Genomic DNA, 55697 nt, shown 5'->3' with positions numbered 1-55697 from the left:
CCGTCGCCGAACTGGAACGTCGCGCCGTTCGGGCCCGTCACCTTGAGATTTCCGGTTCGCACCAAGCGGTCGACGATACGCCTCAGCAGGATGTTCATAGCCGCTACCTCAGGAATCCGACGCTGCTCCGTCGGCTGAACCCGATTATTCTGCTTCAAATCGGCGCAGCTTGAAAAGTTCCCGCTGGCATAAAATTGACACAGTTTGTTGAGGCAGCCGTATCGGCTCGAAGGTCGTGCGCGATCTTCGGCAGGCGCAATGTTCGCTTTCAAAACCCTGGAACGGTCGTTCGTGCGTCGAGGTGGACGCGCGGGCCTTCAAAGAAAAACCCGGGCGTCGCCGCCCGGGTTCGTTCGAAACCGCGAAAAAGTCGCGGCCGGATCAGGCGTTGGCCGCTTCTTCGTCCTCGGCGTTCGGGTCGAAGAAGTTCTCAGGGCGGGCGTTCTCGTTGATGTCTTCTCCGTAGATCGCCTCGGCGGTGGTGAGGGTCTCGCCACGAGCCTGACGCTCGGCTTCGTCGGCCGTGCGCGCAATGTTGAGCGTGATGGTCACCTCGACTTCCGGATGCAGCGCAATTGCCACGTTTGTGAGGCCGATGGCCTTGATCGGCTGGTTCAGTTCGACCTGGTTGCGGGCAACCGTGAAACCTTCCGCGGTCAGCAGCTCGGAAATGTCGCGGGTCGAGACGGAGCCGTAGAGCTGACCGGTCTCACCGGCCGAGCGAACGACGACGAAGCTCTTGCCGTCGAGCTTGTCGGCGACCGCCTGTGCCTCGGACTTGCGCTCGAGGTTGCGGGCTTCAAGCTGGGCACGCTGGCCCTCGAACTTCTTCTTGTTGGCTTCGTTGGCGCGCAGCGCCTTGCCCTTCGGCAGCAGGAAATTGCGGGCGTAGCCGTCCTTGACCTTGACGGTATCGCCCATCTGGCCGAGGCGGGAAATGCGTTCGAGAAGGATGACGTCCATCGTTTTGTTCCTCATGCGTTGCGCCGGTGGCGCGGTTTTCAGGAACAGGCAGGAAGCGCGGTGGCCCGCAGCCGATGGCGTGCCGTGCTGGTCGCTGTCCTGCCTGTCGCGGCAGTTAGGGGAGGCGGTTCTCCGCGCCCCAACTCGGGATTTCTGTCGCCCGCCCGCACCCGAAGCGGAGGGCAGGGCCGGGCAGGCTGAGCTGTCCGGCCCCGGAAGATCACTTCACCACGTAGGGAAGAAGGCCGAGGAAGCGGGCGCGCTTGATCGCCTGGGCGAGCTCGCGCTGCTTCTTCTGGCTGACGGCAGTGATACGCGAGGGCACGATCTTGCCGCGCTCCGAAATATAGCGCTGCAGGAGACGAACGTCCTTGTAGTCGATCTTCGGTGCATTGGCGCCGGAGAACGGACAGGTCTTGCGGCGGCGATGGAACGGACGCCGGGTCGGGATCTGGTTGATGTCGACCATTACTCTGCAGCTCCTTCAACAGCTTCGCGCGGACGGCGCGGGCCACGGTCGTCGCCGAAGCGGCCCGGGCGGTCCCCGCGCTCACGGTCGCCGAAGCGCGACGGACGATCGCCGAAGCCGCGGTCGCCACGCTCGTCGCGATCGCGCTTCTGCATCATGGCCGAAGCGCCTTCCTCATGCTTCTCGACCTTGATGGTCAGGAAGCGCAGGACGTCTTCCGACAGGCCCTGCTGGCGCTCGAGTTCCTTGACGGCCGCCGGGGGAGCGGTGATGTCCATCAGCGTATAATATGCCTTCCGGTTCTTCTTGACCCGGTAGGTGAGGGACTTCAGTCCCCAGTTCTCGACCCGGCCGATGCTGCCGCCGCCGGAGGTGATGACGCCCTTGAAACGTTCAACGAGCTCATCGACCTGCTGCTGCGAGAGGTCCTGCCGGGCAAGGAACACATGTTCGTAAAGAGCCATTGTCTTGCCTTTCTTCGTTTCTCTCCCGGTTCCCGACGGCTAAGCCTCTGCAACTTCTCTTGACCCGGAGATGCGGGGAAGAAAGGAGCATGACGAGACGGTCGAGAGCGGAGACACGGGAGGCGGAAGCACCTTCGGCTTCGCGACGAACAGCGGTCGGGACAACATCCCGGCGCACGGCCCAGCCCTCCGTTCAGCCCCCGGTCGGGACCGGCAGATTGCGGCGGCTCATACAAGGGAAAGCCTGGAAAGGCAAGAGCCGACGAAGCGCGCCGAGAGTTTCTTTGCGCAGCATCCGCTCCGGACCGGCGCGAAACAGTCCCGCAACCGGGTGGCCGGGCAGCGGCGGGTTCTGATGCGGGGCGCCCATGCGCATTTGGAAAACGCGTGCGCTAATAATAAAGCCTAGCTTAAGCAGTTGCTACTATGGCTATCCGTATAGGCCTCAACGGGCAAAGTGCGGGTGGCGACAAGGTGGACTTATTCGGACGAATTCGTCGCCGGTTTTTCAGGGCGATCTTCCGGACGACCAACGTCCCTACCGCCATTGCGATCGCGGTTATCTTGGGTGCGGCCTTTTTCGCAGAAGCCCAGAACCACGAGATTTTCCGCCAGGAACTGCGCGCCCAGGTACGCGCCCGCATCGAGCTGATTCGCGCGAAGCTCGAGGGCAACGTCAGCGGCAACATCCAGCTCGTGCGCGGGCTGGTGGCCACGATTGCGACCGAGCCCGACATGAACCAGGACCGATTCGCGAGGCTGGCGTCGGCGCTGCCCCATGACCAGTCGCAGATCCGCAGCGTGGCCGCGGCGCCGGACCTCGTCGTGTCTCTCATCTACCCCTTGGCGGGCAACGAGAAGGCGCTCGGCCTCGACTATCGTGAGAACGCGGCACAGCGCGAGGCGGCTTTTCGGGCGCGAGACACCGGCGAACTGGTGCTCGCCGGTCCGGTCGAGCTCGTTCAGGGCGGGACGGCATTCATCGGCCGCTTCCCGGTCTACACCAAGCGTGCCAATGGCGGCTTCTGGGGAATCGTTTCCGTCGTGATCGATGCCGACCGGCTCTATCGGGAAAGCGGCCTCATGGAACGAGGCATGCCCATCGATGTGGCCATAGCGAGGCTCGACGGGCCAGCCGGGCAGGACACGCCGTTCTTCGGAGAGCCCTCTGTCCTCGACCAGGATCCGGAATACGCTGATGTATTGCTGCCATCCGTGACTTGGCGCATCGCCGCGGTGCCCAAGGGAGGCTGGGACTTACCTCCCGACAATCGCTGGCTCCTTCGCGCGGTGGTGTTGCTGTGCGGAGCGCTGATCGTGATTCCCATGCTGGTCACGGCGCGGCTGGTCGAAGAACGGCAACGCCATATCCGCGAATTGCGTCGGCGAGAGACGGAGCTCAAACGACTGTCCCGCCGCCTGGGGCTGGCCCTGGAAACCTCGCAGGTCGGCGTATGGGACTTCGACATGGCGCGGGACGAACTCGTCTGGGACGACCGCATGAACGAACTCTACGGGCTTCCCGTCGACGACGGCCCGCGGACCTATGCCGACTGGCGGAACGCACTTCACCCGGAAGATCTCGAACGTGCCGAACGCGATTTCGACGAGGCGATCGGCGTCACCGGAAGATACTACTCCGAGTTCCGGGTGCGGCTTCCCGATGGCGTCATTCGCCACATCCGCGCGATCGGCGCGATCTATGAGGGAGCGGAGGGCTCGTCCAAGATCGTCGGCGTGAACTGGGACGTTTCTGCCGACGTGGAGCGGAACGAGGATCTAAGGCGCACGAAGAATCTGATGGAAGCCCGTCATGCGGAACTGATGGTGGCCAAGGCGCGGATTGAGCATACGGCCCTTCACGACGCGTTGACCGGGCTCCCCAATCGCCGCTACCTCGACCAGAAGCTGGAACTCCGGGCGAGGCGGGAGGACAGAGCAGAACGCACCGCCCTTCTCCATATCGACCTCGACCGCTTCAAGCAGATCAACGATACGCTGGGCCATGCCGCGGGCGACGCTATGCTCGTTCATGCCGCGAGCGTGCTCAAGTCCAATGTCCGCGCGAGCGATTTCCTCGCCCGTGTCGGAGGGGACGAGTTCGTGGTCATGTGCCTGCTGGACGGTGACGACGCCGACGCCAACCACCGCTACCTCTCCGAGCTCGCCAACCGCATCGTCCGCAAGATGGGCGAACCCGTGATGTACGAAGGCCACGAGTGCCGTTTCGGGGTCAGCGTCGGCATCTCGATCGACAGCGGCGCCGGCAGCGACCCGCGCAGCCTTCTCGTCGATGCCGACATCGCGCTTTATCGGGCCAAGAGCCGGGGCCGCAACCAGCATCAATTCTTCAATGAAGCCCTTCAGGCGGAGATCGTCAGCACCAAGCGTGTCGCCGACGAGATTCTCAACGGCCTGGAGCAGGGGCAGTTCATCGTCCACTATCAGCCTCAGTTCGATGCGCGTAGCCTGGAAGTGGCCGGCGTGGAAGCCCTGGTCCGCTGGAACCACCCGACCGAGGGCGTGCTGGGGCCGGACAGGTTCCTGAAGATCGCCGAGGAGCTTTCCGTCGTCCCGACGATCGACAGGATGGTGTTGGAGCGGTCCCTGGCGGATTTCGAGAAGTGGAACAGGGCCGGCCTGAGGGTGCCCAGGATCGCCGTGAACGTATCCGCCCGCCGCCTGGGCGACGAGGAACTGATCCGAAGCCTTCGCAGCCTGAACATCCGCCGCGGCACGGTTTCGTTTGAACTCGTGGAGTCCATCTTCCTCGACGACAATGACGAATTGATCGGCTGGAACGTCGAACAGATCAAGGAACTCGGCATTGATGTCGAGATCGACGATTTCGGTACCGGCTACGCGTCGATCGTCAGCCTTCTCAAGCTGCGACCGCGGCGGCTGAAGATAGACCGCCAACTCGTCATGCCGATCACGTTGTCGACCGCGCAGACCAATCTGGTCCAGTCGATCATCGAAATCGGCAGGTCCCTCGGCATCGAAGTGATCGCCGAAGGCGTCGAGACGATGGAACACGCGCGCATCCTGCGGGAACTCGGATGCCAGGAACTGCAGGGCTATGCATTCGCAAGGCCCATGAGCGCGGCCGATTTCGAGGCTTTCATCCTCGCCCGGCGCGGGCGCGCGGCCGGCTGACGGCGGTTCGGCCGGTAATCGAAAGCCAGGCAACGATCTGCGTATCGTTTGCCCGCCCTTGACTCCGCGCCCATCCTTGCTCCACACGCAGCCGAAGAAAAGTTGGAGAAACGCCCTCATATGTCGATCGCTTTCACCTTCCCGGGGCAAGGCAGCCAGTCCGTCGGCATGGGCAGGGATCTGGCGGATTCGTTCCCGGAAGCCCGAGCCGTCTTCGAGGAGGTCGACGATGCGCTGGGCCAGAAGCTCTCCGCGATCATGTGGGAAGGGCCGGAAGAGACCCTTACCCTGACCGCGAATGCCCAGCCGGCCCTGATGGCGGTGTCGCTGGCCGCATTGCGTGCGCTTGAAGCGCGCGGTTTCTCCCTCAAAGACAAGGTCGCCTATGTGGCCGGCCATTCGCTCGGCGAATATTCTGCGCTTGCGGCCGCCGGGACGTTCTCGATCGCCGACACGGCGCGCCTGTTGCGAATCCGCGGCAACGCCATGCAGGCGGCAGTGCCGGTCGGCGAAGGCGCAATGGCTGCGATCCTCGGTCTCGACCAGGCCGGTGTCGAGGCCGCCTGCGCGGAAGCCTCCCGCGACTCGGTCTGCCAGATCGCCAACGACAATGGCGGCGGGCAACTGGTGATTTCGGGCGCCAGGACCGCGGTAGAGCTCGCTGCGCGCCTGTGCACGGAAAAAGGAGCCAAGCGCGCACTGATGCTGCCCGTTTCCGCCCCGTTCCATTCCGCCCTGATGGCGCCGGCCGCCGAGGCCATGCGCGAAGCGCTCGCCAAGGTCGTCAAGAACGCGCCGGCCGTTCCCGTCGTGGCAAACGTGGCGGTACGGACGCTCACCGATCCGGACGCGATCGCCGCGAGCCTGGTCGAGCAGGTTACCGGCCGGGTGCGCTGGCGCGAAACCGTCGAATGGTTCGGCGCAAATGGCGTGAAGACCCTCTACGAGATCGGGTCCGGCAAGGTTCTGTCGGGCCTGGCGCGGCGCATCGACAAGGAAATTGCCACTTCGGCCGTGGGTAATTCCACCGATGTGGAAGCCGCGCTCGCAACGCTGGTGTAATGATAATCCTCGACATGTCCCTCGCCGAGGGAGTGCTCCGGTCTTCAGGGGAGTAAAGCCAATGTTCGATCTGACTGGCCGCAAGGCGCTCGTTACCGGGGCTTCCGGAGGCATCGGCGAGTCCGTCGCCCGCGCCCTCCATGGGCAGGGTGCCGTGGTCGGCCTGCACGGGACGCGGGTGGAGAAGCTCGAGACCCTGGCGAACGAGCTTGGCGAGCGGGTGAAGATCTTCCCTGCCGACCTGTCCCAACGCGACGAGGTCAAGGCGCTCGGTCAGAAGGCTGAAGCCGATCTCGATGGCGTCGACATACTGGTCAACAATGCCGGCATCACCAGGGACGGCCTCTTCGTGCGCATGTCCGACGAGGATTGGGACCAGGTTCTGGAGGTCAACCTGACGGCCGTTTTCCTGCTGACGCGCGAGCTCACGCATCCGATGATGCGGCGTCGGTTCGGCCGCATCGTCAACATCAGCTCCGTCGTCGGCGTCACCGGCAATCCGGGCCAGGCAAACTATTGCGCATCGAAAGCCGGCATGATCGGCTTTTCGAAGTCGCTCGCCCAGGAAATCGCCAGCCGCGCCATCACGGTCAACTGCGTCGCCCCAGGCTTCATCGAATCGGCCATGACCGGCAAGCTGAACGACAAGCAGAAGGAAACGATCATGGGGGCGATCCCCATGAAGCGTATGGGCATCGGCGGCGAGGTCGCCTCCGCGGTCGTATATCTCGCCTCCAACGAAGCCTCTTACGTCACTGGCCAGACGATTCATGTGAATGGCGGCATGGCGATGATCTGAGATGCCGGAATCGCGCCGTTTTCACCTTGGACAGCCGCGATTTTTCGTGTAATGCGGCCTCCGATCCGGCGGGGGAGGACGCAAGAACCTGCTCCGCTGTCCCGTTCCGGACGGAACATCTTTTCAGCTTGATTAGCGGCAATCGGGCCGCTAACGAAGACAGATAATCTCAGAAGACGAGGGTGCCCACATGAGCGATACCGCAGAACGCGTCAAGAAGATCGTTGTCGAGCATCTTGGCGTCGATGCCGACAAGGTCACCGAGGCGGCAAGCTTCATCGACGATCTCGGCGCAGACAGCCTGGACACGGTCGAGCTCGTGATGGCCTTCGAGGAAGAGTTCGGTGTCGAGATCCCGGACGATGCGGCCGAGACGATCCTGACGGTGGGCGATGCCGTCAAGTACATCGACAAGGCGTCCGCCTGACGCCACCGATCATGCCGTATTGCGTGGGGAGAGTTGAGCCATGAGACGCGTCGTCGTCACGGGCCTGGGTTTGCTCTCCCCGTTCGGCTACGGGGTCGAGCATTCCTGGCGGCAATTGCTCAGCGGGCGCAGTGCTGCCCGCCGCATCACCGAATTCGAGGTCGAAGATCTCGCCTGCAAGATCGCCAATGTCATTCCGCGTGGCGACGGCAGTGATCACAGCTTCAATCCCGAGGCCGTGCTCGAGCCGAAGGAACTGCGGAAAATCGGCGATTTCATCCTCTATGGCATCGCGGCCGCTGACGAGGCGCTGAAGGATTCCGGCTGGCAGCCGAAAACCGAGGAAGAACGTTGCGCCACGGGCGTCATGATCGGTTCGGGCATCGGCGGCATCGAGGGTATCTCGGAAAACGCGCTCATTCTAAAGGAACGCGGCCCACGCCGCATCAGCCCTTTCTTCATTCCCGGTAACATCATCAATCTGGTGTCGGGTCAGGTGTCGATCCGCCATGGACTGAAGGGCCCGAATCACGCCGTCGTCACCGCCTGCTCGACCGGTGCCCATGCGATCGGCGATGCGGCCAGGCTGATCATGTTCGGCGACGCCGACGTGATGCTGGCCGGCGGCGCCGAATCTCCGATCGGGCGGCTTGCGCTGGCGGGCTTCGCTGCCTGCAAGGCGCTCTCCACCGACCGCAACGACAGCCCCGAGACGGCGTCGCGCCCCTACGACAAGGATCGCGACGGATTCGTGATGGGCGAGGGCGCCGGCGTCGTGGTGCTCGAGGAACTCGAGCATGCCAAGGCGCGTGGCGCGAAGATCTACGCCGAGTTTACCGGTTACGGCCTTTCCGGCGACGCCTATCACATCACGGCCCCTGCCGAAGATGGCGACGGCGCGTTCCGTTGCATGAATTCCGCTCTGAAGCGCGCCAGGCTTGCACCGTCCGACATCGATTACATCAACGCACATGGCACCTCGACGATGGCCGACACGATCGAGCTCGGCGCCGTCGAGCGCCTTGTCGGCAATGCGGCCTCGAAGATCTCCATGTCGTCGACGAAATCGTCGATCGGGCATCTGCTCGGCGCGGCCGGTGCGGCCGAGGCGATCTTCTCGATCCTCGCCATCCGTGACAATGTCGCGCCGCCGACGATCAATCTCGACAATCCGGAGCGCGATACAGCGATCGATCTCGTCCCTAACAAGCCGCGCGAGCGGCGGATCGATGTCGCTCTGTCCAACTCCTTCGGTTTCGGCGGCACCAACGCTTCGCTGATCTTCCAGCGCTACAATGGCTGACCCGAACGTTCCGACGAGCGGTTTGCCGCGAATTTCGCCATATTCGCATCTAGTCTCGGCGCGATTCCAGTATCGACGAGTACGGACCGAGGCGAGATGAACACGAACCCTCCGAGCGAAGCCGAACTCGCGCAGCGCGAGACGCAAGCGAAACCGATCGTACCGAAGAGCGCCAGCGACGCGTTGAGGCCAGAGGCCGGGACGCCGCCGCCGCGGCGTTCGCGCCAGTCGCGCAACCAGTTCGTGGTCTTCCTCAATTTCCTGATGTCGACGGTCGTGCTGGTCACACTGGCCGCCGGTATCGCCGTCTATTTCGGCAAGCGCGCCTTCGACGCTGCCGGCCCCTCGCAGACCGTCAGCACGTTCCTGGTCAAGCCGAATACCGGGGTCCAGGAGATCGCCGACCAGCTCCAGCGCCGCGGCCTGATCTCCGACGCGCGCATCTTCCAGCTCGGCCTTCGCGCCTATGGCAATGAAGGCAAGATGAAGGCGGGCGAGTACGAGGTTAAGGCCGGCGCCTCCATGCGCGACATCATGGAACTCCTGAAGAGCGGCAAGTCGGTGCTCTATTCGCTGACCATACCGGAGGGCCTGACCGTCGAGCAGGCGTTCCAGCGTATCGCCGAGCAGGAAGCCCTCATCGGCGACATGCCTTCGACGATGCCGGCCGAGGGCACGCTTGCCGCCGACACCCAGCGCTTCACACGCGGCACGAGCCGCCAGCAGATCATCGACAAGATGCTCGCCGACCAGAGGAATCTGGTGGAGAGCATCTGGGAGCGTCGTTCCGACGACCTGCCGATCGCCTCCATCGAAGAGTTCGTCACGCTCGCCTCGATCGTGGAGAAGGAGACTGGCCGGGCCGACGAGCGATCGCGCGTGGCCTCGGTGTTCATCAATCGGCTCAACAAGGGAATGCGGCTCCAGTCGGACCCGACGATCATCTACGGCCTGTTCGGCGGCAGGGGCAAGCCGGCGGACCGTCCGATCTTCCAGTCCGACATCGACAAGCCGACGCCCTACAACACCTATCTTATCAACGGCCTGCCGCCGACGCCGATCGCCAATCCCGGCCGGGCGGCGCTCGAGGCGGTCGCCAATCCGTCCAAGACGGACGATCTCTATTTCGTCGCTGACGGCACGGGCGGCCATGTCTTCGCCACGACGCTCGAAGAGCACAACAAGAATGTCGCCCGCTGGCGCGCGGTGGAAAAGAAGCAGGCGGAAGAGGCGGCGAAGGCCGGTGGCGCCTCCCAGTCGACCAACCAACAATAGCGGGACGCGGGAATGATCCGATCCGGATCCCGCCTGATGCCGCGACTGGACGGGCAAGGGCGATGAGTTTGCAGAGCATGACCGGCTTCGCGCGTGCCGGCGCAGATCACAACGGCGCGGCGATCGCCTGGGAAATCAAGTCGGTGAACGGCAAGGGCGTCGACGCCCGGCTGAGGCTGCCGCCCGGCTTCGAGCGGCTGGAGCAGGCCACCCGCCAGGCGATCCAGAAGCGCTTCTCCCGCGGCAACATCCAGGCGAGCCTGGCCGTGCAGCGCGACGGCCTTGCTGTGCAGCCCGTTGTCAACGAGGATTTCCTGAAGGACCTGGCGGGCCTCGCGAAGAGGTTGGAGGAGCAGTTCGGTGTCGCTCCGGCCACGGCCGACGGGCTGCTCGCGCTGCGCGGCGTGCTCGAAATGCCGGAAGCGCTGGAGAGCGAGGAGGAGCGGGCGCGCCTCGACAAGTCGATCCTCTGCGTTTTGGACGAGGCTCTGGCCGGCCTCGAAAAGGCACGCTTGGCGGAAGGAACGGCGCTCGGTCTCGTGCTCGGCGCCCATCTCGATCGCATCGAAGCATTGACGCTTGCAGCGGAGGCCGATCCGTCCCGCGATCCTGCCGTGATCCGCGCGCGTATCGCCGAGCAGGTTCGGCTGCTGATGGAACCGGGCACGGGTCTCGACGAGACCAGGCTCCATATGGAGGCGGCTTTCCTCGCCACCAAGGCCGACATTCGCGAGGAGATCGACAGGCTGAAGACCCATGTCGCCTCCGGTCGCAACCTGCTCGCCGGCGGCGGCGCCATCGGCCGCAAGCTCGATTTCCTGTCGCAGGAATTCAATCGCGAATCGAATACGCTTTGCTCGAAGTCCAATGCGGCGCCGGTCACGGCAATCGGCCTCGAATTGAAGGCCGTCGTCGACCAGTTTCGCGAGCAAGTGCAGAATCTGGAGTAAGGGATGGCCGAGGAGCGACCATCGCAGGCGATCAAGCGGCGCGGCTTGATGCTTGTGCTTTCCTCGCCGTCGGGCGCGGGGAAGTCGACTATCGCCCGCAGCCTCATCGAGAGCGACCCGGGTTTCGAACTTTCGGTGAGCGTGACCACGCGGCCGCGCCGCGGCAGCGAGATCGACGGCGTGCATTATCATTTCCGCAGCAGGCGCGAATTCGAAATGCTGCGCGACAACGACGCCTTGCTGGAGTGGGCGGAAGTGCACGGCAATTTCTACGCGACACCGCGCGAGCCTGCCGAAAGGGCGATGGCGGACGGCCGTGACATGCTGTTCGACATAGACTGGCAAGGCGCCAAGCAGCTCAAGGAAAAGATGCGCGGCGACATCGTCTCGATCTTCATCCTGCCGCCGTCGATGACCGAGCTGAAGTCCAGGCTGCAGCGCCGTGCCGAGGATTCCGCATCCACCATCGACACGCGCCTGAAGAACGCCAGGGTCGAGATCGAGCATTGGCGCGAATATGACTACGTCGTGATCAATCATGATCTCGACCGGGCGTTTGCGGAAGTAAGAGCGATCGTGACGGCGGAGCGGTTGCGCCGCGACCGCAGGCCCGGCCTGTTCGACTTCGTCTCGGGGCTGCTGGACGAGAAGCCGGAATAGGCCGGACAAGCGAGATCGTGATTGCGGGTTCGTTGGTGACGCCAGCGGGGCCGCGCGACCACCCTACAGCGCGTTTGCGAGTGCCACGAATTCGGCGACGCTCAGCGTCTCGGCCCGCCGGGTGCCGTCGATGCCGGTCGCTTCGAGGAGCCTTTCCCCGCCGACGCTCTTCAGGCTCTGGCGCAGCATTTTGCGGCGCTGGCCGAAGGCCGCTTCGGTGACCCGGCCAAGCTTGAGGACATCGGTCCGCACCGGCTCTGCCCGGGGCACGAGGTGCACGACCGACGATGTGATCTTTGGCGGCGGCACGAATGCCTGGCGCGGCACGTCGAAAACGATTCTCGCTTCCGTCCTCCAGCCGGCCAGAACACCCAACCGGCCATAGGCGCCGCTGCCCGGTGCGGCGACGATGCGTTCGGCGACTTCGCGTTGGAACATCAGGGTCATGGATGTGTAGAAGGGCGGCCAGACAGGAACGGTCAGCCAGCGTACCAGGAGCTCCGTGCCGATATTGTAGGGGAGGTTGGCAACGATCTTGAGCGGCTGGCCGTCCGCGAGTGCGGCGAAATCGATCTTCAGCGCGTCGTCGGCGACAATGTCGAGGCGACCGGGATAGTGGCCGGCGATCTCAGCCAGAGCGGCGAGGCATCGATCGTCGCGTTCGATCGCTACGACGCGCGCGGCGCCATGCATGAGAAGGGCCCGGGTGAGTCCGCCGGGGCCGGGGCCCACCTCGACCACGGTCGTGGCTTCGAGATTGCCGGCCGCGCGTGCGATCTTGCCGGTGAGGTTCAAGTCGAGCAGGAAGTTCTGGCCGAGCGACTTCTTCGCCGCGAGCCCATGGCGTTCGATCACGTCGCGGAGCGGCGGCAGCCCGTCGATGCTCATGCGGAGCCGGTCTTGCCGGTGCCGAGCCGGGCCGCGAGCTTCAGCGCGGCGATCAGGCTGTCCGGGCGCGCGATGCCACGGCCGGCGATGTCCAGGGCGGTCCCATGGTCAGGCGAGGTGCGAACTAATGGAAGTCCGAGCGTGACATTGACCGTGTCGTCGAAGCCTAGCGCCTTGGCAGGGATGAGGGCCTGGTCGTGATACATGCACAGGGCCGCGTCGTAGCGCTTGCGGGCCGCGGCGTGGAACATGGTGTCGGCGGGCCGCGGCCCGACCGCGTCGATGCCTTCGGCGCGCAGCGCCTCGACGGCCGGCCGCACGATCGTCTCGTCCTCGGTACCGATCGCGCCCTGTTCGCCGGCATGCGGGTTCAATCCGGCCAGCACGAGGCGTGGTCGCGCTATCGCGAAACGGTTCCGCAGATCGTTCGCGACAATCCGGCCGGTCGAGACGATCAGCTCGGTCGTGAGGACCGTCGGAACCTCGGCGAGGGGAATGTGTATGGTTACCGGTACCGCCCGCAGTTCGGGGCCGGCGAGCATCATGACCGGCTGGACCTGACGCCCCGTCTGCCGGGATGCAAGCTCGGCAAGATACTCCGTATGGCCGGGGAATGCGAAGCCGGCATCGTAGAGAGACTTTTTGGCGACCGGCAAGGTGACCACCCCGGAGGCCTTTCCGGCAAAGACATCGGCGACCGCACGGTCGATCGAAGCGACGATCCCCGCGGCATTGGCCGGATCGGCGACGCCAATCGTATCCGTGAAGCGCGACGGCAGCGGCGCGATCGGAAAAGCCTGCGCGAACACCTCGGCCGATTCGCCCGGCGTGACGGTCGCGACCGGCACGTCTCGACCGAGCGCTTTCGCGCGGGCGGCGAGAAGCTCGGGATCTCCGATCAGATAGAAAGGCGGAAGGTCGAGCGCCTGGCGGCCGAGCCAGGCGGCGACAGCGATCTCCAGGCCGATACCGGAAGGATCACCAGCCGTAAGCGCAAGCGGAAGCGGGATATTCTCGGACAATTGGGCTGCGCGTCATTGATCAGCGTTGGACGATCTTGGCCTTCTTGCGCAGTTCTTCCATATATTTTTTCGAGAAGTCCTCGGCTTCGCCGCCCTGCTTGGTCGCTTCGTTCTGGAAGACCATCTGCGCGACGCGGTCGTCGGAGACCTCCTTGGCGCTGCAGATGCCGATGAACTCGACGCCGCGCTCTGTTTCCCGGGCCGGGGTGGCCGCGCCGGTTTGCGTGCTCTTGATCGCATCGGCCCATGCCGGCGGCAGTTCGGGTGCAAGCACGCGGCCTAGGTCGCGCACGGTGACGTCGACCAGGCCCTTGGCGAATTCGCGGGTCTTGTCGCAGCCGGAGAACCGTGAGCGCATGGCGTCGGCCTCGCGCTTGCGCTTGCCGAGCAACGCCTTGCGGTCCGCAGCCGGCACCACGAAGACGACCTGCTGGAGCATGTATTCCGTGGCTTTGGGCTTGTTGCCGCCTTTCTGCAGCATGCGTTGCACCACATCCTGTTCGCTGAGCGTGCCGGATGCCCGATACTTCGCCTGCAGTACCTGGCTCCAGCCCATCTGCGAGCGGATGAAATCCTTGAAATGCGCCTTGGTCACGCCCGTCTGGTTGAGGATCTGGTCCATTTGGGCCGGCTGCATCTTGTTCTGGGCTGCGAAGCGGCCATAGGCGTCGTCGACCTGCTGGTCGGTGATCCTGATCCCCAGGCGCTTGGTTTCCGAAGTGCGGATCGCCTGCTCGATCAAGTCGTCAGCCGCCTCCTTGGCGCCGCCGGACCGACGCTGCAGCTTGAAGAAGGCTACCCGCCGCTGGATGTCGTAGGACGTGATAGGCACGTTGTTCACGACATATTTGATCTCGCTGGCATAGGCAACGTCGACGTCCAGGGCAACAGGAGCCGTGGCCATGGCCAACAGGAAAGCGATTCCGGATGCGGCGAGGCGCTTTCTGATCGCGGTCATGATAGTTGTCCCCGTTTACGGCACGCCCATGAGCCCGAGGCCGGGCGTGCTGAAAGCAGCAATTTCTCGCCGCCCTATGCGGCGAAACGATGACGCGTCATTGGATCGAGCCGAGAGAACTCGATCCGAAGTCGCCGATCGTGCGGAACGAGATGTTGAATCCCACCGTCTGAGAGGTTTCTCTCCTGTCGGTGCTCCGGAGTTCCGAGAAGGTCATCGAATAGGAGAAACACTCGTCGTCGTAAGCGAAACCGAACGAATCGCGCGTCGTCATGTTCGCCTCGAAGTCGTAAGTGCCCGATCCGAAGACGCGCCAATATTCATGCAGCCGTGCACTCGCGGCCAGCGTGACCTCCTTGCGGTCCGTGGGGAAGCCGTAGAGCGGCTGGGCCTGGATGAAGGCATATTTCGCCGTCAGCGATCCCCTCTTGGTGCTCAGACCGGCCCTGAGCTCGGCGCGGCGAACTTCGAGCGTCTGTTCGTCGAGACGGGTGCTCGCCGAAGCCGACAGGCCGAAGGGAGTAGCGAACCCGACCAGTCCGACATAGTCCGACCGTTCCGTTTCGAGGCCGGAATAGGCGCCGACATTCACGAGATCGGGGCTGTCGAAGGAGTTGTCGCCGGCGATGTGATAGGACTGACCGACGATCGCATTGGTCGTCCAGCCGCCGCCGAAAGTGCCCGAATAGCGGAATCCGACATTGGTACGGGTGCCGCCTTCGACGTGATCATAGCCGGAGAACTTGTCGCGCTCGAACAGGGTCGTGGCGTCGAAGACGAAGCTCTGGGCATCCTCGTTGGGGATACCCAGCGTCTCCTCGTATTGCTCGTTCGGGCGGGCAAAGATCTGAGCGACAGGCTCCAGCACATGTGTCGAGGAGGTCGACGAGAAAAGAACCGGCCAGCGCAGGTCGAGCCCGGCCGTGGCCATATAGCGATAATAGGCCGAACGCACATCCGCCGTCGCGTCGATTTGCGGGTTGGCAGCCATGGCGTTGATGGCCGCGACCGAAGCGGCGGTCTGGTTCACAAATGTCGAATCGGCCTGGAAGGCGAGCAGCGGGGTGACCACGAGCCCTCCGTCGCTGACGAAGCTTCGCTTCCACTCGGCGTCCGCCGTGACCCGCCCGCTGGTGCCCTCGATGCCGCGCACCGCAGTGACTTGCTTCTGGCGGACACCATCCACGGTTTCAAAGCGGAACGCCTCATCGAGCTTGTCGCGGTAGATCAGTCGGGAATTGATGTCGAGATTGAACTCGCCGCCCGCGACCGGATCATCATTCGTGAAGGAGTAGTCGAAGCTTGGCAGCACCCAGGGCTGCTGAGGATTGCGTGCCGAGGGGAAACGATCCTGAATACTCTCCTGCACCTGGAAGCGATAGCCGCGCAGATCGAAGAAGTTCCTGTCGCCCAGGCCCGTGAGATACACCTGCGAGGCGTTCACGAGGGCGGTGTAGCCCCCGATGCTGTAGGTCCTGGAAAAGTTCTTGTCCGTCTGGACCATGATGTCCCAGCCGGCCGTCCAGCGCTCGTTGATGACGAAGTCGCCCTTCGACGCGGCCATGCCTCGGAAACGGGTGGGGTCGGCTACCGTACCGCGGTCGACCGTATTGAGGTCGAAGGCATCGGGATCGCCCTGGCGGATACCGGCAATCTTGAGGTTGTACTGGCCGTTGTTGAAGCGCTGGCGCCATTCGGCCTGGCCCAGAAAGCCCTGACGGGAATAGTACCGACCCTGCAGGGTAAGATCGTAAGTCGGCGAGAGCGCGATATAGAAGGGCACGATCGCGCCGATACCGAGTTCGCTCTTGTAGGTTACCCCGGGGATCAGGAAGCCGGTCTTGCGCTTCACCGTCGGGTCGGCGACCTCGAAGGCCGGCAGGTAGGCGATCGGGAAGCCGAACATCTCGAAACGCGACTGCTCGAAGCGGACCGTCTTGGCCTTGCCGTCCCAGATGATCTTGCGCGCCTTGATGCGCCAGACCGGCGCCCTGTCGGGCCTTTCCTCGCAGGGTTCGCAAGCCGTGTAGACGCCATTGTTGAAGGTCGTGACCACGCCGCCCTCGCGGTCGGCGCTTTCGGCCGCGAAATAGGTCTTGTCCGGCGTCTCCACTCGCAGCGCGTTGACGAAACCGTCGCGGAAGTCGTCGGTGATGTCGATCTCGTCGGAATAGATCTTGTTGCCGTCCTTTTCGATGATCTGGACGGCCCCGCTCGCCACGAGCCGATTGGAATCGCGGTGATAGGTGACGCGCTGGGCAACGAGCCTGTTGCCGTCATAGTCGATCTGGACGCCGCCGACTGCCGTCACCGTGCGGTTGTCGTTGTCATAGACCAGCGTATCGGCCTCCAGCAGCATCTGCGCATTCGGCGAGACGTCGCGTTCGAGATCCAGAGATTGAGCATCGGCAGCCTGGGGCAGCGCGCCGCAAGCAAACAGGCACGCCAGAGCCGTTGCGCCGAGAAGGCGCTTCAGACGGACGAGCTTAGACCCCTCAGTTAGCGCGACCGCCACTAACCGTCCTCCTTGTACAGCAGAAACGTCACCCCAAAGAACATTGCCACGACAACCGGCAGCCATGCTGCGATTGCCGGTGGGACGAATCCCGCCGTGCCGAACGCTTTCACCAAAACCGAGCTAACATAAAGCAGAAAGCCGGCAACGATGCCACCCAAAATCATCGTTGCGGATTGTCCCAGACGCGCGAAGCGCATCGAGACGGTGGCGGCGATAAGCGTCATCGCCACAAGCAGCAGCGGCAGCGCCACGAGCGAGTGGAACTGCATGGCGAAGGCATTGGCCTTGAGCCCGAAAGACCGGGCGACCTCTATCTTGGCGGGCAGTTCGAAGAAGGGAATCGTGTCGGGCCTGGCGAGCCGCTCCTGCACGAATTCAGGGCGCAGATTCGTTTCCACCTCGAGGGATTCGATCTTCTGCGGCAGCGAACCCTCGACCATGCGCGAGACGTCGTGCAACTCCCAGTGGCCGTTGCGCAAATAGGCGCTGCGAGCGTCCAGCCGCTCAGCGATATTGTCGGCATTGTCGATGCGGAAGAACACGGCGTCGACCAGTTCCAGGCCCTGGTTGAGGACGCTGCGCGCCCCGATGATCGTGTCTCCGGCCCTGGTCGTTTGCCTTATCCATGGAGCGGACGCCGCGACGGCGGCCCCGTTGCCGGAGCGGTAGGAAGCCTCGATCTCCTCGGCGCGCGAATAGCCGGCGGCGGCGATCGGGTTCATTACGCCGACCGTCAGCAGACCGAGCAGCAGCGCGCCGAAGCAGGCGGGCCGGAGGAACTGCCAGGCGGACACGCCGACCGATCGTGCGACCACGAGCTCATATTTGCGGTTGAGCGAAACCAGGGTCGCCATCGCGGCGAACAGCGCGATGAACGGAACGGTCTGCTGCATCACCATGGGAACGCGCATCGCCGACACGGAAAGCGCCAGGCCGGCCGAGAAGCCGGGAATATCCGAGGTGCGGGACGACAGTTCGGTGAAGTCGATGATGAATACCAGCGCCGAAATGCCGATAAAGAACCACGACGTGATGACGACGTAGCGGAGGAAGAAGTAGCGGCTCAGCGTCCAACCCATGTCAGGCCGAGCCTCCGCCGGGAGACGAGGCGCCGAACAGCCGCAGTCTGAGGACGGTCAGGCGTTCTCCGACCTGGCGCAAAAGGGTGGCCGCGCGATCGGTCCAGTTGACAGGGAGTTCCATCGGCCTGTTGGTGGCCAGGCACCACACGGAAAGTCCCGCCGCGACGAGCGGAATGACGTAGAGCAGCGGCACATAGTTGGCGTCGGTCTCCGCTTTACCGGCAGCGAAGAAGCTGATCCAGCGGACGATCAGCGCAATGGTGAGCGCCGTGATCATCGGGTGGACGCGTGCCTCGCGATGCGAGCGGGCGTCGCCGGCCACCGCCAGCGCGATCAGCGCGAAAACAAGAGGATAGAGCCATTCGGTCAGCCGCTGGTGGAAGATCGAGTTGAACTCCTGCGGATTAGCCTTGAAGAACGGATCGTTCGGGTCGGGATCGGCCAGATAGGCGAGCGACCGGTCCTTCGCGTAGATGACCAGGTGCTGGCTGGCCGAAGTGAACACCGACAGGTCGAACACGTAGGAGGTGAAACGGATCACCGAAACTTCTCCTGCCGGCGTCTTGCGATGAACGACTCCGTCATTCATCACCAACATTGCGCGACCATTGCGGTTCGTCAGTGCGCCTTCCTTGGCATAATAGGCGAGATCGACATCCTTTTGCCGGGAGTCGGCGACGAAGATGCCGCCGAGCCGTCCGTCGGGCAGGCGTTCGCCGACCTGCACATAGAGGCCGTCGCTGACCTTGCGGAACGTGCCTTCGGTGATGACGGTCGAAAGAAGGTCGGCGCTTGCCTGGGCGAGCAGTGTGCGTACGCCGAGTCGCGCGCCGGGGTCGATGACGTTCTGCACGAAGAAGGAGGTCAGGCAGGCCCCGAGGGCAAGGGCCAGGGCCGGCCGGATGGTGGTCATCCTCGAACTGCCGGCCGCGCTGATCACGGCCAGTTCCGAATCGCTGTTCATCATCGTCAGCGTCTGGCTGATGCCGATCGCCACGGCGAAGGGCAGCACGACCGGGATGATCGAGGGCAGCACCAGCGTCGCCAGATGGAAGAAGGCCAAGGCGGATTGCCCGCTGTCGGTGACGAGGTTGATTCGCGACAGGGCCTGCACCGTCCACACCACGGCCAGCGTCCAGAACAGGGCTGCGAGCGCAACCACGAACGTCCGGCGTAGGATGTAGCGTTCGAGGATCTTCATCCGCAGGGCTATTCCATGTGCCTGCGCCGCCCGGCGCACCGTTGGCAAGCTGGAACGATCCGCCTGCGTGTTTCAATAGGTTGCGCCAAATCCTTGCGATCGGGCGCCGTGTTCTCCGAGCCAGCGCGATAGTTGAGCGACATTGGCTAACAAAGCGCCAATAGGCTAGGTAAACAAAGCCTTAACAGATCGCCTTCGCGCGTGGAAGCTCACGATTGCGTGCGTGGGAACCGGACAGCCGCGACGGCCAGCAGAGAGAAGACGACCAGCGTGGCGAGGCTCGCGAGAACCACGTCGGAAAGATAGTGGCCGCCGAACGACATCCGCAGCCCCGACGTCAGCACGGCAACGAAAGCGGCCACGGCGAAGGCGAAGGGTCTGAGACCGGCATATTGACGCGGCAGCAGCGCCACCAGGCAGATCAGCCAGGCAGAGGCTGCCGCCTCGCCGGAGATGAAGGAGCAGTTGGACTGGCAATAGGCCGAGATCTCGCCCGCGGGCACGAAGGGGAGCGGCCCGCCGAAGATGTCGGTCTGGACCGGCCGCGGGCGCCCCCAGAGTTCCTTGAAGATGCCGTTGACGATCAAGCCGACAGACAGCACGTAGGTCCAGAACACTGCGCCGACCCGCAGCGCCCACGGTCCCCACAATTCCTCGCCCATGCGCAGTCGCGTCAGGGCGGCCGCGGCCAATCCCGCTGCGCAGGCCGCGGGAAGATGTTGAAGGAACTGCCGCAGCGCCCTCATCGGAGCCATTTCGCCTGCTGGGAAGAAACCGCAGACGGAGCCGGCGCTTTTCGCCGAGCCGCAGGCTGTTTCATCGAAGAACAGAGCGGCGGCGGCGCGGTCGACGCCAGGAAAGAAATGGAACGCGAGGAGCGCCGCCAGCAGCGCCACTGTCAGAAGCAGGGCTGTCGTGACATCCGAAAAGGGGGACAGGTCCGGCAGATCGCTCGCCGGTTTCATGCTGACCTTGCCGTGGGTGCGCTGGCTCATAGGACGCGGCTCATTCCACTAGCGCAACGCCTCGTCAACCGCGAAATGGCGGCAACGGCCAAAAGCCGTGCCGGTGCGCCTTTCATGCGGCCGGCGGCCTTGCCAAAGCAAGCAAAACCGCCAAAGGTCGTTTTCCACTCGCCAGTTCTCAGCCAGGATTCCCGATGACATCGCCGACGATCAGCTTCGCCAAACTCGCGACCCCGAAAAAGGGTGTCGTCGTCCTGTTGTCGGCGGAAGAGGCCGGAATGAGCGAGGCCGCAATTGCTTGCGATCCCGCCAAGGTGCTCGATCGCGCCCTGACGGTCGCGGATTTCACCGGCAAGATGGGAACGAGCACCGACGTGCTCACGCCGGCGGGCACGCCCTATGAGCGCGTCGTCGTCGTTGGCGTCGGCAAGGTCTCGGCCCTGACCGAATATGGGTGGCTCCGGATCGGCGGTTCGGTATTCGGAGCATTGCGCAAGCCGACGGAGGTCGCCGTGATTCTCGATGTCCCGGAAACCAAGGTCGGTGCCGGGGATGCCGCCAATGCGGCGGCCGGCATGCTGCTGCGGGCCTACGTCTTCGACAAGTACAAGACACGCAAGGACGAGAATGGCGAGAAGACGCCGCCGCGTCAGGTGAAGATCACCATCCATTGCGCCGATCCTGCCGGCGCCCGGAAGGCCTTTGCCGCGGCCGAGGCTGCGACAGGCGGGGTGCTGCTCGCACGCGACCTGGTCAACGAACCGGCCAACGCCCTGGGACCGGTCGAGTTCGCCATGCGCGCCAAGGAATTGGAGAAGCTCGGCGTCAAGGTCGAGGTGCTCACGGAAAAGGAGATCAGGAAGCTCGGCATGGGCGCGCTCATGGGCGTGGCGCAGGGCTCCGCACGGCCGCCCCGGCTCGTCGTGATGGAGTGGAACGGGGGCAAGGCCAAGGACAAGCCGATCGCGTTTGTCGGCAAGGGCGTGACCTTCGACACCGGCGGCAATTCGATGAAACCCGCGGCAGGCATGGAGGACATGAAAGGCGACATGGGCGGCGCGGCGGTCGTCACCGGGATCATGCATGCCCTTGCCGCCCGCAAGGCCAAGGTGAATGCCGTGGGCATCATCGGCTGCGTCGAGAACAATGTCGACGGCAATGCCCAGCGCCCGGGCGACATCGTCACCTCGATGTCCGGACAGACTGTAGAGGTGCTGAACACGGATGCCGAGGGGCGGCTCGTGCTCTGCGATGTCTTGTGGTACTGCAACGACCGCTTCCAGCCGAAATTCATGATCGATCTGGCGACGCTCACCGGCGCGATCATGGTGGCGCTCGGAAACCACCATGCGGGGCTGTTCTCCAACAATGACGAGCTGGCGGCCCGGCTGTTCATGGTCGGCCAGTCGACGCAGGAGCGCGTGTGGCGGATGCCGCTCGGTCCCGACTACGACAAGCTGATCGATTCCAAGAACGCCGACATGAAGAACATCGGTGGCCGCTTCGGCGGCGCGATCATCGCGGCGCAATTCCTGCAGCGTTTCGTCAAGGACACGCCCTGGGCGCATCTCGACATAGCCGGCACGGCCATGGGCTCGCCGGCAAACGAGATCAACCAGTCCTGGGCGTCCGGCTTCGGAGTCCGGCTGCTGGACCGGCTGGTCCGGGACTACTACGAGGGATGATCCTTGGACGGCGATAGAGGCGGGTTCAGGGGGCTATGGCGGAAGTCCTGTTTTATCATCTGACGGAGTCCAGATTGGAGGAAGCGCTGCCGGGCTTGCTGAAACGCAGCGTCCAGCGCGGCTGGAAGGTTGTGGTCCAGACCGGGACCGAGGAGCGGCGCGACGCGCTCGACACGCTTCTTTGGACCTACCGCGACGAGTCCTTCCTTGCGCATGCCACCGACCGCGAGCCGCATCAGGCCGACCAGCCGATCCTGCTCACCACCGGCATGGCCAATGGCAACAATGCTGAGATACGCTTCCTGGTCGACGGTGCATCGCCGCCCGACCTGACATCCTACGCCCGCGCCGTCTTCATGTTTGACGGCCACGACGCCATGCAGCTGGAAGGCGCACGCGAGCAGTGGAAGGCCATGAAGGCTGCGGGTCATGCCGTCACCTACTGGCAGCAGACGCCGGACCGACGCTGGGAGCGTAAGGTTTGATGAAGATGAGTTCCCGATGCGCTTCTTCTTTCTCCTGATGCTCCTGGCTGGTGCCGTCCTTGGCATCGGATATCCCTTCGTCATCCAGAATTTCTCCGGAAAGGAGATCGGCTCGTGGCGCGTCTACGAGCGCGGTTCCGGTTTCCATTCGATCGAGACGAAGCTCTCGGCGGCAGACGTGCCGGTCCGGGTGCTGGTCGACATGACGTCGATCGGAGCGCCACGCCTGACCAACGAGCGCACCGTGCTGACCATCACGGCGGCGACAGGTGGCCGGACCGTGCTCGCCGAAACCCTGAACTTCGTCGATGCGGCTCCGCGCGCCGACAGTCCGCAGAGCGGCGAGCGGGTCTACCGCGACGACGGCGGTGTCATTTCCGACGCGAGCGACGGGCCCTATGTCTTCACGGTCGGCCCCGGAGATGCCGAGGGCATCGAAATGAAGTCGGTCGATCTCATTCTGCGCGCCGGCGCCGCAAGCTACGACGAACGTGCGCAACCTCTCGGCTTTGCCCTCATGGGCATAGGCTTCATCGGTTTCGTGCTGGCGCTGCGCCGCGGCGGTCATCCACCGAACCCCAATTCGCAGCCGCCGCGGTCGCGCTGGGGCAGGGGAGCGGGCGGCCGCTCCTGAAAGGGCGACGCCCGCGTAGGCTCGATTCGGTGTGCGGCAAATCGTATCCGCGTCCGGACGATGAAACCCGTGCTGCAAGTCCACAACTGCGCGGCATCACGAGGCCGCCAGAAGAATCTACGCACCCGGGGATTAGGCGCGCCCGCAGTTCCGTACACGGGCCATGAAACTCGGGAAGTCAGCCTTCGACGTGCTCGGCCAGTTAGGGGCGCTGCGGCGCTATGCCCGCTCGCTGACGCGTGACAGCGCCGACGCGGAAGACCTGGTGCAGGATGCGCTGGTGCGCGCCTATGAGCGACGCGCCAGCTTTCGCCACGGCGGCAATCTTCGCGCCTGGCTGCTGTCGATCCTGCACAACACCTTCGTCGACGGCAAACGCAGCCGACGGGCCGAAGCCATCCGCATCGAACGGGCCGGCGAACTGGCCGACGCTTTCCTCGACGCGCCCCAGGAGCATTCGCTTCGTCTCACCCAGCTTCGCGAAGCTTTTCTAGGGCTCAGCGAAGAGCAGCGCGCGGCGCTGCATCTCGTCGCGATCGAAGGACTTTCCTACCAGGAGGCGGCCGAAGCTCTCGCCATTCCGCTCGGGACGTTGATGTCGCGCATCGGCCGGGCGCGCGCCACCTTGCGCGAATTGGAAGAAGCTTCGCCGACCAAAGCCAGGCACCTCAAGCTTGTCAGAGGCAGCGATGAGTGACGTTCTCGATCCCGTCACCGATGCCGATCTCGATGCCTATGTCGACGATCAACTCGACGTCACCCGCCGCATCGAGGTTGAAGCGTTCCTGTCTGTCCGCCCCGAGACGGCGGCACGGGTGATGGCGGACCTGAGGACGCGCGATGAATTGCGCGTCGCGCTTGCGGGCGTGCGCGGTATGCCGCGCCCGGCGACAGCCGAGGCGGCGCGTCGGCTGGAGCGGGGCCTGTCGCGCCGCCGTCTCTTCGGCGCGTTGCAGCGCGCTGCCGCCGTGCTCGCCTTCGTGGCTGCCGGCTGGCTCGCCCATGAGATCGCATTGCCGATCGCCGTCACGGAGGTGGTTGCTTCGACGCCGCCGCCTGCCTATGTCGAGGACGCCATACGCGCGCACGGCACCTCGGTGCTGCGCGCCACGATGAGTTCCCAGCCGGAAGTGACGGACTACGATCCGGTCGAAATCCGTTCGGCCACGGCGATCGTCATGCCGGACCTGCCCGGCGACTGGGACGTGCGCGACGTGCAGATCTACCCGTCCCGCTTCGGACCGAGCGTCGAGATGGCCGTGGGTACAAGGCAGTTCGGGCCGGTTTCGCTCTTCGCCGTACGTCCCGGAAGCTTCGACGTCGTCCGGCCCACCTTGGTGCCGGCGGACGAGGCGTGGGCCGCCTATTTCCAGATCGGCGAGGTCGCCTACGCCCTGGTGGCGACGGGCGATCCGCACAAGTTGGAACGCGCGGCCAAGCGGCTTTTCGATACACTCCACTGAACCGACCATCCGACAGGAGACCCTGGATGAACACTCCCGACTACGGCTATCGCGCGGGCTTCGGTGCGCGCAGTGACGCGCTCTTCGACGAGGGCCTGCGACAGCATATGCTGCGCGTCTACAACTATATGGCGCTCGGTCTGGTGCTGACGGGCGTCGTGGCATTCACCGTAGCCTCGGTACCGGCGCTCTATGTGCCGATCTTCTCCACGCCGCTCAAATGGGTGGTGATGCTGGCTCCGCTCGCTTTCGTTTTCCTGTTTTCCTTCCGCATCCAGACGATGACGGCATCCGGCGCGCAGATGATGTTCTGGGCTTTCTGCGCTGTCATGGGGCTCTCGCTCGCTTCGGTGTTCCTGGTTTTCACCGGCACCTCGATCGCACGAACCTTCTTCATCGCGGCCACGATGTTCGGCGCCACCAGCCTCTACGGCTACACGACCAGGTCGGACCTCACCCGCTTCTCGTCCTTCCTGATCATGGGCCTTATCGGCGTGGTGATCGCCAGCCTGGTCAACATCTTCCTGGGCTCTTCGGCTTTGCAGTTCGCCATTTCGGTGATCGGCATCTTCGTCTTTCTCGGCCTGACCGCCTGGGACACGCAGACGATCAAGGAGCAGTATGCGGAGAATTTCGACTCCGACTCCCGGCAGAAGCTTGCGGTCTTCGGAGCCTTCTCGCTCTACCTGAATTTCATCAACATCTTCCATCTGCTGCTCCACTTCACCGGCGAGCGCGAATAGCACTGACGAGCAAAGGAAAGTAACGCACCATGGACAGGAACGACCAGCAGGCCATCGAGAGCCTCTTCGGCAAGCTCGCCGCTGTCGAGCGCCAGTCGCCTTCGCGCGACCCTCAGGCGGAAGATTTCATCCGCGGCCAGATCGCTCAGCAGCCCGGCGCGCCGTACTATATGGCTCAGACGATCGTCGTGCAGGAGCAGGCGCTGGAAGCCGCGCAGGCAAGGATCGCGGAACTCGAGGCCGAGGCAGCGCGTGCGCCGCAATCCTCCGGCGAGCTATTCTCCGGGCTGTTCGGTGACGGTCGCCGACCGGCGCGTTCGGGCTCCGTGCCGCGCGTCGGGGGCGGCGGTCCCGCCTTCGGTGGGCAATATGCCGCGCCTCCGGCGCAGCCCGCGCGTGGCGGCGGTTTCCTTGCCGGCGCTGCCCAGACCGCGATGGGCGTTGCGGGCGGCGTGCTTCTGGGCAACGCCATTGCCGGCATGTTCGGTGGAAACGAAGCCCAGGCAGCCGAGGAGGATGCTGGAGCCGATGATGCCGGCGCTGACGATGGCGGCTTCGGCGACATGGAGTTCTGATCGCCACGGAACCGGTGCGAGGGTGAGCCATCCTCGCACTATCTTGACAGCCTGAAACCCGGCAGACGCGACTCGCACAGGCCTGGCCGGGTATCTTCTCTCGCATCCATTGGGCGCGCAAAAGAACGTTCCGACACTCCGGAGCTACGGCATTGCTCTTCGGCCCAAGGCCGCGGCTTGGGCCCCAACGAGCCGCGATGCCGCCTCCGGCTGATCGACCGTCGTCTCGGCATTCAGCACCGGAGCGGCATTCGACAGGATTGCCTCACAGGCGATCGAGCGTGAGCAGGCCGGGATCGCCGCGCCAGGCCTTCTCGAACTCCTCGGTGGCTTTGCTTGCACCTGCCGCATCTCCTCTCGCCTTGGCCGTCTGCTGGAGGCCGTAGAGCGCCCAGGCGCTGCCTCGGACGTGTTCAAGCGCGGCCTCGAATTCCTTCTGTGCCTCATCGGGCTTGCCGGTCTTGAGGAGCGCGGCACCGAGAGATTGCCTCACCGGATAGTACCAGAAGGGCGGCTCCATATAGGGGATGGTGTCTTCGGCTTCGGCAGCCTTCCGCCAGTGCCCGATCGCATCGTCGTCTTTGCCCTCGGCCTGCGAAGCGCGAGCGCGGACCACGTCTTCGGCCACCTCCAGAACCGGGCGGGCGGGGACAGCCCAGGCGTCAAGGACCGACCAGTCCGTCTCCTGGGCGATGCGGTGAATGGCATCGGCCTCGGTGCGTGCGCCGGCCACGTCCTTCTTGGCCGCGAATGCCGTCCCTCTGGCATAGTGCCACATCGCCTTCACATAGGGCGGCGCGCCGGGCGGGTCGGGCATGGCCAGAACCGTGTCCGGGTCGGCATATTGCGCCCATGCGAAATACGGGGCTGCCTTCACAGGCTGCGCAATGGGCACCGCTGTCGCGACGTCGTTGCTCAGCCACTTGTCGAGTTTGTCGGCTTCGGCGAGCACGGTCTCGGCGTCGCCGAGAAGCTGCGCCGAGACCAAGGACGAAATGCACGTTGTGCGAATAATACCCGATCGGATAGACGCCGACTGCGCCTGTCTGGGCAATGTATGTCTCGTCCGCCTTGGAGGCTGCCTTGTTGGCCTCGAGTGAATCGGCATAGCGCCCGATACGATAATAGATGTGGCTGGGCATATGGACGATGTGTCCGGCGCCAGGCATGAGCGCTGCAAGCCGATCGGCATAAGGCTCGGCGCGTTCGGGCCGGTCCGAGGCTTCAACGAGATGAATGTAGAGATGAATCGCCCAGGGGTGGTCGGGAGCCTTGGCGAGCACGCCTTCCAGCCGCTTCTGGACATCAGCGGTGCGGCCTTTGGGCTCCTTGCCGCCCGGTTCCCAATAGTCCCACGGCTGGGTATCCATTGCCGCTTCGGCTGCCAGCACCGCCAGTTCGAGATCGTCCGGATATTTGTCCGAAAGGGCAGCCATGGCGTCAGCGAAGGACGCGTCGAGTTTGGGGCGTTCTGCGGCCGGATCCTCCGAATATCGCGTCGCCACCGCTTCGATCAGTTCCCTTTCCTTCTCGCTCGCTCCGGACGCGAGCGCCTGCGCTTTCTTGAGCGCAGCGATCGCCGGCGCATTCGCGGCCGGGTCCATCGGCACGTTGATGTTCGGGCCAAGCACGAGCGCCTCACCGAGGAAGCACATGGCGCAGCTCGGATCCAGGCGTTGCGCCTTGCCGAAAGCGCGCCTGGCTTCCGCGTGATTGAAATTGGCGGTCTGCCTGAGCCCTTGCTGGAAATAGCTCTGCGCCTCGCTGTTCTTGGTGCTGATCGGATATGTCAGAGAACCGAGATCGTTCCACAGCGGCGGGTCGGCTTCCTCGTAGGCCTTGATCGCCTCAGGCGACAAGCCCTGGGAGGGAAGGTTGGCAGCCATGCAATGGGGAGCCGCGGCGATGGCCTCGGGAACTTCGGTGACACCAAAATCCGCAACGGCTGCACCAACCCCGAATCCGGCGAAAACAAGCGTCGGCAATCCTGCAACTTGAAGTATATTATACAGTCTCATGTAAGCCTCCTTGCATGCTTGCGCGACAGCAGGTCTCTATTGCTTACGACTGCCCAAATCCAATGATCTTCCCGAAAGGCTTTCTTGGCAAATCAATTGACGATTCAGCGCGACCGCTGGGTCATCGCTGCTGCGGGCATGGCCGCGCCGGGTCACGGTCTTCCCATTCCTCACGCATCGCGCTTCCGAAAACCGCCCAGGATTGTCGGTCAGTGCTACAGCTCCGGGAGCACTAAACGAGCCTCGGCCGCCCTGGCGCGCCCAATGCGCATTCCAGGCCGATCCGATCCCAACTACCGAGATTTGCCGCGGCTTCGTAGGTGCTTTCGAGAAATTCCATCAGGCTCTGATCAGGATCCGTTGCCGTGCGCACCGCGTCATAAGGAAGGATGAATTCGCCGAGCTCCTTGGAGAAGAACGCGGCTGCCGGCCGGACGCTCGCCGCCGCAAAGCCGTCCGGCGTCGGATAGGCATAGGAATAGAACGCCGCATACTCCACCGGCCCGCTGCTGCCAGGCCAGAAGCCGGCGCTGGAAACTTCGTGGGAATAAGCTTCGCGGGCCACTGCATCGGGGAGATTGGGCACCCCGCCGGGATGGAGCGGGGCCGTCCTGCCCGAAAAACGGGTCACGGCCAGATCGAAGCTTCCCCAGAAGAAATGCACCGGGCTCACCTTGCCGAGAAAGCCGGTGCGGAAGCGCGAAAGGACCTCGTGGGTGGAAAGCAGAATGCGCCAGAAGCGATTGGCATGATCGGGATCGTAGGAAGCGTGCGTTCGATCCTGATCGAACGGAATGCCGTCGGGAATCTCGGACGGTATCGTCGTGATGTCCATGTCGAGCCCGAGTTCGGCAAGGGCGATTCCCACCTCGTCGTAGAAGTCGGCCACGGGTTTCGGTGCCAGTATGATCTGGCGAAGGTGGCCGTCGCTCGTGCGCACCCACAGCAGATGGTCGATGAAGTCGAAATCGATCTGGAAGGCGCGCGCGCCTCCGGGGATGGGCGACGTCGTCAGGCCGCGCGCCGTCACATAGAGCGGCACATGCCAGGAATGGTTCAGCCAGGGTTCATATTTCAGCCGGATCTTGCCGACGATCTGGGTCCACAAATGCAGCGTGTCACGTGTTTCCTTCCATGCGGCATAGGGCAGGTCAGGCCACCGGTTCGGGTCGCTGGGACGCGGCATGGTTCACTCCTTTCGCGTCGGAGGCAGGTCGGGCGTCCAGGAGACGCTTGTTGATCAGTCGGCGCCGCTAGATAGCCCTCGCATTGTCGGGTGGAGCCTCGGTCGGATCGAGCGTCGTCACCAGGCGACCCCAGCCGGAACCGCCAACCGGCAATCTCTCCCACAGGACGGTGCCGGGCCGGATCGAGACCAGCGGGCCGGGCTGTCCGCTGGTTTTGAAGAACACGGCGACGTTGCCGTGTTCGAACCAGCCGAGCGCGCCGAGCTGCTGCTCGGCACGGCGGATCTCCGGCGTGGCGTATCTCCACATCGGCTCGCCGATACCGTCCTCGGGCAGATGCCATTCAGCGCGTCGCGCCGGCGATGCCGCAAGCAGTCGATGCGTCGTGTCGCAGACGAGATGGATTGCACGGCCGGACTGCTCCACCAGTCGCTTCAGGATCGCTCCCGAGGCTTCATCGGGCACGGGCGCGGCGAAGCGCGCCAGCGCATCGAGCGCATCGAGCGGCGGCATATGCCTGCCGCTTTCCCATTTGGAGAGCGACGATTGGGAAACGCCCAGCAATTCGGCGAGGTGGCTCTGTTTCATCCGGCGCAGCATGCGCGTGCGCCGGACCGCCCGCATCAGGACGGCGACGGATGGGTAAGACTGGCCGCCATGCATGGCGCGCCTCAGATTTCTCCGAAGTCGCCGCCCCGGCCCTTGCCGGAAGCGAAGCGAGCGGCCCCTGCCTGACCCTCCGCGCGGAAGGTTTCGGCGCTCCGCCATTCGCCGGCGAGCGCCCGCGCGGGGTCGAGCGACCATTGTCGGATCGCCGACAGGCGGTCGGCGCGCATGCAGGCCTGCGGGAAGCGCGTCAGCTCCTGTGCCAGTTCGATCGCCGCGGCAAGCGAGGTGCCGTCCGGCACCACGCGGTTCGCCAGGCCCATGACGAGGCATTCCTCGGCTTCGACTTTGCGGCCGGTCAGGATCAGGTCCATGGCTCTGCCGTGACCCACGATGCGCGGCAGGCGCACGGTGCCGCCGTCGATCAGCGGCACGCCCCAGCGGCGGCAATAGACGCCCATATAGGCCGATTGCTCCATGACGCGCAGATCGCACCAGAGCGCGAGTTCCATGCCGCCGGCTACGGCCGGGCCGGAGATGGCGCCGATCACCGGCTTCGAGAGCTGCAGGCGTGTGGGCCCCATCGGCCCCTTTCGCGGATGGTCGTCACGCCCGTCGAAGGAACGGTCGAGATCATGCTCGGCGAACCAGGTGTCGCCGGCGCCGGCGGCCGCCCATTTCAGGTCGAAGCCGGCGGAAAAGACGCCGGGCACGCCGGTCAGCACCGCGACCTTCTGCTTGTCGTCGCGCTCGAAGGCGAGGAAAGCGTTGAACAGCGCCAGGGCCATGTCGGGGTTGACCGCGTTGCGGGCTTCCGCCCGGTCGATCGTGACGATGGTGACCTCGCTGTCCTGCTCGACCCTGATCGTCATTCGGCTATTCCTTCCTCGTATTCCGCGGAAAGCGTGAGCCAGGTCTCTTCGTGACCGGCCAGCGCATTGGACAGGTCGGAACGCTCTTTGGCAAGCTGCGTGGCGGCACTCGGGTCCTTTTCGTAGAGCCTCGGATCGGCGAGCTGGTCTTCGATGCCGTCGATGCGTTTCCTGATCCTGTCCATCAGGGCCTCGGTCGCGCGGATCTGCTTGGCGAGCGGCTCGAGCGCCTGGCGGCGCTGCGCGGCATCGCGACGCCGTTCCGCCTTCGACGCCTTGTCGGCCTCGCGCCGTTCCTTCCGGTCGGCCGAGACGCCAGTCACCTCCTGGCGATAGTCGCCGAGATCGCCGTCATAGGGACGGACGGAGCCGTCGCGGACCAGCCACAGCCGATCGGCCGTCGCCTCGATCAGGTGACGGTCGTGCGAGATGAGGATGACGGCGCCAGGGAAATCGTTGAGCGCATGCACCAGCGCCTCGCGCGAATCGATGTCCAGATGGTTGGTCGGCTCGTCGAGGATGAACAGGTTCGGTCCCTCGAAGGAGGAGAGCCCCATCAGGAGTCGTGCCTTTTCGCCACCCGAAAGATCCTTGGCCGCGGTATTCATCTTCTCAGTTGCCAGGCCGAACTGCGCGACGCGGGCGCGCACCTTGGATTCCGGCGCGTCCGGCATCAGCCGGCGCACATGCTCATAGGCATTCTCCTCCGGCCTGAGGTCGTCGAGCTGATGCTGCGCGAAGATCGAGACTTTCAGCCCCGGCGCGACCGTCATGGTGCCCGTCTCCGCCTTCAGCCGGGCGGAAAGCAGCTTGGCGAAGGTCGACTTGCCATTGCCGTTGGCGCCGAGCAGGGCGATGCGGTCGTCGGCATCGATGCGCAGCGACATCTTTCTCAGGATCGGATGACCGGGCTGGTAGCCGACCGAGACGCCGTCAAGGGCGATGATCGGCGACGCGACGGTCTTGACGGGTTCGGGAAACCTGAAGGGCCGCACCGTGTCGTCGACGAGCGCCGCGATCGGCTTCATCCTCTCCAGCGCCTTGATGCGCGACTGCGCCTGGCGGGCCTTCGTCGCCTTGGCGCGGAAACGGTCGACGAAGGACTGCAGGTGCTTGCGTTGCGCCTCCTGCTTGACGCGGCTCTTCTCCTGCAGCGCCTGCTGCTCGGCCCGTTGGCGCTCGAACTGGTCGTAGCCGCCGCGCCAGAAGGTGAGCTTCTTCTGGTCGAGATGGACGATCGAGTTGACGGCGCGGTTCAGGAGGTCGCGATCGTGGCTGATCAGGAGAACCGCATGCGGATAGCGTGAGACGTAGGTCTCGAGCCAGAGCGTTCCTTCGAGGTCCAGATAGTTGGTCGGCTCGTCGAGCAGCAAGAGATCGGGCTCGGCGAACAGCACAGAGGCGAGCGCCACACGCATGCGCCATCCCCCGGAGAAGGACGAAGCAGGTCGCTTCTGCGCTTCGGCATCGAAGCCCAAGCCGGCAAGAATGGTTGCAGCGCGCGCCTCCGCCGAATGCGCGTCGATGTCGGCGAGGCGCGTATGGATCTCGGCTATACGGTGCGGATCAGTGGCGGTCTTCTCCTCTTCCAGCAAGGCTGCGCGTTCGACATCGGCCTTGAGCACGATGTCGATCAGCGGCTCCTCGGTGCCGGGCGCTTCCTGGGCGACCTGGCCGATCCGCGTATTGCGCGGGAGGCTGATCGAGCCGGTCTCCGCCGACATGTCGCCGGTTATGGCGCGGAAGAGCGTTGTCTTGCCGGTTCCGTTGCGCCCCACCAGCCCGGCCTTCGCTCCGGCGGGCAGGCTGAGGGAAGCATGATCGAGAAGCAGGCGTCCGGCGATACGGAGCGAAAGGTCATTGATCGTAAGCATAGCGGCGGCTTTTTGGCCGACCCTACGGGCGAAGGCAAGGGCGCGCCTCGCGCTGGCCGCCTGTATCGGGGCCTCAGGCGTAGGGTCGCCCGTCCTCGGTGCGCTGGAAATAGACGAGGTCGAGCACTACGGAGGGCCTGCCGAGCATTGTCAGCACCGCATGCGCCTGGCCCCGGTGATGGGTCTGGTGGTTGAAGAAATGGTCGAGCGCGGGTGCCAGCCGCTGCGAGACGGTGCGCATGTCGGTAAGCGGCATATAGGTGAAGCGGCCGGAGAGAGCCTTTGCGGTCAATGACGCCGTCCAGTCGATGATGCGCGCGTCCTCCGCCTCGCGCGCCGCCCGCAATCCGGCGAAATCCGCGTGGAGCACGGCGTCGAGCGTCGTCGGCGCCTCGCCTTGCCCGGTGAAGCGTTTCATCCAAATGCGGTCGGCTGCCAGGATGTGGTTCAGAGTGCCCATGAGCGACTTGAAGAATACGCCCGTGTCGCGCCGGAACTGCTCTTCCGTCAGTACCGCGGCGGCGTCGTAGATGCGGCTGTTGGCCCAACGGTTGTAGGCGGCCAACATCATGAAATGCTGCTTCATGGACTTCCTTTTGAAACGCGAAGCGGAAAATATGCGGCGGACACTAAACTGCACCCTTAGGAACGCCAATGGCCATTCTGCTTTATGATCTCGTCGGCTCGGACCCATCTCGCCCCTACAGCCCCCATTGCTGGAAGACGGCGATGTCGCTCGCCCATAAGGGGCTCGAATTCGAGACGGTACCGACACGGTTCCTCGATGTGCCGACAGTGGAAGGCGGAGTGTCGAAGACGGTGCCCGTGATCCGCGACGGGGCGCGGGTGGTGGCCGATTCCTTCGCCATCGCGCTCTATCTCGAAGAGACCTATCCCGATCGCCCAAGCCTGTTCGGCGGCGAGGGAGGCGAGGCCATGAGCCGCTTCATCGAACGCTGGTCGCAGACGATACTGCATACCTATCTGGGGGCGGCTGCCCTCATGGATATCTACGGCATGCAGGACGAGCCCAACCGCGCCTATTTCAGGCAGAGCCGCGAGCCGCGTTTCGGCAAGAAGCTGGAGGAGGTGCCGGGCGGGCGAGATGCAGGGCTGGCAGCGTTCCGCGGTTCCCTGGAGCCGCTGCGGTCGATGCTCGCCTACCAGCCCTGGATCGGTGGCGCGTCGCCGCTGTTCCCCGACTATATCGTGTTTGGCGCACTGCAATGGGTACGGGTGGCGTCGCCCTATCAATTCCTCGCCGCGGACGATCCGGTGTCGGAATGGTTCGGCCGCTGCCTGGATCTTCACGGAGGACTTGGGCGCGGCGTTCCATCCGCGGCCTGATTTGCCCGCGAGGCCTTGGCAATCCGGCATCCGGCTTGTATAGAGCCGCCACTTTTCCAAGGACATCCACACAGGGACAGAAGATGGCGATCGAACGCACTTTTTCGATGATCAAACCCGACGCGACCAAGCGCAACCTTACCGGTGCGATCACCAAGATGCTGGAGGATGCCGGCCTTCGCGTCGTTGCGTCGCGGCGCGTGTGGATGAGCCGCCGCGAGGCCGAGGGCTTCTACGCGGTCCATCGCGGACGCCCGTTCTTCGACGAGCTCTGCGAATTCATGTCGTCCGGCCCGACGATCGTTCAGGTTCTCGAGGGCGAGAATGCGATCGCCCTGAACCGTGAAATCATGGGCGCCACCAATCCGGCCAATGCGGCCGAGGGCACCATCCGCAAGGTTCATGCCCTGTCGATCGGCGAGAATTCGGTGCACGGCTCCGACGCTCCGGAGACCGCCGCGCAGGAGATCAGGTATTGGTTCTCCGACACCGAGATCGTGGGCTGAATCGGCTTCGGCGCCTGGTACGGTAGATAATTGATTCGACTTGAAAAAGCCGGGGTTCGCGCCCCGGCTTTTTCTCATGACGCGATCCAGTCCGGTCGAGACGGATGCCCGCTGCGGAGGGTTGCGGGTTGCGGTGTGCCGCCCTCGCGCAGGCGATCGAGGAAATCGGCTGCCGGTACTGCCTTGCCATAGAGATAACCCTGGAAGCAATCGCATCCGAAGGCCCGCAGGAATGCCTGCTGGCGGATGTTCTCGACATGCTCGGCGACCGAGGTGAGGCCGAGATTGCGCGCCATGGCCAGGATGGTCTTCACAAGCGCCCGGTCGCTTTCGCCGGTCTCTATGTCGGCGACGAAACGCCCGTCGATCTTGAGTTCGTCGAAGGGCAGGGTCTTCAGATAGGCGAGCGAGGAGTAGCCCGTGCCGAAATCGTCGAGGGACAGGCGCACGCCCAGGTCCTTGATCTCGGCCATCAGCCGGGCGACGCGTTCGTGGTCGCGAGCCATGACATGTTCCGTCAGTTCCAGCGTCAGCCGCGTCGCATCGACGGCGTGGGAGCGCACCATCTGTCCCAGCATCGCCCCGAAGCTGTCGCAGTTGAAGGACTGCACGCTCACATTCAGCGCGAGCCTGAGATGCGCGGTCGCGGGATCGCGTTGCCAGGAGGCGAGGGCGGCCAGGCCGAGGTCGAATACGGCTCGACTGAGTTCCTCGATCAGTCCGAACTGCTCCGCGAGCGGGATGAACCGATCCGGAAAGATCATGCCGAGCCGCGGATGGTTCCAGCGCAGCAGTCCTTCTGCGCCGATGATGACTCCGCGATCGTCGACCTGCGGCTGGAAGTGCAGCTCGAGTTCTCTACCGCCGAGCGCGGCGCGCAGGTCTCCGACCAGTCGGAAACGTTCGCGTTCGCGCTCCAGGCTGGCCGGGTCGAACAGGGCCATCCCGTTCCTGCCCGCTGCCTTGGCCTGGTACATGGCGATATCGGCACGCTTCAGGATCTCGTCGGGGCGAGCCTCCGCACCGTCGAACACCACCACGCCGACGCTTGCCGAGGCGAGGTGGCGAACCGCTGCGAGCTCGAAAGGCTCACGCAGGGTCACGAGCAGCCGGTTTGCCACCACGATGGCGTGGCGCGTCGCATTTGCCTCGTCGACGCCGGCAGCTTCGAGAATGACCACGAACTCGTCCCCGCCGATGCGCGCGACGAGGTCCCTTGGCGCGAGGCAGCGCTCGAGGCGCGCGGCCACCTGGATGAGGAAAGCGTCGCCGACGTCATGCCCCTGCGTATCGTTGAGCGTCTTGAAATTGTCTAGGTCGATGAACAGCAGCACGCCGTGGTCGCCTCGCCTCTCGCTGCCGGCGATGGCCTGGGCCATGCGGTTCAGGAACATGCGCCGGTTTGGAAGCTCCGTGAGCGGATCGAAATAGGCGAGCCGTTCTATCTCCATCTCGTTGCTCTTGCGGGTCGAGATGTCGGTGAGATAGCCATGCCAGATGATGCCGGCTTCCCTGAATTCAGGCGTGGCTGCGACGCGCGCCCATTTCTCTGTGCCGTCGCGAAGGCGGAGCCTGAATTCGTGGTCCCAGCTCTGCCGCTTCTCGGTAGCCCTTCTCAGCGAACGCCTGAGGCCCGAGATGTCGGCACCGTGCACGCGTCCGAAGAGGCTCCGCGGGCGCTCGACGAATTCTTCGAGCGGGATGCCTGTGATCCGCGTGAAGGCGGCGCTGACATAAAGGACTTCGGCCACGCCGCTGGCCCTGGTCACGAGCTGGAAAAGCGCGCCTGGCAACTCGCGTGTCAGCTTCTGGAAACGTTCCTCCAGGCTGAGCCGACGCACCAGCACCGTGATATCGCGGACCGAGCCTTCGTAATGAAGCGGCTTGCCGGTAGTCGGATCGAGGACGAGGCGCGCCGATTCGGAGATCCAGATGCGTTCGCGCGTCTTGTGGCGGTAGATTTCCGAAACGAAGTCTTCGACCCTGCCGTCGCGCTCCAGCGCGTCGCGGAACGCGGCGCGCCGGGAGGGATCGACATACCACTCGGTCCCGATATCCTTGACCCTGGCGAGCATCTCGCGCTCGCCGGAATAGCCATTCAGCTGCACCAAGGCCTTGTTGGCGCTGAGCTGCCTGCCGTCGAGCGACGAGGTGTAGATGCCTTCCGACAGGTTGTCGATCAGGTCGGCGAGCCTGGCGCGGCCGGCGCGCGCCGCACGGTAGAGCCGACGATAGCGGAGCGCAGCCAGGGTGACCAGCACGGACAGGACGAGCCACGCGGCGATCAGCCAGTTGGCGCTGGATCCGAAATCGATCAGGGCGTTGAGGAAGCCAGGCATTGAATTCGGTGCAATGTTGACGCCGCGCGAGGTTACGACGCCGGGCTTACAATTTCTCTAAGAAAACAGCGCCTTGACGGACATGCTTAACAGCGGCTTATCCCGACTGATCAACTGCCGGCGGAAAGGTGCATTATGTCCTTCGCCGCCGCGTCGGACAGGATGAGCTTGCCGTTGCCGACGCGGAAGCGTGCCGTCCTGCCCAATACTTCTAAGAAATTCTTTTCCTGTTCCATCAAATCGGGAGCGCAGGCCATCATGGTCGAGCCGATATCGCCGATCTCGATCGTGCCGTCATGGATCTCGGCGGTTCCGAAATAGCCGTTGCACGGGCCTCTGCCCGAGACCCTGCCGTCCGCGCTGACGGCGAAGGTCACGCGCGCCTCGCCGCCGAGGGCGGTCCCCTCGATGTCATCGACCAGCCAGGTGGCGTCGAAAATCGAGGGTGCCGCCGGCGTTTCCGACTGACGCACCATCTTGAGCACCATCGATTGCGGCGGGGCCTGCAGCGGGTCCACGGAGTGGCGGATGTCGTTGATGAACCAGATCGAATTGTCGACCGTGATACCCGCTTCCAGCGCATATTGGGCCTTGCCCTGTATCACCGCAGGATCGAAGACGATCGTGAACCTGATCGGGACCTGCCCTGCCGGGTCGACGACCTGCTTCCCGACGACCGATGCCGGAGCGCCGGCGAGCGAGATGTCGACGAGCTGTACGGTAAGCACGGCATTGGGCGGCAGCGCGATGCGCTCGCGATAGAGGACTTCACCGGAGATGGTCTTCTCCGTCGCGAACGAGGCGGAAGAGGTAGCCAGCATGGCGATGACGAGCGGTGCGAAGCCGAAGACGAGCACTTCCGCGATCTTGCCGAACAAGAAAGGCCTCCCGTGTTTCCAGGAGACCAGCCGACCACGTGAATGCGGTCGTTCCGTGGCGGTCGCCGGACGGACCGCTCAGTCCCGCGACCAGCGGGCGGCCGCCTCATCGTCGGAAGCCTTTGCCTCGACCCAGCCGCCGCTACCGCAGTCGGCGCGGTGTTCTTTCTTCCAGAAGGGGGCGCGCGACTTCAGGTAGTCCATAAGGAAGGACGCCGCGTCGAAGGCGGCCTGGCGATGCGCCGAGGCCGTGACGACGAGGACGATGTTCTCTCCCGGGCGGATCTTGCCATGGCGGTGTACGACGGTCAGCCCGCCGAGCGGCCAGCGCTCGGCGGCTTCGGTCGCGATGCGGGAGATCTCGGCCTCGGCCATGGCCGGGTAGTGCTCGAGCTCGAGTGCGGACAGGGCGCCCGCCTCGTCCCGGCAAAGTCCGGTGAATGTGACGACAGCGCCGACATCCGTCCGTCCGCGTGTCATGCGGTCGATCTCGACGGCGGTGTCGAAATCCTCCGCCTGGATGCGCACGACCGGGACGACACGCGCCGACATCGCTCGACTAGCCTCCCGTCATCGGCGGGAACAGGGCGATCTCGCGGGCGCCGGCAACCGGCTCGCGATGGCTGACATGCTCCTGATCGATCGCCACGCGGATCACCTGGGGGTGTTCGAGCGCCGCCTCGTAGCCTTCGCCGCGCGACTTCAGCCAGAGCAGCAGGTCGGCGACAGTCTGCACCGAAGCGGGCAGGTCGATTTCCTCGTCGCTCTTGCCGATCCGCTCGCGCACCCAGGCGAAATAGATGAGCTTCGTCATGCGCTACTCGTCGATTATGTGCTTCAACCCGGCGCGGAAGTAGTCATAGCCTGTATAAAGCGTGACCAGGGCGGAAATCCAGAGCAGCACGATACCGGTCTCGGTCGCGTAAGGGATGATCTTGTCGAGCGCGGGGCCGGCGAGCAGCACGGCGATCGCCACCATCTGGATTGTTGTCTTCCATTTGGCGAGCTGCGTCACCGGCACGCTGACCTTGAGCCCCGCAAGGTATTCGCGCAGGCCCGAGACGAGGATTTCGCGGCACAGGATGATGATCGCGGCCCAAAGCGACCAGCCCGCGATGGTGCGGTCGGTGTCCGCGGCGAGCAGGAGCAGGCAGGTCGAGACCAGCAGCTTGTCGGCGATCGGGTCGAGCATGCGACCGATACTCGAGGTCTGCTGCCAGGCGCGCGCCAGATAACCGTCGAAATAATCGGTGACGCTCGCCGCGATGAAGATCGCCAGCGCCGACCAGCGCGCGAAGTCGCTCGATTGCAGGCGCCCCTCAAGGAAGAAGCACAGCACGACCAACGGCACCGCCAGGATGCGGCCGTAGGTCAGTATGTTCGGAAGGTTGAACGCGCGCCGTGCCATCTCTTACTCTTTTTCGATTGCGTACTCAAAACAGATGCGAATGTGGGGGGTCAACTGGCTGAAATCGATGTGCCAGCCGAATATGACGCTATTCCGGCTCAACTCTCGTGAAAATGATTGTAGACGAGCCGCGCCGTCGACTCGGAGATGCCCTCGACGGCCATGAGATCCTCGATCGCCGCCCGGCTGACGGCCTTGGCGGTGCCAAAATGGTGGAGCAGGGCCCGCTTGCGGCTTGGCCCGATGCCGGTGATCTCGTCGAGCGGGCTCTTCACCATCTCCTTCTTGCGCCGGGCGCGATGGGACCCGATCGCGAAGCGATGCGCCTCGTCCCGTAGGCGCTGCACGAAATAGAGCACCGGATCGCGCACAGGCAGCATGAAGGAGGGCTTGCCGTCGACGAAGAAGCGCTCGCGGCCTGCCTCGCGATCCTGGCCCTTGGCCACGCCGATCGCGGCGACCCTGTCGGAGACGCCGAGCTCGGCCAGCATCGCCCGCACGACCGTCATCTGGCCCTGGCCGCCGTCGATCAGGATGACGTCGGGCCAGGCAGGGAACGCCGAGTGGCCCACCTCCTCCTCCGCTTCGGCGTCGGATTGCCGCGGCGTGCCGTGTTCCTTGAGCAGGCGCGAGAAGCGGCGCTCCATCACCTCGCGCATCATGCCGAAGTCGTCGCCCGGGGTTATGTCGGTCGAGCGGATGTTGAACTTCCGGTACTGGTTCTTCACGAAGCCTTCCGGCCCTGCGACGACCATGGCGCCTACGGCGTTCGTGCCCATGATGTGCGAATTGTCGTAGATCTCGATGCGCTCCGGCGCCCGCGCCAGACCGAAGGTCTCGGCGAATCCGGCGAGCAGCCATGCCTGTGTCGAAGTCTCCGCCAGCCGCCGCCCGAGCGCCTCGCGGGCGTTCTGCAGGGCGTGATCGGTGAGGTCCTTCTTCTCGCCGCGCAGGGGCACGCCGACGGAAACCCTATGTCCGGCCCGGGTCGACAGAGCCTCCTCGAGCAATTCCCGTTCGTCGATCGCGCGGGACAGAAGGATGGATTTGGGCGACGGCTTGTCGTCGTAGAACTGCGCCAGGAAAGAGCCCAGCACCTCGCCCGGCTCGAGCGCCGGATCGGCCTTCGGAAAATAGGCGCGGTTGCCCCAGTTCTGACCGGTGCGGAAGAAGAAGACCTGGATGCAGGTCTGGCCGCCCTCCTGATGGATGGCGAAGACGTCGGCCTCCTCGACCGACTGCGGGTTGATGCCTTGATGGCTCTGGACATGGCTCAGCGCCGCGAGCCGATCGCGATAGATGGCCGCGCGCTCGAAATCGAGGTCCTCGGCGGCCCTGAGCATGGCCGACGAGATCTCCGCCTTCACGCCCTGGCTGCGGCCCGAAAGGAAATCCTTCGCCTCGGCGACGAGTTCGGCATAGTCGTCGGCGGAGATTTCGCCGGTGCACGGACCGGAACAGCGCTTGATCTGGTAGAGCAGGCAAGGCCGGGTGCGGCTCTCGAAAACCGAATCGGTGCAACTGCGCAGCAGGAACGCGCGCTGCAGCGAGTTGATGGTGCGGTCGACTGCGCCGGCCGACGCGAAGGGGCCGAAATAATCGCCCTTGCGCGATCGTGCTCCCCGGTGCTTGAAGATGCCAGGCGAGGCGTGGTCGCCTGTCAGAAGGATATAGGGGAACGACTTGTCGTCCCGCATCAACACATTGAAGCGCGGCCGCAACCGCTTGATAAGATTCGCTTCGAGCAGCAGCGCTTCGGTCTCTGTGCGGGTGACGACGAATTCCATCGTCGCCGTCTCGCGCACCATCCGGCCGATGCGGTTGGTGTGGAAGCGGCCCTGCGCGTAGTTGGTGACCCGTTTCTTCAGGCTGCGCGCCTTGCCGACATAGAGCACGTCGCCGACGGCGTTCATCATCCGGTAGACGCCGGGCGAATTAGGCAGGCGCCGGACCAGGGTCTGGATCACATCCGCACCGACCTTGCCGTCTGCATCGCCGCTCTCGCGGTTGTCCCAGTCGATGCGGGTGAAGGGCAGGGCTGGACCGTCGGCAGAGGCGATCTCTTCCGGGATCGGAGCTTCCTCTTCCTCCGCATTGCCCGGCATGTAGCCGGCGACATCGTCCGTGGCGATGCCCTGGCGAGCTCGCGCCAACGGTGGCTGGTTGTGGGATCGACCGGTCATTCCGCCATGCCTGTCACATCCGGGGTCTGCCATGCAAGATGCTGGCCGCCGTCGACCGCGATCATCTGTCCAGTCACCGAGCCCGCCTGCCACAGATATCGCACCGTGGCGCCGAACTCGCCAAGGGCTGGATTGCGGCGCAGGATAAGCCCATCGATTTGGGCCTGGAAGTCCTCCCGCCGCTGGCGCGAATTGGCGAAAGTCGGGCCGGGGCCGATGGCATTGACCCTGACCTTCGGGGCCAGTGCCTGGGCCAGCGTCTGCGTCGCCGTCCACAGCGCGGACTTCGACAGCGTGTAGGAGAAATAACGCGGATTGAGCCGCCAGACCCTTTGGTCGATGATGTTGACCACAAGTCCTTCCTTACCCTCCGGCAAGACCAAGTCGAGGTTTCTGGCGAGCAGAACGGGCGCCTTCAGGTGCAGGTCGAAATGCCTGTCCCATACGTCCCAGCCGAAGTCGCGCGGCGAATCGTCCTCGAACACCGAAGCGTTGTTGACGAGGATCGAGACCGGCCCGATCGCCTCGATCGCCCGCCCCATCAGTTCTGCTGTCGCGCCGGTATCGGTGAGGTCGGCCTGCACCACAGCAGCCTTGCCCCCGCGATCCCGGATGGCCGCGCTCAGCCCAAGCGCCTCGTCCCGCGCGGTGTTGCAATGGATGGCGACACCGAAGCCGTGCGCGGCCAGGTCCTCGGCAATCGCCTTGCCGATTCGTCTTGCCGCCCCGGTGATCAGGACATTTGCCGGGGCTTCCACGCTTCCATCCGTTCCTGGTCCTCTGTGCAGCGCCAAATCGTTTTCCCGGTGTTAGAGCTTTGGGCAACACTGTGGCGACGGCGCCGCGCCGTGTCGCGATTCAGCCGCCGGGAACCGAGTATAGGGCGAGGCAGGTGCTCCTCCAAGCTCTCAAAGCCTTGGAAAACCACAGCTTACTGACAATTCTGTTGCGAAAGTGCAACGTCAACCTTCCGCCTCATTGGCGCCGGGGAATGACCGAAATTCAGGTGCGCTTCAGCCGCATTTGGCCACGACATTCGGGCTCGTAAGGCACCGGGCCGTTTGACCCCCGGACGATCCGAAGTGCCTCGCATGGGAATCGTGCGACCAGTGCCTTGTGATACGGAGTAACAAGAATGTCAGCCAAGATGAAATTCGCCCGGCCGGTTGCCGCGGCCTTCGGCCTTGTGGCCCTTCTCGGAATTATCCCCGCCAATGCCGCGGACGCTGTCATGGAAGAGCCGCCGGCACCGGCCGCGCCGATGGAGCAGCCGCCGCTCAACACCTGGTCCGGCCCCTATGCCGGTGTCCAACTCGGCTACGGCTTTTCGGGCCGCACCCGGACGCCGTCCACCGACATCGACACCGATGGCTTCATCGGCGGCGCCTTCGGCGGCTACAACTTCCAGAACGGCATGTTCGTGTTCGGCGGTGAAGTCGACCTGAACTACGCCAACCTGAAGGGCGACGCGCTGGGCACCGAGTCGCGTTCGGGCATGGACGGTTCGCTGCGCGCTCGCATCGGCGTGGCCGCGACCGACAATGTCCTGATCTACGGCACGGCCGGCGGTGCCGCGCAGAGCCTGAAGATCGAGGACGCAGCCGGGAGCGACCGCAATACGCTGCTCGGCTGGACGGCGGGCGCCGGTGTCGACGTGAAGGTCACCGAGAACGTCTTCGGACGCGTGGAGTACCGCTACACCGATTTCGGCAGCGCGGACTTCAACACCGGAAGCGGTGTGCAGTCGGTCGACTCGCGCGACAATCGCGTGATGTTCGGCCTTGGAATGAAGTTCTGACGAGGCCGGCGTGCCGGCCGATGGCCTGTCCCCCCGGGCTGGAGGCCGACGTCTCGTGTAGGCACGCTTGCATCGTTGGGAAAGCCGGGCCTCGTGCCCGGCTTTTTTCTTAGGTGCGCCAGGCATGGCGCGTAGCGCCGTGAGTGGCGCTGTCTGGACCGCTGTGGTGGCGGTCGAGGTGACTTGGAGGTGCAAGTCCTCTGCGGGCCCTGGTGATGGGAACCGCTAGCCGAACAGCAAGGGCGTCGTCGCGAGGCGGGGTCTGAAGGAAGCTGCAAGCAAAGTGCCGGCCTGACGAACAGGAATCGCATATGAGGCGTCCGCATCCGGGCGAGGGGGCCTAGTGACCCGAAGCCCGATGTCACCCGGAGGGTGCGGGCGTAGATGCGACAGGCATATGGCACGAAGGTCACGCGTCTTACCCTGGGAGGCCTGCCGGCCTGCCCCTGGTTTCAGGTGTGCTACCGACATCGAAAGGTGTCGGGATGGGACGGCAGGAGTCAGCAGAGGCCGTAGTAGCCGGACCGACCGGCGAAGGGCCGAACATGGAGTGCCGGACGGAGAACGGTCTTTCGATGGTGAGGAAGGATGCAGAAGACGGGGCTGAGACGCTCCGTGCCCATGCCGAGAGCAGCGGCCGGAAGCCGCGAGGGCAGGCATTGGGTGCATCAAACACCACGGCAGGACCGTCACCCTCTCGACCGGAGGCAGACGAGCGACTGATGGAGATGATCCTCAGCCGCGAGAACATGATGGCGGCTCACCGTCGGGTGGTAGGGAACAAGGGCGCGCCGGGCATCGACAAGATGACGGTCGAGCAGTTGAAGCCCTACCTTGCGGCGCACTGGCCGCGCATCAGGGAAGAGCTGCTGGCGGGCCGTTACAGACCGGCGCCGGTGCGTGGGGTGGAAATCCCCAAGCCCGGCGGCAAAGGGATGCGCCAATTGGGCATCCCGACGGTGCTGGACCGGCTCATCCAGCAGGCGATGCATCAGGTGCTGATGCCGATCTTCGACCCGGACTTCTCCCCCTCCTCCTACGGCTTCCGGCCGGGGCGGAGTGCCCATGATGCGGCCCTGGCCGCCCGGTCCCATGTGGCCGGCGGCTGCCGCTTCGTGGTCGACCTCGACCTGGAGAAGTTCTTCGACCGGGTGAACCACGATGTCTTGATGGCACGCGTGGCACGCAAGGTGACGGACAAGCGGGTGCTGCGGCTGATCCGCCGCTACCTGCAGGCCGGGTTGATGACGGGCGGGATGGCGACGGCCCGCAGCGAAGGCACGCCGCAAGGCGGCCCGCTGTCGCCGCTGCTGTCGAACATCCTGCTCGACGATCTCGACAAGGAACTGGAGCGGCGCGGTCATGCCTTCTGCCGCTACGCCGACGACTGCAACGTCTATGTACGGTCGCGGCGTGCCGGCGCGCGGGTCATGGCCTCGCTCACCCGGTTCCTGGCCGAGCGGTTGAAGCTCACGGTCAACGGCGCCAAGAGCGCCGTCGACCGACCGTGGAAGCGCACCTTTCTCGGCTACACCATGACCGCCCACAAGGCACCGCGTCTCCTGATTGCGGCGTCGAGCGTGGCACGGTTCAAGCGAAAGCTGAAGACGGCCTTCCGGGCCGGGCGCGGACGCGCCCTTGGCGCCACCGTCAAAGACCTCACCCCGATCCTGCGCGGCTGGATCGCCTACTTCCGGCTGACCGAAGGCAAGGGGATACTCGAGGAACTGGACGGCTGGCTGCGGCGCAGGCTGCGCTGCATCCTGTGGCGGCAGTGGAAACGACCGTGGACCCGGTTCATGCGGCTGATGCAACGAGGACTGACGGAACAGCGCGCACGTGACTCGGCCGGCAATGGCCGCGGTCCCTGGTGGAATGCCGGGGCCAACCACATGAACGATGCCTTCCGCAAGACCTTCTTCGACCGGCTCGGGCTGATCTCGCTCCAGCAGGAACTCAAACGCCTCAACCACGCTGCATGAACCGCCGGATACGGAACCGTACGTCCGGTGGTGTGGGAGGAGGGAGACCGCAAGGCTCCCTCCTACCCGATCTGGAGCGCGTCGTGCCTTCGCGGCAGGGTTCATACCGATGGTCAATGATATCGACCGTGGGAGCGCGCGACCGCGTGGCCCACGCCCGCCAGAGCGCCGCGCGTCCACTTGGACGCGCAAAGGACGGTCTGCCACTATTGAATGCCGCATCGTGCTTTCCGAAAATCGAATACGATCTTCGGGCCGATGCGTTGGCGCGAAAGCCAAGCGGCCGGAGGGGCCACGCAGGCGATTGAGGCCGGGTCGATGCTCAGCATCCACCCCACCGGATGTGTCATCATCCAGTGCCGTTGGAATCAGGCAGAGGGAACGAAAGGCGCGAGTTCCGGGAACTTCTGATCAAATCGATCGGCCCAGCGCTTGAGCTTGCCGCGGCCGCGCTCCCACTGGCCAGGAAAACGCAATGCCAGATAGCCAAGCGTGGCGCGCAGCGCGATCTGGCCCGCCGTTATCTTCTTCGGCAGCTTGGGCGGCGCCGCGTTGAGCTGGTCGAGCGCGCGTGACACCTTCGACCATTGTTTGTCCAGCCAAGGCTGGTGGACCTTCTCCTCTGGCCGCGAGCGCCGCTCATAGACATGGGCGAGCAGGCAGTCGCAAATGCCGTCGGCCAGCGCTTCGAGGCCCTCGGCCTCGGTCCGCTTCTCCGGATTGCGCGGAAAGAGCCGATTGCCCGAAATGCGGTTCAGATATTGCGTGATGGCGCGGCTGTCGTAGACGGCCTGTCCGTCGTCGGCGACGAGAACCGGAATCTTGCCGAGCGGATTGGCACCGATCAACTCGACAGGTTCCGCATTGGTGTCGACCGTCACGAATTCGACCGCCACGCCAGCATAGGCAGCCGCCATGCGGACCTTGGCGCTGTAAGGTGACGGTGGAGAATAAAGAACCTTTGGCATGCTTCCTCGCAAGCCCGGACCGAAACTTTGGAATGCCGCCGGGAATCGCATTCCTGCGGGACGTTAGAGCATTGCAGCCGACGGTGGGAACGGCATTCGGGGCAAATTCGGTGATCCAGCGATACGAAGCTCAGCGGCCTCGCACGGGCGGCATAATAGCTGCGGTCGACCGGCATGAGCGCCGGTCGATCGCGGGGCAGGGGCGGAATGCCAGCTCTTTCGTGAGGCAGATGCGGACTTCCCGGAGATAGCGTTCGTCGCAGGCGATCGTGATCCCCTGCGCAGGCAGCATCGGGTTGGCCCGGCGGAAGGCATCCTCGACGGCACCGGGCGCCACCGTGCGATAGGCGTCGAGGCTTCGGAATTCTTCCGGAACGGCCACCTTGTCATGCGCCGCGCGCAGCGTGGCGAAGTAGTCCCTCTGGTCGAGCCCGGAGCAGGTGCCGTGCTTGCGCCATTGATGCCTTATCAACCCGGCCGAGGGCATGAGTTCGTAGAACCGGCGCACCGTCTGGCTCGCGAGGTCAGGCTCGCCGGTCGCACAGTTTTCGGGAAATCCTTGCTCGAACTGCGGCCAGAGCCCGTGAACGACGAAGCCATAGGGGCGGTCGGAGCCGCATTGCTGGCGATTGGCTTCCTGGCCCTCCGCCTCGCAATAGGAGGGCGACCAGGACAGCGAGAGCAGATAGAAGTCGAAGCCGCTGCCGAGTTGCGGTCCAGCCCGCTGTCTGTCTGCCTTGGGAGGCTGCGCGGCCGTTTCAGTCGGAGCGCCGGCGCGCTGATCCCACCAGACCAGGAAGAACGCCGCGGCAACCAGGCCAGCGATGGCGGCAAGCCTGAGCGGCCCCCGCATGGACATGTTTCAGATCAGCGCAGGATGCGGCAATGGCCGTTATAGACGTACCAGCGATCGAAGCCTGAGACGCAGAACTCGACGTTGTCGCCGACGCCGGCAAATCCCTGGCCCTCCTCGATAAGGTACCAGATATCGCGGCTGTAACCGTCCGACAGGGCCACGGTCGCGCCGCAATAGGTTCGTCCGATCGGGTTATTGTCGGCGAACGGAACGTTGCCTTCGGTGAAGGGGATGTAGCGGTTTTCGTGGATCCGGCTGAAATCGACGATGCTGACGTCGGGCAGGTTAGGAACATGCGTCACCTGATGGCGGAAACGATGCCTGATTGCGCGCAGCACCCAGCCCTGGCTGCACGCGCCCGAATATTCGGCATAGCTGCCCGCGCCCAGGTCCGCCGCCGAGGCCACGGTTGGTCCAGTGAAGACCGAGCTGGCGGTCATCGCGGTGGCCAGGGCGAGGGCAATGAGGCGGTTCATGACATCTCTCCGTTGCCGACGCGATTCAGCCCGGCACGCCGGCACTCTGCTTGTGAAGCGCCGTTGGGTCAAGCGCCCGTTGCGGTTGCGCCGGGCCTTTCTCCCGCCAGCCATTCGGCCGACCAGCGCGCTGCCGGTTTTTCCGCAAGCAGGCGGTGGAGCGCCGGCAGGACGACCCGCATCTCGTTCTCGAACGTGAAGGGCGGGTTGACGACGATCAGGCCGGTTCCGTCGAGCCGGGGCTCGGGGGAGGGGCTCCGGATCTCGAAACGCAGATCGAGGATCTTGGCGATGCCGGCCGCCGCCAAACCGGCGCGAAAAGCGTCGACCGCCCGACGGTCCTTGATCGGGTACCACAACACATAGATTCCACCCGGCCAGCGGCGATAGGCCCTGGCAAGCCCGTCGAGCAGCCGCCCGAACTCGCCCTCCTCCTCGAAAGGTGGATCGACGAGCACCAGACCGCGTTTTTCCTTGGGCGGCAGATGCGCGCCGAGGGCGAGCCAGCCGTCGAGCTGGATCACGCGCGTCTGGAAATCGCCGGCGAAATGGCGGGCGAGCCGCCCGGCGTCGTCCGGATGAAGCTCGATCGCGGAAAGCCGATCCTGCTTGCGCAGGAGGTGACGGACGATCGCGGGAGAGCCGGGATAGCGCGTGAGCCTGCCGGCCAGGTTCACGTCGCGAACGGCGTCCAGATAGGGGGAAAGAAGTGTCGCGGCCTGCGGCGGCAAGGGTGCGTCGATGATCCGGCCGATGCCTTCCCGCCACTCGCCCGTCTTTTGCGCTTCGTTGGAGGAAAGGTCGTAGAGGCCGATGCCGGCATGGGTATCCAGCACCCGGAAGGCCTTGTCCTTCTGCTTCAGATATTCGACGAGACGGGCAAGTGCGGCATGCTTGACCACGTCGGCGAAATTCCCGGCATGATAGGCGTGGCGGTAGTTCATCGAAGGGTCCCCGGCTCGGGAGGCGTCGTCGCCTCGGGCGGACTTCTGCATCAAATGTTTTCCCGCGAGGCGTCTACACGGCTCCGCCGAAAACCGCTAGTTTTCCGGCATGAACCAGCACGCCAAGATCAGAATCGGCCATTCGGCCTGCCCTCACGACTGCCCGTCGACCTGCGCGCTCGACGTCGAAATCCTGGACGACAACCGTATCGGCCGCGTCCATGGCGCCAAAGGCAATTCCTACACCGCCGGTGTTATCTGCGCGAAGGTCGCGCGCTACGCCGAGCGCATCCACCACCCGGACAGGCTGCTGAAGCCGCTGGTGCGCATCGGCGGCAAGGGCGAAGGGCGCTGGAAGGAGGCCAGTTGGGAGGCCGCGCTCGACCTCGTGGCGGAAAAGTTCATCGCCGCGGAGGCCCGGCACGGCAGCGAGACGGTCTGGCCCTATTATTACGCCGGCACCATGGGTCTCGTGCAGCGCGACGGCATCAACCGACTGCGGCACGCCAAGAAATATTCGGGCTTCTTCGATACGATCTGCACCAATCTCGCCTGGACCGGCTATGTCGTCGGCACCGGGAGGCTGATCGGCTCCGATCCGCGCGAAATGGCCAAATCCGATTGCGTCGTGATCTGGGGCACCAACGCCGTGGTCACCCAGGTCAATGTGATGACCCATGCGGTGCGGGCGCGAAAGGAGCGTGGCGCGAAGATCGTCGTCATCGACGTCTACGAGAACGCGACCATGAAGCAGGCCGACATCGGCCTCGTGGTCAGGCCCGGGACCGATGGGGCGCTGGCCTGCGCGGTCATGCATGTCCTGTTCCGCGACGGGCTCGCGGACCGCGATTTTCTCCGGAAATACACCGACGATCCGGCCGGTCTCGAAGCTCATCTGCGCGACCGGACACCGCAATGGGCATCGGCCATCACGGGCGTGCCGGTCGACGAGATCGAGGCTTTCGCGCGCCTCGTCGGCACGACCAGGCGCACCTTCTTCCGGCTTGGCTACGGTTTCGCGCGCCAGCGCAACGGAGCCGTCAACATGCATGCGGCGCTGTCGATCGCGGCCGTCGCCGGTTCCTGGCAATATGAGGGCGGAGGCGCGTTCCACTCCAATTCCGACATTTTCCGCATGGACAAGAGCGAGTTGGAGGGGCGCAGTCTCGTCGACCCGAAGATCCGCCATCTCGACCAGTCCAGGATCGGCCCGGTGCTCACCGGCGAGCCGGAAGCGCTGTATGGCGGGCCGCCTGTGACGGCGATGCTGGTGCAGAACACCAACCCGGCCAATGTCGCGCCCGAGCAGCGTCTGGTTCGTCGCGGCATGCTGCGCGACGACCTGTTCATGTGCGTGCACGAGCAGTTCATGACCGATACGGCGCAACTCGCCGATGTGGTGCTGCCGGCCACCATGTTCATGGAACATGACGACATCTATCGCGGCGGCGGCAACCAGCACATCATTCTCGGTCCCAAGCTCATCGAGCCGCCGGCCGGTCCGCGCACCAACCACTATGTCGTCGAGGAACTGGCCAAGAGGCTCGGCGTAGCGGATATGCCAGGCTTCGGCATGACCGAACAGGACCATATCGACCGCATGCTCGGCAAGCGCGGTCTTGGCACGTTCGCCACATTCAAGGAAGAGCGCTGGGCCGATGTGCAGCCGCCCTTCGAGGAAGCGCATTTCGTCAAGGGCTTCGCGTTCCCGGACGGCAAGTTCCGTTTCCGGCCGGACTGGACGGGCACGGCCGCGCCCAACCGGCCGCCTAGGACGATGGGGCTGATGGGGCCTCACGACCGGCTGCCCGAGTTCCCCGATCATGTCGACCTGATCGAGACCGCCGATGCCGAGCATCCGTTCAGGCTGGCGACGTCGCCGGCGCGCTCCTTCCTCAATTCGACCTTCACGGAGACCCCCGGCTCGAAGAACCGCGAGGGAAAGCCTGAACTGCTGATCCATCCCCAGGATGCGGCGGCGCTCGGGCTGGACAACGGCGAGCGGGTCGAGATCGGCAATCGGCGCGGTGCGGTGGTGCTGCACGCGAAACTCTTCGAGGGCATCCGTCGGGGCGTGGTGATCGCCGAGGGCATCTGGCCGAACACCGCCCATGAGCGCGGGGAGGGCATCAATGTCCTTACCGGGGCCGATGCCGGCGCTCCTTACGGCGGTGCCGCCTTCCACGACAACAAGGTCTGGGTGAAGGCGGCCTGACGGTTCCGGCTGCAAGCAGAGCCTGGGGATGGGCTCAGCCCAGATCCTTCGGGCGCAGGCAATGCGTCAGCCTCGCGCCGTCGAAACGCAGGTCCCGCCATTTGCCGTCGAAGACGAGCCGCGCGAGGCCGGCGGTCGGGAACTTCTGGCGAAGCCTCGCCAGTGCCTTCTGGTCGGACGTTCCGCCGGCTAGCCCGGCGGCGAATTGCTGGAGGCCGGGATTGTGGGCGATGACGAGGAGTGTCGAGGCGCTCTCCGGCGTGCCGCGCAACTCGCCGAGTATCTCCTCGGGCATGGCGTCGTAGAGTGTCTCAGGGAAGCTGACCGGCGGCTGGGCCGGCCATTGGGTCGCGACGAGATCCCAGGTGGCATGAGTACGCACAGCCGGCGACACCAGGGCGCGGTCGGGCAACCAGTCGCGAGCCGCAATTTCGCGCCCCATGAGCGGGGCTGCCTTCAGGCCGCGCGGGGAAAGCGGCCGCTCGAAATCGGCGAGCGAGAGGTCGTCCCAGCTCGATTTTGCGTGGCGAAGCAGGAGCAGTCTCTTCATATTGCCTCCGATAGAGGCCGGCGGCCGACCTCCCGAGAGGTAGTTGCCAGCCCGTGACCGACAAGGTTAATGCAAGGAGCGAGCATCGGCCATTGGAAGACGCCGATGCTGGTGCGGCCAGCCACTTCGCCAGGCATTTCTCCGCAGATCCCAGGCATCTATGGTGTGAAGCGGGCCAGGTCTTCGAGGCTCCGTTCCGCGCTCGCGAATTCCGGCGCCATCACGAACTGCGCCGCGTTGCGCTCCTGGAGACCGGCAAGAGCGAGCACCGTGTGGTCGCCCTCCATGCGCGCCTTGCCGTCGCAGAGGAGTGCGAGCGCGACCGGATAGAGCTTGTGCTCCAGCTTGAGCACGCGGCTCGCGAGGCTCTCCTCCGTATCGTCTGCGAGCACCGGGACCGCAGCTTGTGCGATGATCGGCCCGTCGTCCATTTCGGGCGTCACGAAATGCACTGTACAGCCATGGATGCGGCAGCCGGCGTCGAGCGCGCGCCGATGGGTGTCGAGCCCTTTGAAGGAGGGCAGCAGCGCCGGGTGGATGTTGATCATCCGTCCCTGCCATTTCCGTACGAAGGGGGCGGAGAGAAGGCGCATATAGCCGGCCAGTGCGACGAACTCGGCCTTGAAGCCGGCCAGCGCGGCGTCGATCGCCGAATCATGGGCTTGCCGGTCGGCGAAATCGCGCCGCGCGACGACCTTGCAAGGGACGCCGTTCGCCGCGGCGACCGCCAGGCCCGCCGCTTCCGCATTGTCGGACACGACCCCGCAGATCTCGGCCGGATATGCCGGTTCCTTCGCAGCCGCGATCAGCGCCGCCATGTTGGACCCGCGCCCGGAGATGAGTACGGCGACGCGCTTGCGTTTGTCCGTCATAGGCCGATCGCTCCGCGATAGATGACGCCGGCGTCGCGACGCGGCACGATGCGGCCGATCGGCGTGACCGTCTCGCCCGCCTCCTGGAGCACTGCCGCGACCTGGGCCGCCTGCCCGTTCGCCACGACGATGACCATGCCGATCCCGCAGTTGAAAGTCCGCATCATCTCGGCCGGGGCCACGCCGCCGGCCTTGGCCAGCCAGGAGAAGACGGCCGGGACCTCGATGGCGTCGAGGTCGAGTTCGGCCGCGAAGTCCTTGGGCAGCACGCGCGGGATGTTCTCGGGGAAACCGCCGCCGGTGATATGGGCGAGCGCCTTGAGGCCGTGCGTTCCGCGGATGGCCTTGAGGACCGACTTCACATAGATGCGTGTCGGCTCGAGCAGCGCCTCGGCGAGGCTCTGTCTTACGCCGAAGGGCGCCTGGTCGGTCCAGGCGAGCCCGGACTCGGCGATGATGCGCCGCACCAGCGAGAAGCCGTTCGAATGGAGGCCCGAGGAGGCGATGCCGAGCAGCACGTCGCCCTCGACGATGTCGTCGGTCGGCAGCAGCTGGCCGCGCTCGGCCGCGCCGACGGCGAACCCCGCGAGGTCATAGTCGCCTTCGCGGTAAAGGCCGGGCATCTCTGCCGTTTCGCCGCCGATCAGCGCGCAGCCCGCCTGCCTGCAGCCCTCGGCGATGCCGCCGACGATCGCCGCCCCCTGGTCAGGGTCCAGCTTGCCCGTCGCGAAGTAGTCGAGGAAGAACAGCGGCTCCGCGCCCTGCACGACGAGGTCGTTGACGCACATGGCGACAAGGTCGATGCCGATGGTCTCGTGCCGACCGGATTCGATCGCCACCTTGAGCTTGGTGCCGACGCCGTCATTGGCCGCGACCAGAACCGGGTCGCTGAAGCCGGCGGCCTTGAGGTCGAACAGGCCGCCGAAGCCGCCGATCTCGCCATCGGCCCCAGGTCTGCGCGTGGAGCGCACCAGCGGCTTGATCTTCTCGACCATCGCGTTGCCGGCGTCGATGTCGACGCCTGCCGCAGCATAGGTCAGCCCGTTCTGCCGTTCGCTCATGGCGTTTCCTTCGCTGGCCCTGGATCATCAGCGGGCTCTTCGCATGAAGTGCCTGTCGTCGCAAGGCATGACGAGAAATCCGCCGCAGTCTCGCAAATCGGCCTCGCATCTTGCGATTGTCGGTCCGGTGGACCATGTATCGAGCCGAGTGCGGCGATGTCGGAAGGAAAGGAGGACAGGTGACAATACCCAACATGATCACGCTGTTGCGCTTTTTCCTGGTGCCGGGCGTCGTCTTTGCCCTGCTGTCCGGACGCATGGAGTGGGCGCTCGCCGGCTTCCTCGTCGCCGGCATTTCCGATGCCGTCGACGGCTTCATTGCCCGCAACTTCAACCAGCGCTCCGAACTCGGCGCCTATCTCGACCCGATGGCCGACAAGCTGCTTCTCGTCAGCGTCTTCGTCGTGCTGGGCTTCATGGGCGAACTGCCGCTCTGGTTGGTCATCGCCGCCGTTTCCCGCGACGCCCTGATCGTCGGCGCCGTGCTCTTGTCGACGATCATGGCTAATCCGGTCGAGATGAAGCCGCTCTTCGTGTCCAAGGCCAACACGGCCGTGCAGATCGTGCTGGCTGCCTTCGTCCTGGGGGAACTCGCCTTCGGGGCCGACGTGGGACCGGTGCGCGACGGGCTGGTGCTGCTGTCCGGCACCTTGACCGTCGCTTCCGCCGCGGCCTATCTCGTAGGCTGGTTGAGGCATATGAGCGGCTATGGCGAAGGCAAGAATTCAGGTGGGTGAGGACGGGGCGACCGAGCTTGCCCTGGCGGCGCTGCGGCGCCAGCTCCGCTTCTGGCTCGTCGCCGCCGCCGTCTTTGCGCTGTTCATCTACGTCTTCAGCGACATATTGCTGCCCTTCGTGGCCGGCATGGTGCTTGCCTACTTCCTGGATCCCGTGGCCGACCGGCTGCAGCGTCTGGGCATGTCGCGCCTGGCCGCGACGGTGCTGATCCTGGTCGCCTTCGTGATCGTGCTGGTCCTGGCCCTGGTCATCCTCATCCCGGTGCTCGCCACGCAGCTTTCCGATTTCATAGCGAGGATGCCGAGCTATCTCAGCCAGCTCCAGTCGCTGATCACCAGCTACGATCCGACATGGCTCGAAAAGCGCTTCGGCATCGAGGCCGACAGCCTGCGCGAAGGCCTGAACTCGCTCCTGACGTCTAGCGCCGGTTTCGCGTCGACCATCATGAAGTCGATCTGGGATTCGGGCGTGGCGCTCTTCAACGTCGCCGGCCTGTTCATCGTCACCCCGGTGGTGGCTTTCTATATGCTGCTCGACTGGGACCGCATGGTCGCCAGGGTCGACAGTTGGGTGCCGCGCGACCATGTCGGGACCGTCCGCGAGATCGCCGCCGACATCAACACCGCCACCGCCGGTTTCGTGCGCGGCCAGGGCACGCTGTGCCTCGTGCTCGGCATCATGTACGCCATCGGCCTGACGCTGGTCGGATTGAACTTCGGCATCCTGATCGGCCTGTTCGCGGGGCTGATCAGCTTCATTCCCTATGTCGGGTCTCTGGTCGGGCTGGTGCTGTCGATCGGCGTGGCGATCGTCCAGTTCTGGCCGGACTATTATATGATCGGCGCCGTCGCCGCCGTCTTCTTCCTCGGCCAGTTCGTCGAGGGCAACATTCTGCAGCCGAGGCTCGTCGGAAAGAGCGTCGGGCTCCATCCGGTCTGGCTGATGTTCGCGCTGTTCGCCTTCGGCGCGCTGTTCGGCTTTGTCGGACTGCTGATCGCGGTGCCGGCGGCGGCGGCCGTCGCGGTGCTGGTGCGCTTTGCAATCAAGCGCTATCTGGCTTCACCTCTCTACATAGGCCACCAGGGCGAGGTCGAAGGGGGCCCGCCCCATCCGGAGGCGCCGGGCGCGCATGGCCCGAAATAGACCACGCCAGCTTCCGCTCGATCTCGCGCATGCCGAGGGTCGCTCGCGCGACGACCTCGTCGTGTCGGTCGCAAATCGCGACGCGGTGTCCTTGATCGACCGGTGGCCGGACTGGCCGTCGCCCGTCGTGGTGCTGGCGGGGCCGGCCGGGTCGGGTAAGTCGCATCTTGGCGCCATCTGGTGCGAGATGGCGGATGCGCGGCACGTGGGATGCGGCGACATCGGAGGTGAGGCCGTCGATGCGGCGTCGTCCGGCCCGGTCTTCATCGACGATGCCGACAGCGGTCCGCTCGACGAGAACGGGCTTTTCCATTTGATCAACGCCGTGCGCGGAGCCGGCACGCATCTCCTCCTGACGGCCCGCCGGTTCCCAGCGGCCTGGGGAGTGCGGCTGCCCGACCTGGCGTCCCGGCTGAAAGCGGCCGCCACTGTCGAGATCCGCGAACCGGACGACGTCCTGCTTGCCGGCGTCATCACCAAGCTCTTCGCCGACCGCCAGGTCGAGGTCGAGCCGCATGTGGTGCAGTATGTCGTGCGGCGCATCGAGCGCTCGCTGTCGACCGCGATTCGTGTGGTGCAGAGGCTGGACCGGGTCGCGCTCGAGCAGAAGAGCCGCATCACGCGGGCGATGGCCGCCGAGATCATAAGCGCGATGGACGAGGGGCAGGGCGAGCTTTTCTGACCGACCCGGCTCCGAGCTGCGTCCAGGAAGGGCAGCATTGGTCGGAGTGGCAGGATTCGAACCTGCGACCCCCTGATCCCAAATCAGGTGCGCTACCAGGCTGCGCTACACTCCGGGCCGATGTAAGGCATTGTAGCCGTTAAGCTATTCAGCCTTTCCTGGCAAGGCCGGATTCTTGCCGAATGAGAACAAAGGGTGTTTGGTGTGCCGTTTGTGGTCCAAAGTCACACCGAGAATCACCCCGGATATTCACTGGTTGTTCTGCACTCGTCCGGCTTTGATGGGCGTCCGGCTAACACGTCCTTGCGGCACAGGCAACAGCCAACAGTGAATGGAATGACACTGGACGCGTGCCGCCTTGCGGGCCTTCCGTATTCGATCAAGGAGTTTCGTCCATCAGTCGTCAGGAGCGCCGCCGCAACGATGGTTTTGAGGCAGACGGCCCAG

The 55697-nt window shown here is 64.7% G+C and carries 55 protein-coding genes and 1 tRNA gene (1 of these 56 running past the window's edge); 24 read left to right on the top strand and 32 right to left on the bottom strand.

What is annotated here, in order from left to right; translation table 11 throughout:
• The 4 genes from JN280_RS28730 to rpsF all read right to left on the bottom strand — a co-directional run.
• Positions 1-98: the start of an SAM-dependent methyltransferase gene (locus tag JN280_RS28730; RefSeq protein WP_202307364.1), read on the bottom strand. Its footprint begins 1198 nt before the window's first position; 98 of the gene's 1296 nt are visible here — the first part of the coding sequence; the start codon lies at positions 96-98; the stop codon falls past the left edge of the window.
• A gap of 283 nt (positions 99-381) precedes the next feature.
• Positions 382-963: a 50S ribosomal protein L9 gene (gene rplI, locus JN280_RS28725; protein ID WP_202315091.1), complete on the bottom strand. Its 582-nt coding sequence runs from the start codon at positions 961-963 to the stop codon at positions 382-384.
• A 220-nt stretch (positions 964-1183) separates the two neighbouring features.
• On the bottom strand, positions 1184-1432 hold the full coding sequence (rpsR, locus tag JN280_RS28720; RefSeq protein WP_018427106.1) for a 30S ribosomal protein S18: 249 nt from the start codon (positions 1430-1432) through the stop codon (positions 1184-1186).
• Positions 1432-1896, bottom strand: a complete 465-nt coding sequence (gene rpsF / locus JN280_RS28715) for a 30S ribosomal protein S6 (RefSeq protein WP_202307362.1) — start codon at positions 1894-1896, stop codon at positions 1432-1434. Before rpsF ends, rpsR begins: the two co-directional genes overlap by 1 nt.
• Before the next feature lie 426 nt (positions 1897-2322).
• On the opposite strand from rpsF, the gene JN280_RS28710 reads away from it, so the two are divergent.
• From JN280_RS28710 to gmk, 8 genes are all read left to right on the top strand, one after another.
• The gene (locus JN280_RS28710) at positions 2323-5052 is read left to right on the top strand and encodes a bifunctional diguanylate cyclase/phosphodiesterase (protein WP_202307360.1); all 2730 of its coding nucleotides are present in this window, start codon (positions 2323-2325) and stop codon (positions 5050-5052) included.
• Positions 5053-5172: 120 nt separating this feature from the next.
• Positions 5173-6114, top strand: a complete 942-nt coding sequence (gene fabD / locus JN280_RS28705; RefSeq protein WP_202307358.1) for an ACP S-malonyltransferase — start codon at positions 5173-5175, stop codon at positions 6112-6114.
• Positions 6115-6175: 61 nt separating this feature from the next.
• Positions 6176-6913, top strand: a complete 738-nt coding sequence (gene fabG / locus JN280_RS28700) for a 3-oxoacyl-[acyl-carrier-protein] reductase (RefSeq protein ID WP_202307356.1) — start codon at positions 6176-6178, stop codon at positions 6911-6913.
• 190 nt (positions 6914-7103) lie between these two features.
• Positions 7104-7340 (top strand): acyl carrier protein, encoded by a 237-nt coding sequence (locus tag JN280_RS28695; protein WP_018427111.1) that lies wholly within the window; start codon positions 7104-7106, stop codon positions 7338-7340.
• A 40-nt stretch (positions 7341-7380) separates the two neighbouring features.
• Positions 7381-8643, top strand: coding sequence for a beta-ketoacyl-ACP synthase II (gene fabF, locus JN280_RS28690; RefSeq protein WP_202307354.1), 1263 nt, complete (start codon positions 7381-7383; stop codon positions 8641-8643).
• 96 nt (positions 8644-8739) lie between these two features.
• Positions 8740-9918, top strand: coding sequence for an endolytic transglycosylase MltG (mltG, locus tag JN280_RS28685; RefSeq protein WP_202307352.1), 1179 nt, complete (start codon positions 8740-8742; stop codon positions 9916-9918).
• 62 nt (positions 9919-9980) lie between these two features.
• Complete coding sequence (locus JN280_RS28680; protein WP_202307350.1) at positions 9981-10868, top strand: YicC/YloC family endoribonuclease; 888 nt, start codon at positions 9981-9983, stop codon at positions 10866-10868.
• A gap of 3 nt (positions 10869-10871) precedes the next feature.
• A complete protein-coding gene (gmk, locus tag JN280_RS28675) occupies positions 10872-11528 on the top strand; it encodes a guanylate kinase (protein WP_446720792.1) in 657 nt (218 codons plus the stop codon).
• Between the two features lie 63 nt (positions 11529-11591).
• On the opposite strand, the gene rsmA is transcribed toward gmk, so the two are convergent.
• From rsmA to JN280_RS28640, 7 genes are all read right to left on the bottom strand, one after another.
• Complete coding sequence (rsmA, locus tag JN280_RS28670; protein WP_202307348.1) at positions 11592-12416, bottom strand: 16S rRNA (adenine(1518)-N(6)/adenine(1519)-N(6))-dimethyltransferase RsmA; 825 nt, start codon at positions 12414-12416, stop codon at positions 11592-11594.
• Entirely contained in the window at positions 12413-13438 is a 1026-nt protein-coding gene (gene pdxA / locus JN280_RS28665) for a 4-hydroxythreonine-4-phosphate dehydrogenase PdxA (RefSeq protein WP_202307346.1), read from the bottom strand. The genes rsmA and pdxA overlap by 4 nt, the downstream gene beginning before the upstream one ends.
• Positions 13439-13457: 19 nt before the next feature.
• A complete protein-coding gene (locus JN280_RS28660; RefSeq protein WP_202307344.1) occupies positions 13458-14396 on the bottom strand; it encodes a peptidylprolyl isomerase in 939 nt (312 codons plus the stop codon).
• Between the two features lie 97 nt (positions 14397-14493).
• Entirely contained in the window at positions 14494-16911 is a 2418-nt protein-coding gene (locus tag JN280_RS28655; RefSeq protein ID WP_446720791.1) for an LPS-assembly protein LptD, read from the bottom strand.
• Positions 16911-17993, bottom strand: a complete 1083-nt coding sequence (gene lptG / locus JN280_RS28650; protein ID WP_202307342.1) for an LPS export ABC transporter permease LptG — start codon at positions 17991-17993, stop codon at positions 16911-16913. Before lptG ends, JN280_RS28655 begins: the two co-directional genes overlap by 1 nt.
• A 1-nt stretch (position 17994) precedes the next feature.
• Complete coding sequence (gene lptF, locus JN280_RS28645; RefSeq protein ID WP_202307341.1) at positions 17995-19197, bottom strand: LPS export ABC transporter permease LptF; 1203 nt, start codon at positions 19195-19197, stop codon at positions 17995-17997.
• A gap of 209 nt (positions 19198-19406) precedes the next feature.
• Positions 19407-20192, bottom strand: a complete 786-nt coding sequence (locus tag JN280_RS28640) for a phosphatase PAP2 family protein (RefSeq protein ID WP_202307340.1) — start codon at positions 20190-20192, stop codon at positions 19407-19409.
• A gap of 164 nt (positions 20193-20356) precedes the next feature.
• Here JN280_RS28640 and JN280_RS28635 point away from each other — a divergent pair, with 164 nt between their 5' ends.
• From JN280_RS28635 to JN280_RS28605, 7 genes are all read left to right on the top strand, one after another.
• Positions 20357-21847: a leucyl aminopeptidase gene (locus tag JN280_RS28635; protein WP_202307339.1), complete on the top strand. Its 1491-nt coding sequence runs from the start codon at positions 20357-20359 to the stop codon at positions 21845-21847.
• A gap of 35 nt (positions 21848-21882) precedes the next feature.
• Positions 21883-22332: a DNA polymerase III subunit chi gene (locus JN280_RS28630; RefSeq protein WP_202307338.1), complete on the top strand. Its 450-nt coding sequence runs from the start codon at positions 21883-21885 to the stop codon at positions 22330-22332.
• Between the two features lie 16 nt (positions 22333-22348).
• On the top strand, positions 22349-22966 hold the full coding sequence (locus JN280_RS28625; RefSeq protein WP_202307336.1) for a hypothetical protein: 618 nt from the start codon (positions 22349-22351) through the stop codon (positions 22964-22966).
• Between the two features lie 163 nt (positions 22967-23129).
• Entirely contained in the window at positions 23130-23663 is a 534-nt protein-coding gene (locus tag JN280_RS28620; protein ID WP_202307333.1) for a sigma-70 family RNA polymerase sigma factor, read from the top strand.
• Positions 23656-24429 carry an anti-sigma factor family protein gene (locus JN280_RS28615; protein WP_202307331.1) on the top strand — a complete coding sequence of 258 codons (774 nt, stop codon included), beginning with the start codon at positions 23656-23658 and terminating at the stop codon, positions 24427-24429. The genes JN280_RS28620 and JN280_RS28615 overlap by 8 nt, the downstream gene beginning before the upstream one ends.
• Before the next feature lie 26 nt (positions 24430-24455).
• The gene (locus JN280_RS28610; protein WP_202307329.1) at positions 24456-25172 is read left to right on the top strand and encodes a Bax inhibitor-1/YccA family protein; all 717 of its coding nucleotides are present in this window, start codon (positions 24456-24458) and stop codon (positions 25170-25172) included.
• 29 nt (positions 25173-25201) lie between these two features.
• The gene (locus JN280_RS28605; protein ID WP_202307327.1) at positions 25202-25747 is read left to right on the top strand and encodes a DUF2076 domain-containing protein; all 546 of its coding nucleotides are present in this window, start codon (positions 25202-25204) and stop codon (positions 25745-25747) included.
• 265 nt (positions 25748-26012) lie between these two features.
• On the opposite strand, the gene JN280_RS39615 is transcribed toward JN280_RS28605, so the two are convergent.
• Positions 26013-26735 carry a tetratricopeptide repeat protein gene (locus tag JN280_RS39615; protein WP_244742205.1) on the bottom strand — a complete coding sequence of 241 codons (723 nt, stop codon included), beginning with the start codon at positions 26733-26735 and terminating at the stop codon, positions 26013-26015.
• A 154-nt stretch (positions 26736-26889) separates the two neighbouring features.
• On the opposite strand from JN280_RS39615, the gene JN280_RS39610 reads away from it, so the two are divergent.
• The gene (locus JN280_RS39610) at positions 26890-27831 is read left to right on the top strand and encodes a hypothetical protein (protein ID WP_244742200.1); all 942 of its coding nucleotides are present in this window, start codon (positions 26890-26892) and stop codon (positions 27829-27831) included.
• A gap of 166 nt (positions 27832-27997) precedes the next feature.
• Here the strand turns inward: JN280_RS39610 and JN280_RS28595 are convergent, their stop codons facing one another.
• From JN280_RS28595 to JN280_RS28575, 5 genes are all read right to left on the bottom strand, one after another.
• Positions 27998-28951: a DUF5996 family protein gene (locus JN280_RS28595; RefSeq protein ID WP_202307325.1), complete on the bottom strand. Its 954-nt coding sequence runs from the start codon at positions 28949-28951 to the stop codon at positions 27998-28000.
• Between the two features lie 67 nt (positions 28952-29018).
• Positions 29019-29615: a helix-turn-helix domain-containing protein gene (locus JN280_RS28590; protein WP_244742196.1), complete on the bottom strand. Its 597-nt coding sequence runs from the start codon at positions 29613-29615 to the stop codon at positions 29019-29021.
• An 8-nt stretch (positions 29616-29623) separates the two neighbouring features.
• Positions 29624-30430, bottom strand: coding sequence for a crotonase/enoyl-CoA hydratase family protein (locus tag JN280_RS28585; protein ID WP_202307322.1), 807 nt, complete (start codon positions 30428-30430; stop codon positions 29624-29626).
• Positions 30427-32304 (bottom strand): ABC-F family ATP-binding cassette domain-containing protein, encoded by a 1878-nt coding sequence (locus JN280_RS28580; RefSeq protein ID WP_202307320.1) that lies wholly within the window; start codon positions 32302-32304, stop codon positions 30427-30429. The genes JN280_RS28585 and JN280_RS28580 overlap by 4 nt, the downstream gene beginning before the upstream one ends.
• A 73-nt stretch (positions 32305-32377) precedes the next feature.
• A complete protein-coding gene (locus tag JN280_RS28575) occupies positions 32378-32890 on the bottom strand; it encodes a DinB family protein (RefSeq protein ID WP_202307318.1) in 513 nt (170 codons plus the stop codon).
• Positions 32891-32958: 68 nt separating this feature from the next.
• Here JN280_RS28575 and JN280_RS28570 point away from each other — a divergent pair, with 68 nt between their 5' ends.
• Both JN280_RS28570 and ndk read left to right on the top strand, forming a co-directional pair.
• Positions 32959-33651 (top strand): glutathione S-transferase family protein, encoded by a 693-nt coding sequence (locus tag JN280_RS28570; protein ID WP_202307317.1) that lies wholly within the window; start codon positions 32959-32961, stop codon positions 33649-33651.
• An 83-nt stretch (positions 33652-33734) separates the two neighbouring features.
• Entirely contained in the window at positions 33735-34157 is a 423-nt protein-coding gene (gene ndk / locus JN280_RS28565; RefSeq protein ID WP_202307315.1) for a nucleoside-diphosphate kinase, read from the top strand.
• 74 nt (positions 34158-34231) lie between these two features.
• Here the strand turns inward: ndk and JN280_RS28560 are convergent, their stop codons facing one another.
• The 7 genes from JN280_RS28560 to JN280_RS28530 all read right to left on the bottom strand — a co-directional run bounded on the left by JN280_RS28560 (position 34232) and on the right by JN280_RS28530 (position 41723).
• The gene (locus JN280_RS28560) at positions 34232-36496 is read right to left on the bottom strand and encodes a putative bifunctional diguanylate cyclase/phosphodiesterase (protein ID WP_202307314.1); all 2265 of its coding nucleotides are present in this window, start codon (positions 36494-36496) and stop codon (positions 34232-34234) included.
• A 110-nt stretch (positions 36497-36606) separates the two neighbouring features.
• A complete protein-coding gene (locus JN280_RS28555) occupies positions 36607-37374 on the bottom strand; it encodes a YbaY family lipoprotein (RefSeq protein ID WP_202307313.1) in 768 nt (255 codons plus the stop codon).
• A 78-nt stretch (positions 37375-37452) separates the two neighbouring features.
• Positions 37453-37926, bottom strand: a complete 474-nt coding sequence (locus JN280_RS28550) for a molybdenum cofactor biosynthesis protein MoaE (RefSeq protein WP_202307312.1) — start codon at positions 37924-37926, stop codon at positions 37453-37455.
• A 7-nt stretch (positions 37927-37933) separates the two neighbouring features.
• The gene (gene moaD, locus JN280_RS28545; RefSeq protein ID WP_202307311.1) at positions 37934-38188 is read right to left on the bottom strand and encodes a molybdopterin converting factor subunit 1; all 255 of its coding nucleotides are present in this window, start codon (positions 38186-38188) and stop codon (positions 37934-37936) included.
• A 3-nt stretch (positions 38189-38191) separates the two neighbouring features.
• Positions 38192-38782, bottom strand: coding sequence for a CDP-diacylglycerol--glycerol-3-phosphate 3-phosphatidyltransferase (pgsA, locus tag JN280_RS28540; RefSeq protein ID WP_202307310.1), 591 nt, complete (start codon positions 38780-38782; stop codon positions 38192-38194).
• Positions 38783-38880: 98 nt separating this feature from the next.
• Positions 38881-40887, bottom strand: coding sequence for an excinuclease ABC subunit UvrC (gene uvrC, locus JN280_RS28535; protein WP_202315088.1), 2007 nt, complete (start codon positions 40885-40887; stop codon positions 38881-38883).
• Positions 40888-40961: 74 nt separating this feature from the next.
• On the bottom strand, positions 40962-41723 hold the full coding sequence (locus tag JN280_RS28530) for an SDR family oxidoreductase (protein ID WP_202307309.1): 762 nt from the start codon (positions 41721-41723) through the stop codon (positions 40962-40964).
• 377 nt (positions 41724-42100) lie between these two features.
• On the opposite strand from JN280_RS28530, the gene JN280_RS28525 reads away from it, so the two are divergent.
• Both JN280_RS28525 and ltrA read left to right on the top strand, forming a co-directional pair.
• Positions 42101-42763 carry an outer membrane protein gene (locus JN280_RS28525; RefSeq protein WP_202307308.1) on the top strand — a complete coding sequence of 221 codons (663 nt, stop codon included), beginning with the start codon at positions 42101-42103 and terminating at the stop codon, positions 42761-42763.
• 722 nt (positions 42764-43485) lie between these two features.
• Positions 43486-44745, top strand: a complete 1260-nt coding sequence (gene ltrA / locus JN280_RS28520; protein ID WP_244742193.1) for a group II intron reverse transcriptase/maturase — start codon at positions 43486-43488, stop codon at positions 44743-44745.
• Between the two features lie 368 nt (positions 44746-45113).
• Here ltrA and JN280_RS28515 read toward each other — a convergent pair whose 3' ends face one another.
• From JN280_RS28515 to JN280_RS28500, 4 genes are all read right to left on the bottom strand, one after another.
• Positions 45114-45713: a glutathione S-transferase gene (locus JN280_RS28515; RefSeq protein ID WP_202307305.1), complete on the bottom strand. Its 600-nt coding sequence runs from the start codon at positions 45711-45713 to the stop codon at positions 45114-45116.
• Positions 45714-45843: 130 nt separating this feature from the next.
• Positions 45844-46566, bottom strand: coding sequence for a ribonuclease T2 family protein (locus tag JN280_RS28510; protein ID WP_202307304.1), 723 nt, complete (start codon positions 46564-46566; stop codon positions 45844-45846).
• Between the two features lie 14 nt (positions 46567-46580).
• On the bottom strand, positions 46581-47045 hold the full coding sequence (locus tag JN280_RS28505) for a hypothetical protein (RefSeq protein WP_202307303.1): 465 nt from the start codon (positions 47043-47045) through the stop codon (positions 46581-46583).
• Between the two features lie 68 nt (positions 47046-47113).
• Complete coding sequence (locus tag JN280_RS28500; RefSeq protein ID WP_202315087.1) at positions 47114-47989, bottom strand: 23S rRNA (adenine(2030)-N(6))-methyltransferase RlmJ; 876 nt, start codon at positions 47987-47989, stop codon at positions 47114-47116.
• Positions 47990-48098: 109 nt separating this feature from the next.
• Here JN280_RS28500 and JN280_RS28495 point away from each other — a divergent pair, with 109 nt between their 5' ends.
• Complete coding sequence (locus JN280_RS28495; protein ID WP_202307302.1) at positions 48099-50204, top strand: molybdopterin-containing oxidoreductase family protein; 2106 nt, start codon at positions 48099-48101, stop codon at positions 50202-50204.
• Positions 50205-50238: 34 nt separating this feature from the next.
• On the opposite strand, the gene JN280_RS28490 is transcribed toward JN280_RS28495, so the two are convergent.
• The 3 genes from JN280_RS28490 to purM all read right to left on the bottom strand — a co-directional run bounded on the left by JN280_RS28490 (position 50239) and on the right by purM (position 52687).
• Positions 50239-50754, bottom strand: coding sequence for a SixA phosphatase family protein (locus JN280_RS28490; RefSeq protein ID WP_202307301.1), 516 nt, complete (start codon positions 50752-50754; stop codon positions 50239-50241).
• 158 nt (positions 50755-50912) lie between these two features.
• The gene (gene purN / locus JN280_RS28485) at positions 50913-51626 is read right to left on the bottom strand and encodes a phosphoribosylglycinamide formyltransferase (RefSeq protein ID WP_202307300.1); all 714 of its coding nucleotides are present in this window, start codon (positions 51624-51626) and stop codon (positions 50913-50915) included.
• On the bottom strand, positions 51623-52687 hold the full coding sequence (gene purM / locus JN280_RS28480; RefSeq protein ID WP_202307299.1) for a phosphoribosylformylglycinamidine cyclo-ligase: 1065 nt from the start codon (positions 52685-52687) through the stop codon (positions 51623-51625). Before purM ends, purN begins: the two co-directional genes overlap by 4 nt.
• A 179-nt stretch (positions 52688-52866) precedes the next feature.
• Between purM and JN280_RS28475 the strand changes: the two genes are divergently transcribed.
• Genes JN280_RS28475 through hdaA form a run of 3 tightly spaced genes read left to right on the top strand, consistent with a single transcriptional unit; the run spans position 52867 to position 55250 of the window.
• Positions 52867-53424, top strand: a complete 558-nt coding sequence (locus JN280_RS28475; protein WP_202307297.1) for a CDP-alcohol phosphatidyltransferase family protein — start codon at positions 52867-52869, stop codon at positions 53422-53424.
• Entirely contained in the window at positions 53396-54568 is a 1173-nt protein-coding gene (locus JN280_RS28470; RefSeq protein ID WP_202307296.1) for an AI-2E family transporter, read from the top strand. The genes JN280_RS28475 and JN280_RS28470 overlap by 29 nt, the downstream gene beginning before the upstream one ends.
• Positions 54555-55250 carry a DnaA regulatory inactivator HdaA gene (gene hdaA, locus JN280_RS28465; protein WP_202307295.1) on the top strand — a complete coding sequence of 232 codons (696 nt, stop codon included), beginning with the start codon at positions 54555-54557 and terminating at the stop codon, positions 55248-55250. Before JN280_RS28470 ends, hdaA begins: the two co-directional genes overlap by 14 nt.
• Before the next feature lie 38 nt (positions 55251-55288).
• On the opposite strand, the gene JN280_RS28460 is transcribed toward hdaA, so the two are convergent.
• Positions 55289-55365 (bottom strand) — tRNA-Pro (locus tag JN280_RS28460).
• Between the last annotated feature and the right edge of the window lie 332 nt (positions 55366-55697).

This window comes from Mesorhizobium sp. L-8-10 (genome assembly GCF_016756635.1).
Taxonomy (GTDB): Bacteria; Pseudomonadota; Alphaproteobacteria; order Rhizobiales; family Rhizobiaceae.
The sequence above is the reverse complement of the archived record's forward strand: the minus strand, read 5'-3'. Positions and strand labels throughout refer to the sequence as shown.

What these genes read in the sequence shown, in the direction of transcription:
- rplI (WP_202315091.1), bottom strand. Translation starts at nt 963, where the DNA reads ATGGACGTCATCCTTCTCGAACGCATTTCCCGCCTCGGCCAGATGGGC.
- rpsR (WP_018427106.1), bottom strand. Translation starts at nt 1,432, where the DNA reads ATGGTCGACATCAACCAGATCCCGACCCGGCGTCCGTTCCATCGCCGC.
- rpsF (WP_202307362.1), bottom strand. Translation starts at nt 1,896, where the DNA reads ATGGCTCTTTACGAACATGTGTTCCTTGCCCGGCAGGACCTCTCGCAG.
- JN280_RS28710 (WP_202307360.1), top strand. Translation starts at nt 2,323, where the DNA reads ATGGCTATCCGTATAGGCCTCAACGGGCAAAGTGCGGGTGGCGACAAG.
- fabD (WP_202307358.1), top strand. Translation starts at nt 5,173, where the DNA reads ATGTCGATCGCTTTCACCTTCCCGGGGCAAGGCAGCCAGTCCGTCGGC.
- fabG (WP_202307356.1), top strand. Translation starts at nt 6,176, where the DNA reads ATGTTCGATCTGACTGGCCGCAAGGCGCTCGTTACCGGGGCTTCCGGA.
- JN280_RS28695 (WP_018427111.1), top strand. Translation starts at nt 7,104, where the DNA reads ATGAGCGATACCGCAGAACGCGTCAAGAAGATCGTTGTCGAGCATCTT.
- fabF (WP_202307354.1), top strand. Translation starts at nt 7,381, where the DNA reads ATGAGACGCGTCGTCGTCACGGGCCTGGGTTTGCTCTCCCCGTTCGGC.
- mltG (WP_202307352.1), top strand. Translation starts at nt 8,740, where the DNA reads ATGAACACGAACCCTCCGAGCGAAGCCGAACTCGCGCAGCGCGAGACG.
- JN280_RS28680 (WP_202307350.1), top strand. Translation starts at nt 9,981, where the DNA reads ATGAGTTTGCAGAGCATGACCGGCTTCGCGCGTGCCGGCGCAGATCAC.
- gmk (WP_446720792.1), top strand. Translation starts at nt 10,872, where the DNA reads ATGGCCGAGGAGCGACCATCGCAGGCGATCAAGCGGCGCGGCTTGATG.
- rsmA (WP_202307348.1), bottom strand. Translation starts at nt 12,416, where the DNA reads ATGAGCATCGACGGGCTGCCGCCGCTCCGCGACGTGATCGAACGCCAT.
- JN280_RS28660 (WP_202307344.1), bottom strand. Translation starts at nt 14,396, where the DNA reads ATGACCGCGATCAGAAAGCGCCTCGCCGCATCCGGAATCGCTTTCCTG.
- lptG (WP_202307342.1), bottom strand. Translation starts at nt 17,993, where the DNA reads ATGGGTTGGACGCTGAGCCGCTACTTCTTCCTCCGCTACGTCGTCATC.
- lptF (WP_202307341.1), bottom strand. Translation starts at nt 19,197, where the DNA reads ATGAAGATCCTCGAACGCTACATCCTACGCCGGACGTTCGTGGTTGCG.
- JN280_RS28640 (WP_202307340.1), bottom strand. Translation starts at nt 20,192, where the DNA reads ATGAGCCAGCGCACCCACGGCAAGGTCAGCATGAAACCGGCGAGCGAT.
- JN280_RS28635 (WP_202307339.1), top strand. Translation starts at nt 20,357, where the DNA reads ATGACATCGCCGACGATCAGCTTCGCCAAACTCGCGACCCCGAAAAAG.
- JN280_RS28630 (WP_202307338.1), top strand. Translation starts at nt 21,883, where the DNA reads ATGGCGGAAGTCCTGTTTTATCATCTGACGGAGTCCAGATTGGAGGAA.
- JN280_RS28625 (WP_202307336.1), top strand. Translation starts at nt 22,349, where the DNA reads ATGCGCTTCTTCTTTCTCCTGATGCTCCTGGCTGGTGCCGTCCTTGGC.
- JN280_RS28620 (WP_202307333.1), top strand. Translation starts at nt 23,130, where the DNA reads ATGAAACTCGGGAAGTCAGCCTTCGACGTGCTCGGCCAGTTAGGGGCG.
- JN280_RS28615 (WP_202307331.1), top strand. Translation starts at nt 23,656, where the DNA reads ATGAGTGACGTTCTCGATCCCGTCACCGATGCCGATCTCGATGCCTAT.
- JN280_RS28610 (WP_202307329.1), top strand. Translation starts at nt 24,456, where the DNA reads ATGAACACTCCCGACTACGGCTATCGCGCGGGCTTCGGTGCGCGCAGT.
- JN280_RS28605 (WP_202307327.1), top strand. Translation starts at nt 25,202, where the DNA reads ATGGACAGGAACGACCAGCAGGCCATCGAGAGCCTCTTCGGCAAGCTC.
- JN280_RS39610 (WP_244742200.1), top strand. Translation starts at nt 26,890, where the DNA reads ATGGACGATGTGTCCGGCGCCAGGCATGAGCGCTGCAAGCCGATCGGC.
- JN280_RS28595 (WP_202307325.1), bottom strand. Translation starts at nt 28,951, where the DNA reads ATGCCGCGTCCCAGCGACCCGAACCGGTGGCCTGACCTGCCCTATGCC.
- JN280_RS28590 (WP_244742196.1), bottom strand. Translation starts at nt 29,615, where the DNA reads ATGCATGGCGGCCAGTCTTACCCATCCGTCGCCGTCCTGATGCGGGCG.
- JN280_RS28585 (WP_202307322.1), bottom strand. Translation starts at nt 30,430, where the DNA reads ATGACGATCAGGGTCGAGCAGGACAGCGAGGTCACCATCGTCACGATC.
- JN280_RS28580 (WP_202307320.1), bottom strand. Translation starts at nt 32,304, where the DNA reads ATGCTTACGATCAATGACCTTTCGCTCCGTATCGCCGGACGCCTGCTT.
- JN280_RS28575 (WP_202307318.1), bottom strand. Translation starts at nt 32,890, where the DNA reads ATGAAGCAGCATTTCATGATGTTGGCCGCCTACAACCGTTGGGCCAAC.
- JN280_RS28570 (WP_202307317.1), top strand. Translation starts at nt 32,959, where the DNA reads ATGGCCATTCTGCTTTATGATCTCGTCGGCTCGGACCCATCTCGCCCC.
- ndk (WP_202307315.1), top strand. Translation starts at nt 33,735, where the DNA reads ATGGCGATCGAACGCACTTTTTCGATGATCAAACCCGACGCGACCAAG.
- JN280_RS28560 (WP_202307314.1), bottom strand. Translation starts at nt 36,496, where the DNA reads ATGCCTGGCTTCCTCAACGCCCTGATCGATTTCGGATCCAGCGCCAAC.
- JN280_RS28550 (WP_202307312.1), bottom strand. Translation starts at nt 37,926, where the DNA reads ATGTCGGCGCGTGTCGTCCCGGTCGTGCGCATCCAGGCGGAGGATTTC.
- moaD (WP_202307311.1), bottom strand. Translation starts at nt 38,188, where the DNA reads ATGACGAAGCTCATCTATTTCGCCTGGGTGCGCGAGCGGATCGGCAAG.
- pgsA (WP_202307310.1), bottom strand. Translation starts at nt 38,782, where the DNA reads ATGGCACGGCGCGCGTTCAACCTTCCGAACATACTGACCTACGGCCGC.
- uvrC (WP_202315088.1), bottom strand. Translation starts at nt 40,887, where the DNA reads ATGCCGGGCAATGCGGAGGAAGAGGAAGCTCCGATCCCGGAAGAGATC.
- JN280_RS28525 (WP_202307308.1), top strand. Translation starts at nt 42,101, where the DNA reads ATGTCAGCCAAGATGAAATTCGCCCGGCCGGTTGCCGCGGCCTTCGGC.
- ltrA (WP_244742193.1), top strand. Translation starts at nt 43,486, where the DNA reads ATGGAGATGATCCTCAGCCGCGAGAACATGATGGCGGCTCACCGTCGG.
- JN280_RS28515 (WP_202307305.1), bottom strand. Translation starts at nt 45,713, where the DNA reads ATGCCAAAGGTTCTTTATTCTCCACCGTCACCTTACAGCGCCAAGGTC.
- JN280_RS28510 (WP_202307304.1), bottom strand. Translation starts at nt 46,566, where the DNA reads ATGCGGGGGCCGCTCAGGCTTGCCGCCATCGCTGGCCTGGTTGCCGCG.
- JN280_RS28505 (WP_202307303.1), bottom strand. Translation starts at nt 47,045, where the DNA reads ATGAACCGCCTCATTGCCCTCGCCCTGGCCACCGCGATGACCGCCAGC.
- JN280_RS28500 (WP_202315087.1), bottom strand. Translation starts at nt 47,989, where the DNA reads ATGAACTACCGCCACGCCTATCATGCCGGGAATTTCGCCGACGTGGTC.
- JN280_RS28495 (WP_202307302.1), top strand. Translation starts at nt 48,099, where the DNA reads ATGAACCAGCACGCCAAGATCAGAATCGGCCATTCGGCCTGCCCTCAC.
- JN280_RS28490 (WP_202307301.1), bottom strand. Translation starts at nt 50,754, where the DNA reads ATGAAGAGACTGCTCCTGCTTCGCCACGCAAAATCGAGCTGGGACGAC.
- purN (WP_202307300.1), bottom strand. Translation starts at nt 51,626, where the DNA reads ATGACGGACAAACGCAAGCGCGTCGCCGTACTCATCTCCGGGCGCGGG.
- purM (WP_202307299.1), bottom strand. Translation starts at nt 52,687, where the DNA reads ATGAGCGAACGGCAGAACGGGCTGACCTATGCTGCGGCAGGCGTCGAC.
- JN280_RS28470 (WP_202307296.1), top strand. Translation starts at nt 53,396, where the DNA reads ATGGCGAAGGCAAGAATTCAGGTGGGTGAGGACGGGGCGACCGAGCTT.
- hdaA (WP_202307295.1), top strand. Translation starts at nt 54,555, where the DNA reads ATGGCCCGAAATAGACCACGCCAGCTTCCGCTCGATCTCGCGCATGCC.